Source organism: Micromonospora sp. LZ37 (assembly GCF_059359015.1).
The window spans coordinates 56,639-111,109 of sequence record NZ_JCADBL010000001.1; the positions used below are offsets into that span (position 1 = coordinate 56,639).

Sequence of the window (54,471 nt, forward strand, 5' to 3'; positions counted from 1 at the left end):
GCAGCACCGCCGAGATTCCCTGGGCGCGCCCGGTGACCAGCCGCTCGAAGAGGTCGGCGCTGCTGTTCCAGATCGCGTCCGCCGGGCCCCGGGCCCGGGTGACGATCACCTCGCCGGGGCTGAGCTGCACCAGCCAGTGGTCGGTCCGGTTGCCGGTGGCGAGGTCGATCTGGAGCGTGCCGCTGACGGGTTCGCGCAGGACCGCCGGGGCGCGCGCCGGCAGCGATGCGAAGAACTCCTCCGTCGCGTCGGCCACATCCGAATGGTAGGCAGTGCGCCGACAAGTCGGGTCAGTATCGGCACTCCGCCCAGACCGGACAGAAGCCGGCTGTCCGGGGGCGAGCCGACGGTCGTGCGGCGGTGGTCAGTAGACCAGCGCCTGGGCCCCCTCGGCGATCGCCTCCTCGACGAAGACCGCCGCCCCGGCGATGCGTACGCCGGGCAGCACGTCGCCCGGGCCGATGTCCCGGCGGGCGGCGCACTGGGTGCACGCGGTGACCCGGCCGGTGGTCAGGATGACGTGCAGCAGCTCGCCCAGGGGCGCCGAGTGCGGCAGTTCGAACTGCTCCGCCCGGCCGGGGAGGGCGAACCAGGTCGACTCGCCGGTCAACCAGAGCGACACCTCGACCCCCGCGGCGGCGGCCGTGGCGGCGACGGTGAACGCCTGGGCGCACCGCTCCGGGGCGTCCGCGCCGGCGGTGGCCTTGACGACGAGAGAGCGGGTCATGCCGCCAGCATAGGATGACCATGATGGTTACCGAGATCGGGTTCGTCAGCCTGCTGGTCGCGGGCCTGGGCGCGCTCGCCGGTGGCCTGGTCTACGTCGCCGTACGCATGTCGAGAGGTAAGTGGTAACCGGTGAGCGCGAATTCGTCGGATCAGAACCCGCTGCAGCCGCCGTGGCTGAACGCGCCGCCGGTCGAGGAGTACCCGTACGAGGAGAGCCACGACCTGCGGGTCGGGCCGAAGCTGCACCCGGCGCTCGACGGGCTGCTGCCGTACATCGGGGTGTGGCGGGGCCGGGGCCGGGGCGGTTTCCCCACCATCGAGGACTTCGACTTCGCCCAGGAGATCCGGATCAGCCACGACGGCCGGCCGTTCCTGTTCTACGAGTCCCGGACGTGGATCCTCGACGAGCAGAGCCGGCCGGTCCGGCCGTCCGGCCGGGAAGTCGGCTGGTGGCGCCCGGTCTTCGACGGTGACCGGGTCACCGACGAGCTGGAGGCCCTGATGACCGTCCCGACCGGGGTCATGGAGCTGCACATCGGCAAGCGCACCGGCACCCGGATCGAGTTCGCCACCGACGCGGTGGTCCGCACCGCCACCGCCAAGGAGGTCACCGCCGGGGCCCGGCTCTTCGGCATCGTCGAGGGCGCGCTGCTCTACGCGCAGGAGATGGCCGGCATGGGCCACGGCCTCTCGCCGCACCTCTCCGCCCGGCTCATCCGCGTGGCCGGCTGACCGGCTGCCCGGCCGCCCTTCCCGCTTCCGCCGCTCAGGGCAGGGGGAAGCCCAGCAGGGCGTGCAGGGTGGGGGTGTGCGGGGACGGGGGAAGCTCCGCGCCGTCCAGGGTGCGGAGCGGGGTGAGGCCGCGGACGGAAGAGGTGAACCAGACGCCGTCCGCCGCCCGCAGCCCGTCCGGGGTGACCATGCGCTCGGCGGCCGCGAGGCCCACCTCCCCGGCGTGGGCCAGCAGCCAGGCGACGGTGGTGCCGGGGAGGATGCCGGTGGCCGCGGCCGGCACCGTGCAGAGCGTGCCCCCGTCCAGCCAGACCACGTTCGCGCTCGGGCCCTCCAGCACGTACCCGTCGCTGGAGACCCAGAGCACGTCGTCGACCCCGTTGCGGGCGGCCCAGCGCCGCGCGGCGCTGCTCGCCCCGTACGACGTGGACTTGATGCCGACGGGCAGCCAGTCGAGTTCGGGCCGCGCCGCCGCGGGCACCCCGAGGGAGAGGGTGGCGACGGTGACGCCGTCACGGCGGGCCCGGCGGGACGCCACGGCGACCTCGCCCAGGGTCGCGTAGATCGTCGGCAGCCCGCCGCCCTCCGGCCCCCGGGTGCAGACCAGCCGCAGCGCGCCCTCCACCTCCGCCGGCCATCCGTCGGCCACGCTCTCCAGCAGCTCCACCAGGACCTCGTCGGTCGGCAGCGGCAGCTCCACCGCGGCGGCGCCGGTCCGCAGCCGGGCCAGGTGCGCGTCGCGCAGCCACGGCCGCCCGCCGCGCAGGTGCATGGTCTCGAACAGTCCGTCGCCGCGCAGCACGCCCAGGTCGTCGCCGCGCAGCACCGACTCCCCGGCCGGCACGGCACCTCGTCCCAGGACGGCGATCCTCGATGCCACCATGACCGCCGAGCCTAGTGGCGTACGCCGCTGGCGGCGGGCCCGGCCCGTCGGCCGAACTATGATCGGACGGTGTCCGAATCCTCCCTGGCGGAAATGCTCCGCTCCCGTGGGCTGCGGCTGACGGCGCAGCGGCAGCTGGTGCTCCAGGCCGTGCTGGACCTGGGCCACGCCACGCCGGAGCAGGTGCACACGGCGGTCCGGGAGGTCGCCGCCGGGGTCAACATCACCACCATCTACCGGACCCTGGAACTGCTGGAACGGCTCGGGCTGGTGACCCACACCCATCTGTCGCACGGGTCGCCGACCTACCACGCGGCCGGTGAGCACCAGCACGTGCACCTGGTCTGCCGCGAGTGCGGCGGGATCGACGAGATCGAGCCGGAGCTGCTCCGGCCGCTCGTGGACCAGTTGGTGGCCGAGCGCGGATTCCGGGTCGACATCGGGCACGTGGCGCTCTTCGGCGTCTGCGGGCAGTGCGAGGACGGGGAACTGAAATGATCGACATCGCCGGAGCGGTCGCCGTGGAGGCCATCGACGAGGAGAGCCGGGACCAGCCGGAGCCGGCGCACCGGGCGGCCGGCGTGCGGGGCGTCGCCGCCCACTACGGCGACCCGATGCGCGAGCAGCGCACCCTGGACACCGGGGTGGGCCTGGTCGACCGCTCGCACCGCGGGGTGCTGGCGGTGCCCGGCGAGGAGCGGATCGGCTGGCTGCACACGCTGACCAGCCAGCACCTGGCGACGCTCGCCGCGTGGCAGGGCACCGAGCTGCTGGTGCTCTCCCCGCACGGGCACGTCGAGCAGCACGCGATGGTCGTCGAGGACGGCGAGACCACCTGGCTCGACACCGAGCCGGGCGCCGCCACCGGGCTGCTGTCGTACCTGGAGCGGATGCGCTTCTTCAGCAAGGTGTCCCCGCGCGACGCCACCGCCGACCACGCGTTGCTGTCGCTGGTCGGGCCGCAGGCCGCCGACGCGGTCGCGGTGCTCGGCGTGACCGGCCTGGCCGCTCCCGACGTGGTCGCGGTGCCCGGCCCGAAGTTCCGCTCCGGCGAGCTGCCGGCCCGGCCGACCGTGGTGTACGACGCGAAGCCGCTGCCCGCCGGCGGCTGGGCCCGGCGGGTGGCGCTCGGGGTGGACCTGCTGGTGCCCCGGCCGGCGATGGACCGGGTGGTCGCCGAGCTGCGCGGCAACGGCGTGCCGGTGGCCGGGCTGTGGGCGTACGAGGCGGTGCGGGCGGCCGCCCGGCAGGCCCGGGTCGGGGTGGACACCGACCACCGGACCATCCCCGCCGAGGTGGACCTGATCGCCCCGGCGGTGCACCTGGACAAGGGCTGCTACCGGGGTCAGGAGACCGTCGCCCGGGTGCACAACATGGGGCGCCCGCCGCGTCGGCTCGTACTGCTGCACCTGGACGGGGTGACCACCGACCAGCCGCCGGTGGCCGGCACGCCGGTGACCCTGGACGGGCGGGCGGTCGGCTTCGTCGGCACTGCCGTGCACCACCACGAGCTGGGTCAGATCACGCTCGCGGTGCTCAAGCGCAACGTCCCCGACGACGCCCGCCTGCTGATCGGGGACACCGCCGCCGCCATCGACCCGGCGTAAGGCTGCCGCGCCGATGCTCGGTCGGCAGGAAGGTTTCCGCTCAATCGGGCGAGGGCGCGTGATTCTTGCGTGCCGACACGCTCCGGCCGTCGACCGCGGGCGGGCCCGGCGGCTAGGATCGCCGGCATGACGACAGGGACGTTGATCACGGTCGCCCCCACCGGGGCGGAGTCGGCCAAGGCGGAGGTGCCGGCGCTGCCGGTCACCCTCGACGAGCTGGTGCTCACCGCCAAGGAGTGCGAGGCGCTCGGCGCCGCCGTGATCCACGTCCACATCCGCGACGACGAGGCGAAGCCCACCCTCGACCCGGGGCGGCTGCGGGAGACCGTGACGGCGCTGCGGGAGAGCACCGACCTGATCGTGCAGCTCTCCTCCGGCGGCGCGGTGACCGACCCGGAGGCCGCCCGGCTGGCCGTGCTCGACGCCGCGCCCGACATGGCCTCCTGCACGATGGGGACGCTCAACTTCGGCGACGACGTCTTCCTCAACCGGTGGGAGTTCATCGTCGACCTGCACACCCGGATGCAGGAGCGCGGCATCGTCCCCGAGTACGAGATCTTCGACCTGGGCCACCTCACCGCCCTCCAGCGGCTGCTCGGCAAGTACGGCCTGCCGCACGGCGGCCACGTGCACGTCGACTTCGTGATGGGGGTGCCGGGCGGCATGCCGGGCACCACGGCGGCCCTCGTCGCCGCCCACCAGGCGCTGCGGGACCTGCCGGAGGGCGCCACCTTCTCGGCGACCGGCATCGGTCGCAGCACCATCCCGGTCATGCTCGCCGCCCTCTCCGCCGGCGGGCACCTGCGGGTCGGCATGGAGGACACGGTCACGTACGCCAAGGGCCGCCCGGTGGAGAGCAACATGCAGCTGGTCGCCCGCGCGGTCGGCTTCGCCCAGCTCGCCCAGCGTCCGCCGCTGACCACCGCCGAGGCCCGCCAACTGCTCGGGCTGTAAGCCCGACCCCGCCCGGCACCCCTGTACGTCCGGGGGCGACGCCCCTGTTCACCCGGGTGCCGGGCCCGGTCGGCCCGTCGGTACCGTCCACGTTGTGGGAACGACGTACAGGGGCGGCGCACCGCTCGCCGAGGTGGTCCGGTCCGGTCTCGTGGAGGGCGTCCACCGCGGTTCGGTGGTGGTGCTCGGGGCGGACGGCACGCCGGTGGCCGGCGCGGGCGACGTCTCCTCCCCGGTCTTCCCCCGCTCGGCGAGCAAGCCGATGCAGGCGATCGGGATGCTCCGCGCCGGGCTGCCGCTGACCGACCCGGCGGACGTGGCGCTGGTCTCGGCCAGCCACGCCGGCGAGGAGTTCCACCTGGCCCGGGTCGGCCGGCTGCTGCGCGACGGCGGGCTGGACGCCGAGGCGTTGCACTGCCCGCCCGACCTGCCGGTCGGTGACGCCGCCCGGGAGGCGGTGCTGCGTGCCGGGGGCGGGCCGACCCGGGTGCAGATGAACTGCTCCGGCAAGCACACCGGGATGCTGCGCACCTGCCTCGCCGCCGGCTGGCCGCTGGAGGGCTACTGGCGGCCGGAGCACCCGTTGCAGCAGCGGATCAGCGCGGCGATCGAGGAGTTCACCGGCGAGCAGGCGGCGGCGGTCGGGGTCGACGGCTGCGGCGCCCCGGTGCTCGCCGTCTCGCTGACCGGTCTGGCCGGGGCGTACCTGCGGCTGGTGTCGGCGGAGCCGGGCACGGTGGAGCGGACCGTGGCCGACGCGATGCGGGCGTACCCGGAGCTGGTCGGCGGGACCGGGGCCGAGGACACCCGGCTGATGCGGGGCGTACCCGGGGCGCTGGCCAAGGTGGGCGCGGAGGGCGTGATCGCCGCGGCCGTGCCCGGCGTCGGCGCGGTCGCCCTCAAGATCGACGACGGCGCCGGGCGGGCCCGGATGCCGGTGCTGGTCTCCGCGCTGCGCCGGCTCGGCGTCGAGGCCCCGGTGCTGGCCGAGTACGCCGAGGTGCCGCTGCTCGGCGGCGGCCTGCCGGTGGGCGCGGTCCGCGCGCTGTGGTGACCCCGCCCGGGTCGCGGCGCGGCTGACCGGCTCGCCGAGATTGCGGCGCCCGCCGCACCGATCGGGCACCGGCCCGCCGGGGCGGTTCAGCTCAGGAAGTCCAGCAGGGCGGCGTTGACCGGCCCGGGGCGCTCCAGCGGCAGCAGGTGGGCGGCGTCGGGCACGTCGGGCAGGCGCACCGCGCCGGGCGCCTCGGCGGCGATCCGGTCGGCCAGCCGGGTGATGTCCGGGACGTCGGCCGCGCCGGCGGTGACCAGCACCGGCATCCGCAGCTCGCCGAGGCGTTCGATGGCCGGCGGGTCGAGGTCGGCGACGTCCACGGCGCTGAGCGCCAGCTCGGCGGCGAGCGCCCGCTGGTCCATCGCCTCGGCGAAGGCGATCAGTTCGGCGTCGACGTCCTCGGGCCGGCGGCCGGGGCCGACCACCCAGAACCGGACCTCCCCGGCGGCGCTGGCGATGAAGTCCTCGGGGTCGACCTCGCCGACCAGGCGCTCCCAGAGCTCCTCGGTCTCCTCCGACCACTCGTGGCCGGAGACGGCGGTGCCGAGCAGCGCCAGGGCCGAGACCCGGTCCGGGTGGGTCAGCGCGGTGTCGACCGCCACCGCCCCGCCGAACGAGCAGCCGACCAGGGCGGCCCGCTCGATGTCGAGCGCGTCGAGCAGCGCGACCACGTCGTCGTGGTGGGCGAAGGGCGTCGGCGGCAGCTCGGAGTCGCCGTAGCCGCGCAGGTCGACCGCGATCACCCGGTGCCGCTCGGCGAGATCGGGCAGCTGTTCCCGCCACATCCGCCGGTCGGCGATGCCGGCGTGCAGCAGCACCACCGGGCTGCCGGCGCCGCGCTCGTCGTACGCCAACCGGGCACCGTTGATTTCGATCTTCGTCACGCCGTGCAAGCTACGGATCGGACAACCGGTGCGCAAGCACGCGTTGTGGCCTTGCTAACTCTGGCTAGCAATCTGCTTGCTGCAGTTAGCAGCGCGGACTACCGTTGCTCGCATGGCCGCACCCAAGGACCTTCCCGACGTCGGCGGATTCATCCGTGACCTGCGTCGGAACGCCAAAATCTCGCTGCGCCAGCTCGCCGAGCAGGCCGGGGTGAGCAACCCGTACCTCAGCCAGATCGAGCGCGGACTGCGCAAGCCGAGCGCCGAGGTCCTCCAGCAGCTCGCCAGCGCCCTGCGGGTCTCCACCCCCGCGATGTACCTGCGCGCCGGGCTGCTCGACGACAAGGAGGGTCAGGGGGTGCTCGCGGCCATCGCGGTCGACGACGACCTGACGATGGCGCAGAAGCAGTCGCTCAGCCAGATCTACGAGACCTTCCGCCGGGAGAACGCCCGGCTCGCCGAGGCGACCGCCGCGGCCGGCCCGGGCACCGCCCCGGAGGAGCAGCACACCGCGCCGGCGGAACCCACCACCGCCGCCGCCACCGTCAACCCGGCCGCCACCGGCCCCACCACGGCCGACGGCACCCCGACCGAGGCCGTCCTCGAGTCGGTGGCCGTCACCGAGGCCGGCCCGGCGCCCGCCCCCACCAGCACGAACCCCCGGACCAGGAAGGCCGCCACCGCGGCCGAGGAGGAGACGTCATGACCCAGCCGAAGACCAACCGCATCCCTGCCCCGCTCTACGCCGCCGCCGGCGCCGGCGAGCTGGCGTACCAGCAGCTCCGCAAGCTCCCCACCGTGGTGAGCGAGCTGGGCACCAAGGTCGTCGCCGACGGCACGAAGGTCGTCACCGAGTTCGGCGGCAAGGCCGTCGTCACCGGCTTCGAGCTGCGCCAGAAGGCCACCGAGACGCTGCGCACCGCCAACCTGACCGCGACCGGCCTCCGCGAGAAGGCCGTCCCGGCCGACCTCGACCTGGACAAGCTGCGCGAGGCCGCGACCCGCAACGCCGCCGTGGTGCTGGCCGGCGCGCAGGCCGCCCAGGAGCGGGCGCTGGCCGTCTACGGCACCCTGATCGCCCGGGGCGAGCGGGTGGTCGGCGCCGGCGTGCTGGAGGCCGCCGACACCGTCAACGCCGACATCGAGGCCACCGACGCCACCGTCCCGGCCGAGGTGAAGGCCGCCGCCGAGGTGAAGACCGCCGCGCCCGCCGTCCCCACCCCCGCCGACGTGGCCGAGGTCGTCGAGGCCAAGCCGGCCGCCGTGAAGACCACCCGGGCGCGGGCCACCAAGGCCACCAAGCCGGCCGGCACCCCGTCGGCCAAGCTGCCGAAGACCACGAAGCGGGCCACCCCGGCCGCCGAGTGACACCCCGCCCACGTACGACCCCGGAAGCGTCCTGTGGGACGTTTCCGGGGTCGTCGGCATAAGCTAGCCGGCATGGCCACCGCCGCGCCGATATTCGTCTTCGAAATCCGCTACGTGATCGAGCTGATCCTGCTCGTCTTCGCCCTGGTCCTCGAGGGTGTCGCCCTGGTGCACGCCATCACCCAGCGCTCCGACGGGTTCGCGGCGATCGGCACCCTGCCCAAGGGGGGCTGGATCGCCATCCTGGGGGTCTGCCTGGTGCTCACCCTCATCGGCTTCGGCGTGCTCAGCATCTTCGGTCTGATCGGCATCGCGGCCGGGCTGATCTACCTGCTCGACGTCCGGGTCGGGCTGCGTGACCTGCACGACGGCAAAGGGTCCTGGTGAGGGGTTTCCGCTGGCCCCCACCGCCGGACGGCGGACCCCGCACCTGGGGTCCGGGGCCCGGCGGGCCGCGGACCGGCCGGCCGGCCCTGCCCGAGCCGGAGACCGAACTGGTCACCACCCCGCACGGCGTCCGGCTGGAACGGCTGGTCACCGGGGCCGGTGACCCGGTCACCGTCTTCGCGCACGGCCTGGGCAACGGCATCGCCACCACCCGACCGTTCGGCAGCGCGGTCGCCGGCCGCAAGATCTTCTTCCAGTTCCGCGGGCACGGCCGCTCGGACGCGCCACCCGGCCCGTGGAGCTACCTCGACCTCGCCCGCGACCTGCGCGCCGTCGCGGACCTCGGCGGCGCCAGCCGCGCGTTCGGGGCCAGCCTCGGCGCCGGCGCGCTCTGCCGGCTGCTGGCCGACAGTCCGGACCGCTTCGACAAGCTGGTCTTCTTCCTGCCCGCGGCGCTCGACGCGCCGCGCGGGCCGGTCGCTCGGCAACGCCTGATCGACCTGCTCGCCGCCGTGGACGCCGGGGACGCCTCGGCCGTCGCCGACGTGGTCTCCCTGGAGCTGCCGCCGTCGGTGCGCAACACCCCGGCCGGCTGGGCCTACCTGCGCCAGCGCCTCGACCAGCTGCTCCGCGACGGGCTCGCCCCCGGGCTGGCCGAGCTGCCGGAGCAGGCGCCGCTGTCGGACGCCTCGGCGCTGGCCGCGGTGACCGCTCCCGCCCTGGTGATCGGCTGCGTCGGGGACGACCTGCACCCGGCGCAGGTCGCCGAGGAGCTGGCCGCCGCGCTGCCCCGGGCCACCCTGCACCTGTACGACCGCCCGGGCGTGCTCTGGTCGGAACGCGCCGACCTGCGGGACCGGATCTCGACGTTCCTCAACGGGTAACGTCCCGGTCATGGGCGTCACACACCACGGCCGTACCCACCGGCTGGACCTGCTCGACCCCACCCTGCGGGAGTGGGAGTGCACCGTGCTGGCGGCCGACCCGGAGCAGGGCATCGTGCTGGACCGGTCGGCCTTCTACCCGGGCGGCGGCGGGCAGCCGCCGGACCACGGCGTGCTGCTCTGGCAGGGGGTGCAGACCCGGATCGCCGGCACCCGCAAGGGCGACGACCTCTGGCTGATCCCCGCCGAGGGGGATCCGGTGCCGCCGGTCGGCACCGCGGTCACCGGCGCGATCGAGGACGAGCGGCGCACCCGGCTGATGCGTACCCACTCGGGTCTGCACGTGCTGTGCGGGGTGGTCTTCCGCGACTTCGGGGCGCTGGTCACCGGCGGCAACATGGAGCCCGGGGAGGCCCGGATGGACTTCAACCTCCCCGAGGTGCCGGCCGACTTCAAGAGCCGGATCGAGGAGCTGGTCAACGCGGAGGTGGCCGCCGACCGGTCGGTCGCCGTCCGGGTGCTGCCCCGCGCGGAGGCCCTCGCGCTGCCCGACATCATCCGCACCCAGTCCAACCTGATCCCGCCGGAGGAGCAGGAGGTCCGGATCGTCGACATCGTCGGGCTGGACGTGCAGGCCGACGGGGGCACCCACGTCGCCTCCACCGCCCAGATCGGCAAGGTCCAGGTGGTGAAGGTGGAGAGCAAGGGCCGCGCGAACCGCCGGGTCCGGGTCCGCCTCGCCGACTAACCGTCGGCCATCGCCGCGAGGCGGCGGGCGAGCAGGGCGGCGGCCTCCCGCAGCTCGGGGGGCTCCAGCACCTCCGCGTCGAAGCCCAGCCGGGCCACGTGCGCGGCGAGCTGGTCCAGCTTCTCCCCGCCGACGACGAGCACGCACCACCCGTCGCGATCGTCCTCCACGCGTCCCACCTGGGGTGGCACCAGCTCCCGCACCCGGTCGGGCCGGGCCCGCAGCCGTACGCGGGCGAGATACCGGTACGGCGCCTCGGTCACGGACCGCTGCACGTAGGCGACCGGGTCCGGATGCTCCCGGGCCCGGAAGCGCCAGGTCGTCGCCACCACCTCGCGCATCCGGTCCAGCCGGAAGGTGCGCCAGTCGTCGCGGTCGACGTCCAGGGCCATCAGGTACCAGCGGCGGCCGGTGGTCACCATCCGCACCGGCTCGACCGTGCGTTCGCGCTGCTCACCGTCGCGGCCGGCGTACCGGAACCGCACCCGCACGGCGTCTCGGCAGGCCCGGGCGAGCGTCACCAGCACCTCCGCGTCGACCTCCACCCCCGGGCCGACCAGGGTCTCGGTGGCGCCGTGCACCGCCCGCACCTCGGCGCGCAGCCGGGCCGGCATCACCTGGTCGAGCTTCGCGAGCGCCCGCAGCGCCGCCTCACCCGCCCCGGCGACCGTGCCGCCCGACGCCAGCCGCAGGGAGACCGCCGTGGCGATCGCCTCCTCGTCGTCGAGGAGCAGCGGCGGCAGCCGGGTGCCCGCGCCGAGCTGGTAGCCGCCGCCGACGCCCGCCGTCGCGTGCACGGGGTAGCCGACCGCGTGCAGCCGCTCCACGTCGCGGCGCACCGAGCGGTCGGTGACCCCCAGCTCGGTGGCGAGCTCGGCGGCGGTCCAGGACGGCCGCCGTTGCAGCAGCGCCAGCAACCGCAGCACCCGCTCGGTCGTCGTCTCGACGGTCACCGCCTGATCGTTGCATGAATAGAGGAACGATCCTGTCCGCTATCTCCGGGAGGCTGGCACCATGACCGACCAGACCTGGAACCCCCTGCTCCGTGAGCAGCTCACCTGGCACTGGACCCACCAGCTCCGCGATCGCCTCGACGGACTCACCGACGACGAGTACTTCTGGGAGCCGGTGCCGGGCTGCTGGAGCGTGCGCCCGCGCGGCACCGGCGCCGCACCGGTGCAGGCCGGATCCGGCGCGATGACCATCGACTTCGCGATGCCGGAGCCCGACCCGCCACCGGTCACGACGATCGCCTGGCGACTCGGGCACGTGATCGTCGGCGTGCTCGCGGTGCGCAACGCCGCGCACTTCGGTCGCCCGCCCACCGACTACCAGTCGTTCGCGTACGCCCCGACCGCGACCGCGGCGCTGGCCCAGCTCGACACCGAGTACGCCGCGTGGCTGGCCGGGGTCGAGTCCCTCGGTGAGGCCGGCCTCGCCCGCCCGTGCGGCGAGGCGGAGGGACCGTACGCCGAGCGTCCACTGGCAGCGCTGGTGCTGCACGTCAACCGCGAGCTGATCCATCACCTGGCCGAGGTGTGCCTGCTCCGCGACCTCCACACCCACCGGCACACCCGACAGGAGGCGAGCTGAGATGGCCCGCGACGTACAGATCACTTTCGACTGCGCCGACCCGGCCGGGTTGGCGGCGTTCTGGGCCGAGGCCCTCGGCTACCGGCTACCGGACCCGCCCGGCGGCTTCGAGTCGTGGGAGCGGGCCCTGGAGGCGATGGGCGTGCCGCCGGAGCGCCGCAACGACGCCTCGGCGCTGGTCGACCCGGAGGGCTCCGGGCCGCGGCTGTTCTTCCAGCGGGTGCCGGAGGGCAAGCAGGCCAAGAACCGCGTGCACCTCGACGTGCGCGCCGCCCCGGGGCTCCAGGGCGACGCGCGGATGGCGGCCCTGGAGGCGGAGGCCGAGCGGCTCGTCGCCCACGGCGCCACCCGGATCGGGCGCCACGAGCCGGCTCCGCCGCTCGGCGCCGGTCACATCGTGCTGTCCGATCCGGAGGGCAACGAGTTCTGCCTCGACTGACCAGCCGGAAGGTGGGCGGCGCGGACGTCGAGCAGCCAGCGTTCCACGGTCGGCTCGTCGGGTCGCTCCGGCAGCGGGGTGCGGATCCGGTCGAAGTCCCGCTCCGCCTCGGCGACCAACGCCTCCGCCTCGGCCAGCGCGCCGCCGGCGACCCGCTCGCCGAACGCGTGGAACCAGTCCGGGTCGGCGAGCCGGATCTCCAGGGCGCCGGTCGCGTAGAGCAGCCGGCCCTGGTGCAGGAGCCGGGCCAGGTGCCGGGCGTGCTTCGCCGAGCGCCGCCGGCCGCTGACCTGCGACGAGTCACGGCTGGTCAGCTTGCGGAACTGTTGGCCGGCGTACCCGAGGTAGGCGTCGCGGACCCGGGGCGCGCTGAGGAACGCCGAGCGGATTTCGATCAGCCGCTCGCCGAACTCCGTCCGGGTCTCGTAGCACTCGTCGGGCAGCCACATCAGCTCGCTGGCCGTCGGGTTGCCGCCCAGCGCCAGCTTCGCGTACTTCCCGGCCTCGTGCAGGGTGACGTCCGGGTCGGTGGTGACCACCGACTCGCGGGGCGGGTGCAGGCCGTGGAAGGCCACCGTGGGCGCGGCGAAGACGCCGATCCGGTCGGTGTCCGAGCCCGGCCCGGCCAACCCGTACGCGACCGAGCCGACGATCCCGGAGAGCAGCAGGTGCATGCCGGTGAGCATGACCCACGACACCCGTTCGCGAAACCGGACTTCGGCTGTCAGGTATCGCTGACAGGCTCGCCGGCATGACGACGACACCTCTGACAGGGAAGGTCGCCCTGGTGGCCGGGGCGACCCGGGGCGCCGGCCGGCAGATCGCGGTCCAGCTCGGCGCGGCCGGGGCGACCGTCTACGCCACCGGCCGCAGCAGCCGCGCCGGCCGCTCCGAGCTGGACCGGCCGGAGACCATCGAGGAGACCGCCGAGCTGGTCACCGCCGCCGGGGGGACCGGCATCGCGGTACGGGTCGACCACCTGGTGCCCGACCAGGTCCGCGAGCTGGTGGCCCGGATCGACGCCGAGCAGGGCCGGCTCGACGTGCTGGTCAACGACATCTGGGGCAGCGACCCCTTGATCACCTGGGAGAAGCCGGTCTGGGAGCAGCCCTTGGAGGCGGGCTTCCGGACGCTCCGGCTGGCGGTGGACACCCACATCATCACCAGCCACTTCGCGCTGCCGCTGCTGATCCGCAACCCCGGCGGGCTGGTGGTGGAGGTCGGCGACGGCACGAAGGACTACAACGACGCCAACTACCGGCTCTCGGTCTTCTACGACCTGGCCAAGGCGTCGGTCAACCGGCTCGCCTTCAGCCAGGCGCACGAGCTGAAGCCGCACGGCTGCACCGCCGTCGCGCTCACCCCCGGCTGGATCCGGTCCGAGGCGATGCTGGAGCACTTCGGGGTCACCGAGGCCAACTGGCGCGACGGCGCCGCCACGGACCCGCACTTCCTCATCTCCGAGACGCCGGCCTTCGTCGGGCGGGCGGTCGCGGCCCTGGCCGCCGACGAGGAACGGGCCCGCTGGAGCGGCCGGTCCGTCTCCGCCGGAGAGCTGGCCCGGGTGTACGGCTTCACCGACGTCGACGGCAGCCAGCCGGACGCGTTCCGCTACATCGCCGAGGTGGTGGACGCGGGAAAGCCGGCCGACGTCACCGGTTACCGCTGAGCCGGGCTGTCGTCGTACAGGGCGGCCAGGCGGGCCGCCGCCTCGGCCAGGCGCGCCCGCAGCTCCGGTGGGTCGAGCACCTCCGCCTCCGGCCCGAGCCGCAGCACCACGTCGTACGCCACGGCGACGGACTCGACGGGCAGCCGGGTGGTCACCCACCCCTGCCCGTCTGGCTCGCCGGCGGCGGCCACCGCCTCCTCGTACGCGAAGCGGGCGTCGGCGGCCCAGCGCAGCGCGCGCAGGCCGGCGGGGCTGAGCCGGACGGTGATCCGGTCGCCGTGCATCCCCCGCAGGAACGACTCCGCCTGCTCCCGCCAGTAGCCGCCCAGGTCGAAGGCGTCGTCCCGGGCGAAGGTCGCTCCGTCCGCCGCCACCTCGACCACCCGGTCCACCCGGTAGGTGCGCATCCCGTCGCCGACCCGGCCGACGAGATACCAGACCGCGCTCTTGAGCACCAACCCGTACGGCTCGACCCGCCGGGTGACCTCACGTTCGCCGCGCCGGTAGCGCAGCTCGACCACCCGGTCCCGCCAGACCGCCCGGGCCAGCTCGGCCAGCCAGGGCGGGGGCGTGGACTCCCGGAACCAGCCCGGCACGTCCAGGTGGAACCGCTGCCCGGCGCGCGCGGGCGCGTCCCGCAGGCTCGGCGGCAGCGCGGCGAGGACCTTCAGCTCGGCGGCGGCCACCGCGTCGGCGAGCCCCATGTCGCCGGCCGGTCCGGGCAGCCCGGAGAGGAAGAGCGCCTCCGCCTCGTCGCGGGTCAGCCCGGTCAGCCGGGTCCGGTAGCCACCGAGCAGCCGGTAGCCGCCGGCCCGGCCCCGGTCGGCGTAGACCGGCACTCCGGCGGCGGCGAGCGCCTGCACGTCCCGGTAGACCGTCCGCTCGGCGACCTCCAGCTCCCGGGCCAGCTCGGCGGCGGTCATCGGCCCCCGGGTCTGGAGCAGCAACACCAGGGAGATCAACCGGGACGCGCGCACTCGCCCATCCTGCCCGTGCTGGTACGCGCGTCCCGGTGGTACCCGGCCGTTACTTGCTGGTCGCGGCCTTGCCGATGACGTCGGCGACGACGTCGGGGTGCGAGACGGCCACGGAGTGCGACGCGGTGTCGACCTCGACGGTGTGGCGGGAGCCGGCTCGCTCGGCCATCAACCGCTGACCGGCGATCGGGATGTTCTTGTCGGCGCCGGCGAGCACGAACCAGGACGGGATCGTCTTCCAGGCGGGGGCGCCGGAGCCCTCGGCGAGAGCGGCGTCGCGGACCGGGCGCTGGGTGACCGCGGAGAGGGCGGCCTTGGCGGGCGACACGTCGGCGGCGAACTGGCCGTGGTACGCGTCCTGCCGGATGTAGAGGTCGTGGCTGCCGTCGCCGAGCGGAACCGGGGGTGCCAGCGACTCCGGGAGCGTGCTGCCGGGGACCTGGCTGGACAGGCCGAGCACGCTCTCCCCGGCGTCGGGGGCGAAGGCTGCCACGTACACCAGGTCGGTGACGTTGGGGTTGCCCACCGCGGCGTTGGTGATCACCGATCCGCCGTAGGAGTGTCCGACGAGGACGACCGGGCCCGACACCGTGGCGAGCAGCTTCTTCAGGTAGTCGGCGTCCGAGCTCAGGCCGCGCAGCGGGTTCGCCGGGGCGAGGACCGGGTAGCCGTCCTTCTGCAGCCGCGACACCACTCCGTGCCAGCTCGACGAGTCGGCGAACGCCCCGTGCACGAGCACCACGGTCGGCTTGGGGCCCTGGTGGCGGTCGGCGGCGGCGCTGGCCGCGCCGGTGCCGAGGCTGGCCGCGATTCCGACAGCGGCGAGGGCGGACAGGCTCAGCAGGTTCCGGATGCGCATGGCAACTCCTCGGAGAAGTAGAACGATCGGTCTTTCTGCTGCAAAGACTAGTCGTTCTCCCGGCGTTGGCAAGGCAGCGTGGAGCACATCACGTCGTTGGCAGGGGCGGTGGCGGAACGAACGGTCTCTCTTTATGCTGAGGGGATGTCTTCCCCCTCGGAGCTCGCCCCGCGGGACCGGCTGCTGCGAACGGCCTCGCGCCTGTTCTATGCCTACGGCCTGCACACAGTCGGCGTGGACCGCCTGGTGAGCGAGGCCGGGGTGACGAGGGCGACCTTCTACCGCCACTTCCCGAGCAAGGACGACCTGATCGTCGCCTACCTGCGCAGCAGGAGCGAGGAGATCCGCAACGGAGTCGAGCAGGTCGTCGCGGACAGCCGGGGCCGCGAGGCGCTGCTGCGCATCGTGAACGTCCTCGGGGAGGACGTGTGCAGCACCGGCTTCCGGGGCTGCCCCTTCCTCAACGCCGCGGCGGAGTACCCGGATCCGGCGCACCCCGTGCGGGTGGCCGTCTCCGACTACCACGCATGGTTCTTCCAGGCGCTGCGCGACCGGGCGGTGGAGGCCGGGCACGCCGACCCGGACCACACGGCGCGGGTACTGGTGCTGCTGCGCGACGGTGCTCTGCAGGGCGGCGCGCTGGGCGATCCACAGCAGGCGCGCGCCACGCTGCGCCGGGCGGCGGAGGAACTGCTGACCGCGGCCGAGCGGTCATCCCGCTCCGACTAGGTCGCCGGACCGCGTACGGCGGTGCCCGACGCACCTCCCGAGGTGCCACTAGGCTCCCGCTCGTGAACGCACCCCGGATCCTCACGCCCGTGACCGGCGCGGTCGGACGGTTCTTCTCCGGCGCCGGCCTGCTCCTGCGCGGCCTCGCCCTCTACGTCCGCAGCCCCGGGCTGATGCTGCTCGGCGTCGTGCCGGCGTTGATCTCCGGTGCGCTCTTCCTCTCCGCGTTCGCCGCCCTGGTGTACTTCGTGGACAACCTGGCCGCGCTGGTCACCCCGTTCGCCGACGACTGGTCGCCGACGCCGCGCAGCCTGGTCCGGGTGATCGCCGGGCTGGCCTTCCTCGGGCTGGGCGGCCTGCTCGGGGTGGTCGCCTTCACGGCGGTCACCCTCGCCATCGGCGACCCGTTCTACGAGAAGATCTCCGAACGGGTGGAGGAGCGCCTCGGCGGCACCCCCGACGCGGTGGAGGTGCCGTTCTGGGCGTCGCTGCGCCGCAGCGCCGCCGACTCGCTGCGGCTGGTGGGCCTCTCGGTGCTGATCGGCATCCCGCTCTTCGCCGCCGGGTTCATCCCGGTGGTCGGGCAGACCGTGGTACCGGTGATCGGGGCGGCGGTGGGCGGCTGGCTGCTCACCGTGGAACTGGTCGGCGCGCCGTTCGCCCGGCGCGGGCTGCGGCTGCCGGAGCGGCGGTCCATGCTGAAGGCGGACCGGCCCACCGCGCTGGGCTTCGGCGTGGCGGTCTTCGTCTGCTTCCTGATCCCGCTCGGCGCGGTGCTGGTCATGCCGGCCGCCGTCGCCGGGGCCACCCTGCTCACCCGCCGGACGTTCAACCAGCCCATCCGGGAGCCCTGACATGGAGATCACCCTGGTCGAGGGGGACATCACCGCCCAGCGGGTCGACGTGATCGTCAACGCCGCCAACTCGTCGCTGCTCGGCGGTGGGGGAGTGGACGGCGCGATCCACCGCCGGGGCGGCCCCGCGATCCTCGAGGAGTGCCGGGCCCTGCGCGCCTCCCGGTACGGCCGCGGGCTGCCCACCGGGCAGGCGGTCGCCACCACCGCCGGTGAGCTGCCGGCGCGCTGGGTGGTGCACACCGTCGGGCCGGTCTTCTCGGCCACCGAGGACCGGTCGGCGCTGCTGCGCGACTGCTACGCCAACAGCCTGGCCGTCGCCGACGAGCTGGGCGCCACCACGGTGGCGTTCCCGCTGATCTCCGCCGGCGTCTACGGCTGGCCGGTCGACGACGCGGTACGCCAGGCGGTCACCGTGCTGCGCGCCGCCACGCCGGCCACCGTCACCGAGGCCCGGCTGGTGCTCTTCGGCGCGGACACGTACGCCACGGCTGCGCGGGTCGCCGCGGCGGCCTGATCACGCCAGGTCGCGGAGGCAGGACCACTGGGAGGCGACCGGCCGGTAGCCCAGCCGGGTGTTGACCGCCAGCATGGGCGCGTTCGCCCCATCGTTGGAGGTGTACGCCACCCGTACTCCGCCGGCGGCGGCCCGGTGCAGGGCCGCCCGCTTGACCAGGCGGGCCAACCCGCGGCCCCGGTACGCCGGCACGGTGCCGGTGTAGTCCGTCCACATCCGGTCGCCGTCCCGCTTGACCAGGCTGAACGAGGCCAGCTCGCCGTCGACCTCGGCCACCGTGCTGGCCGCGCGGTCCAGGCCCAGGTTGTCCCAGACCTCGTACCGCCAGATCTCGTAGCTCCTCGCGTCCGACGGCACGTCGCCGGGCTCGTCGGCGGCCGAGGCGACGTCGGCCGCGTGGATGCGGCGCGGGTCCACCTCCGCCGCCGCGAGCAGCCGTACCCCCGGGGGCGGCTCGGGCGCCGGTGGGGCCGGCCGCAGGTCGAGCGCGGAGAGCACCATCTCCCGGCTCGGGGTGAAACCGTGCCGGCGGGCGAAGTCCAGCGACTCGGGCCGGACCCAGGTGAGCACCCGGCGGGCCCGGATGGCACGCAGGTGGTCCAGGGCGGCGGTGAGCAGCGCGGTGCCCGCGCCCCGGCCCCGCTGCTCCGGGTGGACGTGCAGCGTGGAGATCTCGCCGAAGTCCGCCTCGGAGGTCTGGCTGTTGCGGTACGCGGACGCCCAGCCGACCACCCGACCGGCGGACTCCGCCACCCAGGCGGTCCAGTCCTCGCCGGGCGGGGGTTGGGCGATCATCTGCCGGGTCGACTCGACGCCCCGCACCAGGTACGGATGGACGACCGCGCGCAGCGCCACCACCTCGGCCGCGTCCTCCGGCCGGGCCGCCCGGATCGCGAACCCCCCGGTCCGCCCGGTGGACACGGGGCCGCCGGCCGCCGGGACCGTCGCCGTGGGCAGGGATGCCGCGTGGGGGTCTGTCATGCCGCCGAGGGTAGAGGGCCGGGGGACGGGCGGCCACGGGTTAACCGGCTGCCGCCGGAGCCGTCAGGCCGACGCGCGCACCACCAGCTCCGTCGGGAGGATCACCGCCTCCTCGATCACCTCACCGGCGGCCAGCCGGAGCAGCTGCCGGGTCATCTCCCGGCCCAGTTCGACGATCTCCCAGCGCACCGTGGTGAGCGGCGGCTCGGTGTACGCCGCCGTCTCGATGTCGTCGAAGCCGATCACCGCGACGTCGTCCGGCACCCGTCGCCCCGCCTCGCGCAGCGTCCGCAGGGCGGCGTGCGCCATCAGGTCGGAGGCGGCGAAGACCGCGTCCAGGTCGGGGTGCGCGGTGAGCAGCTGGTGCATCGCCGCGGCGCCGGACTCCCGGGTGAAGTCGCCGTACGCGACCAGCTCCGCCAGTCCGGCGGCGGCGACCGTCTCCCGGTAGCCGGCGAGCCGCTCGATACCGGCGATCATGTCCTGCGGGCCGGCGATGGTGGCGATCCGCCGGCGACCGTTCCCGATCAGGTGGCGCACCGCCCGGGTCACCCCGCCGACGTTGTCCACGTCGACGTACGGCACCTGGGCGCCGTCCAGCGGCCGGCCGGCGCAGACCACCGGGATGCCGAGCCGGCTCAGCGTGCCGGGCAGCGGATCCTCCCCGTGCAGCGAGGCGAAGAGCACCCCGTCCACGTGCCGTCCGGTGGTGTACCGCTCGACCCGCTCGTGGCCGGCCGCCGACCCGGCGAGCATCAGCACCAGCTGCTTGTCGGCCGCCTCCAGCTCCTGCGCCGCGCCCCGGATGATCCCGGGGAAGACCTGGTCGTCGGAGAAGACCCGGGTGGCCTCCTCGGGCATCACCAGGGCGACCGAGTCGGTCCGCTGGGTGACCAGGCTGCGGGCGGCCAGGTTCGGCACGTACCCCAGCTCGGCCACCGCCCGGCGGACCGCCTCCTGGATCGGCTCGGCGACGGTGGTGGAGCCGTTGACCACCCGGGACACGGTCGCCCGGGACACCCCGGCCCGCCGGGCGACCGCCTCCAGGGTCGGTCGTTGTGCCGTCGTCATCCCCGCTACCACCGCCTCGTCACAGCCCGTTCCGGGAGATCACCTCCTGGTACCACCGGGCGCTGGACTTCGGTGTGCGCCGTTGGGTCAGGTAGTCGACGTGGACGATCCCGAACCGCTTCCGGTAGCCCTCGGCCCACTCGAAGTTGTCCAGCAACGACCATACGAGATAGCCGCGCAGGTCGACTCCCCGGGCGATGGCCCGGTGCGCCGCGCGCAGATGTCCGTCGAGGTAGGCGATCCGGTCGCTGTCCACCACCGGGCCGTCGGCGCCGGCCCGGTCCGGGAAGGCGCCGCCGTTCTCGGTGATCATCAGGGGCAGCCCCGGGTAGTCCCGGTCGATCCGTTCCAGCAGCCGGGTCAGCCCGGCGGCCTCGATCATCCAGCCCGAGTCGGTCAGCGGGCCGGTCGGCGGGAGGAACTCCACCGCGCCCTCGGTGCCCGGGTACGCCCCGCCGCCCCCGGCCCCGTCGGGCCGGCCGGCGACGTAGGTCGGGGCGTAGTAGTTGACGCCGAGCAGGTCGATCGGCGCGGCGATGGTCTTCTCGTCGCCGTCCCGGATGAACGCCGGTGCCACCAGGCGGCTGACGTGCTCCAGCACGTCGTCCGGGTAGCCGGCGCCGGTCAGCGGATCGAGGAAGATCCGGTTGTGCAGCCCGTCGACCAGCCGGACCGCCGCGCGGTCGGCCGCGCTGTCCGGGTCCGCCGGCTGCACGTCCGCCGGGTTGAGGGTGATGCCGAGGGTCCGCGCGCCGGCCGCGCGCAGCGCGCGGGCCGCCAGGCCGTGGCCGAGGAGCAGATGGTGTACGGCGGCGAAGGCCGCCCCGGCGTCCCGCTCGCCGGGGGCGTGCATCCCGTTGCCGTAGCCGAGGTACGCCGAGCACCACGGCTCGTTGAGCGTGGTCCAGGTGCCGATCCGGTCACCGAGCCGGGTGTGCACGGCGACCGCGTAGTCGGCGAGGTGCTCGGCGGTGTCCCGGTTGGTCCAGCCGCCCTGGTCCTGAAGGGACTGCGGCAGGTCCCAGTGGTAGAGGGTGACGATCGGGTCGATGCCCCGATCGAGCAGCGCGTCGGTGAGCCGGTCGTAGAAGTCCAGCCCGCGCGGGTTGACCGGGCCGCTGCCGTCGGGCTGGATCCGGGGCCAGGCCACCGAGAAGCGGTACGCCCGCAGTCCCAGCTCGGACATCAGGGCCACGTCGTCGGCGTACCGGTGGTAGTGGTCGCAGGCGACGTCGCCGGTGTGCCCCCGGTACACCCTGCCGGGCGTACGGCTGAAGGTGTCCCAGATCGACGGGCCGCGCCCGTCGTCGTGGGCCGCGCCCTCGATCTGGTACGCCGCGGTGGCCGCGCCCCAGACGAAGTTCTCGGGAAAACGCAGCTCGCTCCTCGCGCTCACGCCTTCACCGCGCCTTCCATGATGCCGCCGATGATCTGGCGGCCGAACACCACGAACACCAGCAGCAGGGGCAGGGTGGCGATGGCCGTCCCGGTGAACACCTGCGACATGTCCTGGTAGTAGCCGTCGGAGAGCGCCCGCAGCGACAGCTGCACGGTCGGGTTCTCCGGGTCGTTGAGCACGGCGTACGGCCAGAGGAAGTCGTTCCAGGTGGTCATGAAGGTGAGCAGGCCGAGCACGGCGGCGGCGGGGCGCAGCGCGGGCAGCACCACGTTCCAGTAGATCCGCGCGGTGCTGCACCCGTCGATCCGGGCGGCCTCGATCAGCTCGGTGCTGACCGCCTGGCCGGCGTACTGGCGCATCATGAACACGCCGAAGCCGGTGACCAGCGCCGGGACGATCACCGCCGGCAGCCGGTCGTTCCAGTTCAGCTTCGTCATCAACAGGTACAGCGGGATGACGCCGAGCTGGGTGGGCACCATCATCGTGGCGATGATGACCAGCAGCAGCGCGTTGCGCCCGCGGAAGCGCAGCTTGGCGAAGGCGAACCCGGCCAGGGTGGAGAAGAAGACCACCGAGACGGTGACCGAGACCGCCACGATCGTCGAGTTGACCAGGCCGGTCAGGAAGTGCGCGTCGGTGTTGGCGAAGAGCCGGGAGATGTTGGCGCCGAGGTTGCCGCCAGGGGTGACCGGGGGCGGCACCTGGCCCATCGCGTCGCTGGTGCGGCTGGCCACCACGAACATCCAGTAGATCGGGAAGATCGACGCCAGGGCGGTGGCGGCCAGCGCCGCGTAGGTGAGTCGGCCGGCCGACCAGAGTCGGGTCATCGGGACCCCTCCTTGCCCGCGCCGCCGCCGAGCCGGCGCAGGACCAGCACGTTGATGGCGGCCACCACGGCGATCAGGGCGAAGAGCAGCCAGGCGACCGCGGAGCCGTAGCCGAAGTTGTAGTGCGGCGCGAAGGCGTTCTCGAACATGTACATGGTCACCGTCTGGGACTCGCGCAGCGGTCCGCCGCGGACCGCGTTGGTGCCGGAGTTGAAGAGGCGGGGCTCGGTGAAGAGCTGAAGCCCGCCGATGGTGGAGATGATGACCGCGAAGATGATCGTCGGTTTGAGCAGCGGCACGGTGATCGACCAGAACTGCCGGGCCCGACCGGCGCCGTCGATCGAGGCCGACTCGTACAGGTCGCGCGGAATGGCCTGCATCGCGGCCAGGAAGATCAGCGCGTTGTAGCCGGTCCAGCGCCAGTCGACCATGGTCGAGATGGCCACCCAGGAGGCGAACCGGTTGGCCTTCCAGTCGATCGCGTCGACGCCGACCAGGTCGAGCAGCCAGTTGACCATGCCGAACTCGCGGCCGAAGAGCACCCCGAAGACGATCGCCACCGCGGCGGTGGAGGTGACGTTGGGTACGAGCACCGCCATCCGCCAGGTGGTCCGCGCGCGTAGCTGGCGGTTGAGCAGGTTGGCCAGCCAGAGCGCGAGGAGCAGCTGCGGCACCGTGGAGATGACGAAGATCCCGAGGGTGTTGACCACCGAGTGCCAGAAGTCGGGGTCGGCGAGCAACTGGGTGTAGTTCTGCGCCCCGATGAACGTCGGGTTGGCGCCGAGCAGGTCCCAGTCGTGCAGCGAGACCCAGAACGTGTAGACCAGCGGGTAGATCCCGAAGACCGCGAAGAGCAGGAAGAACGGTGCGATGTAGAGGTAGGGCGAGTACCGGGTGTCGAACCGGGTGAGTCGGCTGCCCCGCTTCGGGCGGGCGTGCCGCGGCGCCGGCAGAACCGGCGGCCGAGCGTCGAGCTGGACGGCCATGCCATCTCCTTCTCCGCCGTGCCCACCTCCCCGTCGATCCGGGCTGGTCGTCGTCGGATGATCTCCGGCCACGACCATCGCTCCTGGGCTCGACGGGGAGGTGGCGCGCGGACTACTTGGCGGCGGCCTTCTTCGCGTTGTTCACCGCGTCGGTCCAGCCCTGGGCGGGGGTGCGCTGGCCCAGCTCGACCGTGCGGACCGCGTTCTCCACCTCGGTGCGGACGGCCTGGTTCTTCGGACCCATGTAGACCGGCTTCAGGCTCTTCGCGCCGGTGCCGAAGATCCTGCCGACCGGGGCGTCGGAGAAGTACGTGCTCTTCGAGTCGGCGATCGCCGGGTCGTCGAGCGCCTGCGGCGACGACGGCAGCGGACCCTTGGCCTTGAAGGCCCCGATCTGGCCCTTGGCGCTGGTCAGGAACTTGGCCAGCTCGGCCGCCTCGGCCTGGTGCTTGCTCTGCTTCGGCACGGCGAGGAACGAGCCGCCCCAGTTGCCGCCGTTGCCGGGCACCCGGGCGATGTCCCACCTGCCCTTGGCGGCCGGGCCGGCGTTGCCCTCGATGACGCCGGTCATCCAGGCGGGGCAGGCGATGGTGGCGAACTTCGACTGCTTGAAGGCGGAGACCCACTCCTCCGACCAGGACCCGTACCTGCCGGAGAGGCCGGAGTCGATGATGTCCATGGTCAGGTCGTACGCCTGCCTGACGGCGGGGTTGCTCTCGACGACCAGGTTGTCGGCGGTGTCGTAGTAGCTGTGACCCGAGGTGTTGCCGGCGGTCTGGAGCAGGATCGTGTTGAAGGTGTTGGTCGCCGCGTCGAGGAACGACGCCCCGGTGTTCTTTGCCTTGAACTGCTCGCCGACCCTGATGTAGTCCGGCCAGGTGGGCCAGAGCTTGGACACCTCGTCCCGTGCGGTGGGCAGGCCGGCCTTGCCGAAGAGGTCCTTGCGGTAGCACATCGCGATGCCGCCGACGTCGGTGCCGAGGCCGACCAGGTGCTTGCCGTCGGCGGTGAGCCCCTGGTTCCACTTCCACTCCAGGAAGTTGCCCTTGAGGTCGGCGGCGCCGTGGTCGAAGAGGTTGACGAAGTTCCGCGGATTGGCCTTGTACTCGACCAGCAGCCCCTCCTCGATGGCGACCACGTCGCCCGCGCCCTTGCCGGCGGCGAGCCACTGGGTGAGCTTCGGCGAGTACTCGTCGAGGTTGCTGCCGGTGCCCCGCTCGACGATCTTCACGTCGGGGTGGCTGGCCATGTACTCCTTGTACAGCTCCGCGTAGCCGAACTGGCCGAAGACGTCGACGGTGAGGGTGATCGGCCCGTCCTGGGCGGCGTCGTCGGCGCCACCGCAGGCGGCGGTGCCGAGCAGCGCCGCAGTGGCCACGAGGGCCACCGCCGCCAGGCGGCGGCGGGAAAAGGTAGCCATGGAATTCCTCTCGGATCATCGGATGGGGGAGCGGGTGGACCTGCTGGTGAGCGAGTCGCGGGCCCGGTTTCCGAGGTGCCAAGGGGCCGAGAGAGCGCTCTCACGACAGGGTGGTGGGCGGTCCGGCATCTGTCAAGAGAGCGCTCTCTCAGTGGCCGGGCGCGACCCGTCGCGGCGCTGTGGACACACGGAGGGGGCCGTCCCCGTGGCAGGACGGCCCCCTCCGGACGGTGCGCGGGATCAGCCGGTGCGCAGGCCCTCCAACAGCGAGCGGTCGCCCGCCACGTCGAGGGTGTCGAAGCTGACCCGGCCCCAGAGCGCGAGCAGCAGGTCGCTGGCGGTGCCGGTGACCTGCGCTCGGGCGTGGTGGTCGTCGTGGCCGAAGACGGTGGCGGTGTCGAGCAGGGCCACCCCCTCGCCGCGCAGCCGCAGGTACCACTCCTGGGCGGCGTCCGCCGCGGTCAGCTGCACCACGCCGTGCCACTGGCCGGGCGTCCTGCGGTGGCCCGCGGGCAGGAAGGTGTCCAACGCCTCGCTGACCCCGTCGGCGGCGAGCTTCGCCTCGATCGGCTCGCCGCGGGCGATCGCGAGCTGGGCGTCCCAGCGGTGCACCGCCGTCTCGTGCGCGATCCGGCGCGTCCAGAAGCCGGCCTTCTTCGGCTGCGGCGCCCAGTTCCACGCCGGAGCCTCCGGGTCCAGCGTGTCGAACAGCGTCAGGAGCTGGTCGTACCCGTGCTGCCAGTGCTGCAACGGGGTCACGCCGGCGGGCGGTTCGGCGGCGCCGCGGCGGGCCGGCTGGCTGGTCTGCCCGGAGCCGACGAAGGAGTGCACCCAGTGGTAGACGCCGGCGAGGTGCAGGGTGAGGTCGGCGACCGTCCAGCCCGGACAGGACAGCACCGGTGTCTCCGGCGGGGCCTCGGCGACGGCGGCGGCGAACGCCGGGCCGTCCGCCCGGAGCGCCCCGATCCAGAAGTCCTTCGTGCCGTGCAGTCTGCTCATCGCAATCCTCCCGGGGGTGACCGGGCCACCAGTGGGTGCCTCGGCTACCCCTCAGCCTAGGGTGAAGGGCGTGTCAGACGTCTACGCCGAACCGGCCACCGGAGCCGACCCCGCCGACCCGGCCGCCCTGGCGCGGTACACCACGCTCCGCCTCGGTGGCGCCGCCGCCCGGCTCGAGACCGCCACCAGCGCCGACGAGATCGTACAAAAGGTGCAGCAGGCGCAGCGACGGGACGAGCCGGTCCTGATCCTCGCGGGTGGCAGCAACGTAGTCGTCGGCGACGCGGGCTTCCCCGGCACGGTCGTCCTGGTCCGCTCCCGGGGGCTGCGGGTGGTCGCCGAGGACGCCGACACCGTCACCGTACGGGTCGAGGCCGGTGAGCCCTGGGACGACCTGGTCGCGGCCACCGTCGCCAACGGCTGGTCCGGCCTGGAGTGCCTCTCCGGCATCCCCGGCTCGGCCGGCGCCACCCCGATCCAGAACGTCGGCGCGTACGGCCAGGAGGTGGCCGAGAGCATCGCCGGCGTCCAGGTCCACGACCGCGCCGACGGCAGCCTGGGCCGGATCGACGCGGCGGACTGCGGGTTCGCGTACCGGTCCAGCATCTTCAAGTACAGCGAGCGCTGGGTGGTGCTTTCGGTCGACTTCCGGCTGCACCGCTCCCCGCTCTCCGGCCCGGTGCGCTACGCCGAGCTGGCCCGCGCCCTCGGCGTCTCCGTCGGCGACCGGGTGCCGCTGGCCGACGCCCGGGCCGCCGTGCTGCGGCTGCGCGCCGGCAAGGGCATGGTGCTCGACGCCGAGGACCCGGACACCTGGTCGGTGGGCTCGTTCTTCACCAACCCGGTGCTCGACCGGGCCGCGTACGAGCTGCTGCGGGAGCGCGCTCTCGTCGCCGACCTCGGCGAACCACCCGCCTGGCCCGGCGCGGGGGACATGGTCAAGGTCAGCGCCGCCTGGCTGATCGACAAGGCCGGCTTCAGCAAGGGCCACCCCGGCCCCGAGGGCGTGGCGATCTCCAGCAAGCACACCCTCGCCCTCACCAACCGCAGCGGCACCGCCACCACCGAGGCCCTGATCACCCTCGCCCGCCGGATCCGCGACGGCGTCCACGAACGCTTCGCGGTGACCCTCCACCCCGAACCCGTCCTCATCAACTGCACAATCTGACCCCACCCCACCCACCCCGCCGCCCCGGGCGTCCACCTCGTCGATCATGAAGTTGACGGCGATGTCGATCTCCAAACCGCCGCTAACTTCATGATCAACGGGGTGAGTGACCCGGGGGAGTGAGCGGGGGGAGGTGGGGCGGTCAGGTGGGGGCGACGGTGGGCCAGGGGACGGTCAGTTCGCCCTGGCGCCAGCGGCGGGGGCGGTTCAGGACCGGCCAGCCGGCCGCGCGCAGGGCGGTGACCGCCTGGAACCAGCGTTGCCGGGGGCCGAAGGGGGCGTAGCCGGCGGCGGCCTGCCACGCGTCGTCCAGGGCGCGGATCAGGTCGTGCACGGGCTCCCCGGGCACGTTGCGGTGGATCAGCGCCTTCGGCAGCCGCTCGGCCAGCTGGGTCGGGGACTCCAGAGTGGCCAGCCGGGCGGCCAGGGTCAACGTCCGTGGCCCGGCGGCGTCGAGCAGCACCCAGCCACCCAGGCGGCCCAGCTCGTCGCAGGTCCCCTCCACCAGCAACCCGCCGGGGGCCAGCCGGTCGGTCATCGTCCGCCAGGCCGCGGCCACCTCGCTCTCGTCGTACTGGCGGAGCACGTTGAACGCGCGGACCAGGGCGGGACGCAGACCGGCCAGCTCGAAGCCGCCCCGGGCGAAGGTGAGCCCCGGCGGCTCGGCGGCGGGCTGGGCCGCGGCCACGCGTACCGGATCGATCTCCAGGCCGACCACCCGCACGTCGGCGCGGACCCCGGCGGCGAGCCGGGCGCGCAGCTCCACGGCCGTGACCGGGGTGGCGCCGTACCCGAGATCCACCACCAGCGGGTCGGCCGCCGCGCGGAGCCGGTCCCCGCAGGTCGCCACGATCCAGTTGTCCACCCGGCGCAGCCGGTTGGGATTCGTGGTGCCCCGGGTGACCACCCCCAGCGGCCGTTGCCCCATCAGGACGTCCGGTGCACCTTGTGCTGGGCGGCCTGGGCCAGCGGGCGGACCACCAGCCGGTCCACGTTGACGTGGTGCGGGCGGGTCGCGCACCAGGCGACGCAGTCCGCGACGTCCTCGGCGACCAGCGGCTCGGCCACCCCGGCGTAGGTGGCGGCGGCCTTCGCCTCGTCGCCGGCGAACCGCACCAGCCCGAACTCGTCGGTCTTCACCATCCCCGGGTCGATCTCGATCACGCGGACCGGCCGGCCGCAGAGCTCCAGCCGCAGCGTGCCGGCGATGGCGGTCTGCGCGTGCTTCGCCGCCGTGTAGCCGCCGCCGCCCTCGTAGACGGTGAAACCGGCGGTGGAGGAGACGATGACGATCGTGCCGGCCCCGGAGGCCTCCAGCGCGGGCAGCAGGGCCTGGGTGACCCGGAGCGTGCCGAGCACGTTGACGTCGTACATCCACTGCCAGTCACCGATCGAGCCGGACTCCACCGGGTCCAGCCCGCGCGCGCCGCCGGCGTTGTTCACCAGCAGGGTCACCGGACCCGGCGCGGACGCGGCGGCGGCGGCCAGCGCGGCCACCGACTCGTCGGAGGTGACGTCGCAGGTCACCGCGGTCGCCGTCCCGCCGGCCGCGGCGATCTCCGTGACCAGTTCGGCGAGCCGGTCGGCGCGGCGGGCGGCGGCCAGCACGTGGAAACCCTCGGCGGCGAGCCGGCGGGCGGTGGCCGCGCCGATCCCGCTGGACGCCCCGGTGACGATCGCGACAGAGGTCATCGGGACATTGTCACCCCCGCGTCTGCCGGACCCGGTCGCGGTGGCCGATGAAGTGGGTCACCCCGGAGGGACGCACGGAGGCATTTCCGTTCCCCGATGGGGAAGATGACACCCGGCGTGGAGGTTGACCGTGAAGCGCCGGTCGTGCGGGACGGCAACAACCGTGGCAGAGGGAGCGGACGTGGCGGAAATGCACACCGGTGTCGGTCGGCAGCGCGGTGCGCGGCCGTGGCCCCGGCCCCGGCGGGTCGCGACCCTCTCGGTGCACACCTCGCCGCTGCACCAGCCGGGCACCGGCGACGCGGGCGGCATGAACGTCTACATCCTGGAGGTCGCCCGGCGGCTCGCCGAGGCCGACGTCGAGGTCGAGATCTTCACCCGGGCCACCTCCGGCGACCTGCCGCCGGTGGTCGAGATGGCCCCCGGCGTGCACGTCCGGCACGTCACCTCCGGCCCCCTGGAGGGGCTGACCAAGGAGGAGCTGCCCGGCCAGCTCTGCGCCTTCACCGCCGGCGTGCTGCGCGCAGAGGCGTCGCGGCCGCCGGGCCACTACGACCTGATCCACTCGCACTACTGGCTCTCCGGGCAGGTCGGCTGGCTGGCCAAGGAGCGCTGGGGGGTGCCGCTGGTGCACACCGCGCACACCCTGGCCAAGGTCAAGAATGCGAAGCTCGCCGCCGGTGACCGCCCGGAGCCGAAGGCCCGGGTGATCGGCGAGGAGCAGGTGGTCGCCGAGGCCGACCGCCTGGTCGCCAACACCCGGGTGGAGGCCGGCGACCTGATCGGCTGCTACGACGCCGACCCGGCCCGGGTGGCCGTGGTCGAGCCCGGGGTCGACCTGGACCGGTTCCGACCCCCCGTCGGGGACCGGCGGGCCGGCCAGATCGCCGCCCGCCGCCGGCTCGGGTTGCCCACCGCCGGGTACGTGGTGGCGTTCGTCGGCCGGATCCAGCCGTTGAAGGCGCCGGACGTGCTCATCCGCGCCGTCGCCGCGCTGCGTGACCGCGACCCGGCGCTCGCCGACGAGGTGACCGTGGTGATCTGCGGCGGCCCGAGCGGCAGCGGTCTCGACCGCCCCACCGCCCTGATCGAGCTGGCCGCCTCGCTCGGCGTCACCGACCGGGTGCGCTTCCTGCCGCCGCAGACGGGCGACGACCTGCCGGCCCTGTACCGGGCCGCGGACCTGGTCGCGGTGCCGTCGTACAACGAGTCGTTCGGCCTGGTCGCCCTGGAGGCCCAGGCCTGCGGTACGCCCGTCGTGGCGGCCGCCGTCGGTGGTCTGGTGACCGCGGTCCGGGACCAGGTCAGCGGGGTGCTCATCGACGGCCACGACCCGGTCGACTGGGCCCGTACCATCGGCTCGCTCCTGCCCGACGTGGCGCGGCGGGCGGAGCTGGGCCGCGGCGCGGCCCGGCACGCGCGCAACTTCTCCTGGCAGCGCACCGCCTCCGGCCTGCTCGCCGTCTACGGCGAGGCGATCGCCGAGCACCGGAGCCGGTTGGCCGCCCAGCTCGCCGGTGACCCGGCTCTGTCCTGTTCGTGGTGACCCGGACCACCGCTCGCCGTCCGGTGCGTGCGACCGACCGCCCGTAGAGTGGGTGCGATGAGCGCGAAGAGCGACCTGGCCGCCCTGATCGAGTCCGTCTGCACCGAGCGTGAGCTGGACTGGGAGTCGACCGGCGAGGGCTCCTACGCGATCACCCTGCCCGGCACGCACAAGCTCAAGACGATCTGCAACCTCATCGTCGGCGAGCACGCGCTGCGGATCGAGGCGTTCGTGATGCGCCAGCCCGACGAGCGGCGCGAGGAGCTCTGGGCCTGGCTGCTCCAGCGCAACGCCCGGATGTACGCGGTCTCGTACTCCATCGACAAGGTCGGCGACGTCTACCTGACCGGTCGGGTCAACCTGGCCGGGGTCGACGCGGACGAGCTGGACCGCCTGCTCGGCGCGGTGCTGACCTACTCCGACGAGTCCTTCGACACCATGCTGGAGATCGGCTTCGGCAGCTCGATCCGGCGCGAGTGGGAGTGGCGGGTCAAGCGGGGCGAGTCCACCGCGAACCTCGCCGCCTTCGCTCACCTCTTCGAACCGTCCGCCGGAGGTTCGGACCGGTCCTGAGGGGTATGCCGCACCGCTGCGGTGCGGCAGTTCGGGACCCGCCGCAGGCCGAGGACGGACTGTCGGAGGAGCATGTCATGGCTCAGCGGAACAGCTCAGGTCGCGGCGGAACGGCGACCGGTACCAAACGGCAGGCGGGCAACCAGAGCCCGGGCACGCCGGGCATCTCCGAGTCGGAGATCTCCCGGATGAAGGTGGACGACATCCGGGGCCAACTGCAGCGTCGCGGTGTCTCCGGCATCTCCGGGCTGCGCAAGCCCGAACTGGTGAAGACGCTGGCGCGGACGCTGCGGTCGGAGAGCCGCCCGGGCGCGGCCGCGCGGCGCAGCACCGGCCCGGCCGGCCGGGCGTCGGCCACCAAGGCGGGTGGCAAGAAGGCCGCCGGTGCCGAGAAGGGCGCCCGGGCGAAGGCGGCGCCGGCCCCGGCCCGCAAGGCGACCGGGGCGCGCAAGGCCGCCCCGGCGAAGGCGACGACGGCGAAGAAGACCGCGGCGAAGAAGACGACGCCCGCGAAGTCCACGCCCGCGAAGTCCACCGCCCGGGCCGAGGCCGCCCCGGCGAAGAAGACGACGGGCCGGGCGAAGGCCGCGCCGGCGAAGAAGACCACGCCGCGCGCCAAGGCCGCGCCCGCGAAGAAGACGACGGCGAAGACCGCGCCGGCCGGCAGGTCCACGACGGCCCGGAAGCCCGCCACCCGGGCCGAGGCCGCGCCGGCGGCGGGGGCCCCGGCCACCGGCGTCCGGACCGGTCGTTCCACCTCCCGGTCGGTGCGGTCCTCGCAGCTGATCTCCTCACCGGCCGACCGGCCGGAGCGTCCCGGGCGCAGTCTGGTGACCACCAACCACGAGGTGATCCGGAACTGGGCCGAGGCGCGCGACGCCAAGCCGGCCACCATCGCCGGGACCCAGCGGGACGATCGGCCGGGGGTGCTGACCTTCGACATTCCCGGCTACCGGGAGAGCAGTCGGATCCAGGCGATCACCTGGGAGGAGTGGTTCCGGACGTTCGACTCGCGCGGGCTGAATCTCATCTACCAGGAGCAGCTGCGCGACGGCCGGCCGAGCAACTTCTTCCGTACCGAGTCACCCGATCGGGAAGACGCCTGAGGGGTTTAGGGGAATGCCGGGCGGGAAGGCGACGTTGGCACACATCGCGAGGCCCGGAACAGCGGGGTGACCCGGGGTTGTGACCGGCGAGACAGCAATGCGGGTTGAATCCGGGGATCCGGGCGAACTAACTTTATTGCACCGCGCCACGCTCGGAACCGTTCGGGGGAGCGGCGGATCGATCAGATCCGTGCACCGAGCGAGGCGCAAGAAACGGGTGGAGCACACCGTTGGGGGACGGTGCCACCCGTGGAACCGGCGGCGCGAGCGGGCGACGCTTACGGGGGTGAGTGTCGCCCGCCGCCGCCGGGCAAGCGGTTCGAGCGCCCACCACGACCACGGTCGAGGTGGGCGCTCTGCCGTGTGTCCGCCACCGGCGGCCGATCCGTCGGGGGCCACCGGCCGACGTCGGTGCCCCGGCGTGGAGCGGATCTCAGCCGGGCAGTCGTTGCGGGACGCGCGGCGGCGCGGCGGCGCGCAGGGCGGCCACCCGGCGCTGCCGGGACGGGCCGGCCAGCAGGTGACCGCCGGCGGCGAGCAGCCCGACCGCGCCGACGATCAGCCAGTGCCCGTCCCCGAGGTACTGCAGGCTCACCCCGCCCAGGGTCGGCGCGACGAAGGACGCCGCCGGGAAGGTCAGATAGAACACCGACTGGTAGCGCGCCCGCAGCTCCGGCGGGGCCAGGTCGGCGTTGATCTGCGCGTTGGGCGGCGCGGCGAGCATCGAGCCGACCGTCCAGACCACCGCGGCGACCAGGTAGACGGGGAGGGCGTCGGCGAGCGCCAGCGCCCCGAACCCCGCCGCGAGCAGGGCGGTGGAGAGCGCCAGCACGCGGTCGTTGCGGTGCCGGTCGATCAACCGGGGTACGAAGAGCTGCCCCACCACGATCAGCGCCCCGCCCAGCGCCACCACCACGCCGTACGCCGACGGGCCGAGACCGTCCGCCCGCATCGCCAGCGGCATGATCGTCGAGGTCTGCATGGTGAGCACGGCCAGCACGAAGGTGAGCGCGACGAAGACCAGGAAGGTCCGGTCGGTCAGCGCGGTCCGCAGCCCGGGGCGCCGCCGCGAGGGCCGTTCCCGGCCCGCGGGCGGGCGGGTGAGGGTCTCCGGCACCTTCGCGGCGATCACGGCGGCGGCGGCGAGCGTGGCCGCGGCGTCGACCAGGAAGAGCGCCATGAAGCTCGCCTCGGCCAGCAGCCCGGCCAGCAGGGAGGCGACCGCCATGCCCAGGTTGAACGCCCAGAACTGCAGGTTGAACGCCCGCGAGCGGCGGTGTTCGGGCACCACGTCGACAATCGCCGCCACGAAGGCGGGGCTCGGCATCGAGTGCACCACCCCGACCAGCGCGGCGAGGACCGCGATCAGCACCAGGTGCTGGCTGAAGGCCAGCGCCGCCATCAGCGCGGCGGCGCCGAGGTGCGCGGCGAGCAGGGTGGCGCGCCGGCCCCACCGGTCGGCCAGCACCCCGCCCAGCAGCACGCCGACCGCCCCGCCGGCCCCGTACGCCCCGACGACCGTGCCGGCGAGGGCCTCGCTCGCCCCGCGCGCCTCGGTGAGGTAGAGGGAGAGGAAGAGCAGCGCGAAGGCGCCGGCCCGGTTGATCAGCAGGCCGGTCCAGAGATACCAGAAGGTGGCGGGGAGACCGCCGGCCGTGTCGTGCCACCAGCGCCGCAGGCCGCGCACCCGTCCTCCAGAAAAGTTTGTTGCCAGTGACCCTCCGACCGTAGAGCGACGGTCGCAGGGGCGGACGACGGGGTGGGGCGTACTCAGGCGGGGGTGCGGGCCGGGACCGGCTCGGCGGGTGCGGTCGCGGCGGCCTCGCCCGCCTGCGGGACCGCGGGTGCTCCGGCGGGGACCGGCGCGACCGGCTCGGTCGGCGGACGCAGCTGCGCGGCCCGGCGTTCCCGGGCCGGCCCGGAGATCAGGTGGGCGACCGCCATCAGGGCGCCGATCGCCGCGCAGCCGAGCCAGAGCGCGGTGTTGCCGCGCTGCTCGCGGACCAGCCCGCCGAGGATCGGGGCCACCGCGCCGGCCACCTGCCAGGAGAGCGAGAAGACGCCCTGGTAGCGACCGCGCAGCCGGGCCGGGGAGAGCTCGGCGATCAGGGTGGCGTTGGACGGCGAGTTGAGCATCTCGCCGAGGGTCCAGATCAGCACGGTGACGCCGTAGAACCAGGCGGCGTCGGCGAACGCGGTCAGCCCGAAGCCGACGCCCATCACCAGCGAGGCCAGGGCGAGCACGTGGGACCGGTTCCGGCCCCTGATCAGCCGGGGCACGAAAAGTTGGCCGATCACGATCAGCACCCCGTTGAGCGCGATCACCGAGCCGTAGGTGGCCGGGGTCAGGCCGGAGTCGCCCATCGCGATCGGCAGCATCGAGATGTGCTGGAGGAAGACCAGCGCGCCGAACAGGTTCAGCACCACGAAGCCGAGGAAGATCCGGTCGGTGGCGATGGTGCGCAGCGCGCCGGCGGGGGCGTCGGAGGTGCTGCGGACGGGGGTGGAGGCGACCCGGGTCTCCTTCACCCTGGTGAAGATGATCAGGGCGGTGACCAGCGTGGTGGCCGCGTCGACCACGAAGAGCAGCAGGTAGCCGGCCTGGGCGGCGAACCCGGCCAGCACGGCCGCGCAGGCGAAGCCGAGGTTGATCGCCCAGTAGTTCAGCGAGAAGGCGCGCAGCCGGTCCCGCTCCGGCACCACGTCGATCATCATGGCGCCGAACGCCGGTCGGGCCGCCTCGGCGAACGTGCCGAGCAGCAGCGCGCCCGCCGCCACCTCCGGCAGGTCCCGGGCGAAGCCGAGGGCCAACATCATGGTGGCCGCGCCGAGGTGGGCGGTGAGCAGGGTGGGCCGGCGACCCCAGCGGTCGGCGAGGGTGCCGCCGACGGTGGTGCCGACCGCGCCGCCGACGCCCCAGAGGCCGAGCACCAGGCCGGCCTGGGAGGCCGAGAAGCCGCGCTCCTGGGTGAGGTAGATGGCGAGGAAGACCAGGACGAACGAGCCGAGCCGGTTGATCAGGGTGCCGGTCCAGAGGTACCAGAAGGCCCTCGGTAGTCCGCCGGTGGTGTCCCGGAACCAACCCCGCACCGTCCGCACGTGAGAGCCCCCGCTCAGGTAATGACCGCAAAGATGTGAGCGCCTTACAACCTAGTCTCGCCCGGAAACGCCGGTCACCCGGTTTTCCACGTGGTGGTCGTCACGGGCACTGCCCGCGTGTCCGTTCCTCCCGTGCGGCAGGATGATCGGCATGACTGCTAGCGAGGGGCCCACCGTCGGGACGCTGGTCCTGCTGCGGCACGGCGAGAGTGACTGGAACGCCAAGAACCTCTTCACCGGCTGGGTGGACGTCGACCTGACCGAGAAGGGCGAGAACGAGGCGCGCCGCGGCGGCGAGCTGCTGCGCGAACACAGCCTGCTGCCGGACGTGGTGCACACCAGCGTGATGCGCCGGGCGATCCGCACCGCCGAGCTGGCGCTCAACGCCGCCGACCGGCACTGGATCGCGGTGCGCCGGTCCTGGCGGCTCAACGAGCGCCACTACGGCGCCCTCCAGGGCAAGAACAAGAAGCAGACCCTGGACGAGTACGGCGAGGAGCAGTTCATGCTCTGGCGCCGGTCGTACGACACCCCGCCGCCGCCGATCGCGGACGACGACCAGTTCTCGCAGGTCGGCGACCCGCGCTACGCGCTGCTGCCGACCGAGCTGATGCCCCGCACCGAGTGCCTCAAGGACGTCGTCGAGCGGATGCTGCCGTACTGGTACGACTCGATCGTCCCGGACATCCTGGCCGGCCGCACGGTGCTGCTGGCCGCGCACGGCAACTCGCTGCGCGCCCTGGTCAAGCACCTCGACCAGATCTCCGACGAGGCGATCGCCAAGCTGAACATCCCGACCGGGATCCCGCTGCGCTACGACCTCGACCCGCAGCTGCGCCCGCTCACCCTCGGCGGGACGTACCTCGACCCGGCCGCCGCCAAGGCCGCCGCCGCCGCGGTCGCCAACCAGGGCCGCTGACAGCGACCGGAAGGGCCCTTCGCCGACACCGGCGAAGGGCCCTTCCGGCTGCCGGAGGTCAGCCCGCCGACGACACCTGCTCGCCGGTGATCAGGTAGACCACGTGCTCGCCGGCGTTGACCGCGTGGTCGGCGAAACGCTCGTAGAAGCGGCCGAGCAGGGTGGCGTCGATCGCCGTCTCCACGCCGTACGGCCAGTCGTCGCTGAGCAGCACGCCGAAGAGGCTCTTGTGCAGGTCGTCCATGGCGTCGTCGTCGCGGTCCAGCTCCGCGGCGAGGTCCGCGTCCGGGCTGGCCAGCACCGCTCCGATCTTCTCCGCCATCCGGTCGGCGATGCCGGCCATGTCGGTGAAGATCGGACGCAGCTCGGCCGGCACGGCCGGGGACGGGTGCCGGCGCAGCGCGGTCTTCGCCACGTGGTCGGCGAGGTCGCCCATCCGCTCCAGGTCGGCGGCGACGTGCAGGGCGGTGATCATGGCACGCAGGTCGGAGGCGACCGGGGCCTGCCGGGCCAGCAGGTCGCAGACCCGCTCCTCGACGTGCTGGTAGAGGTTGTCGATCTCGGCGTCCCGCGCGATCACGGCCTCGGACGCCTCGCGGTCGGCGGTGAGCAGGCCGCGGGTGGCCTGGCGCATCGCGGCGCGCACCCCCTCCGCCATGTCCACCAGCAGTTGGCTGACAATCTGCAGGTCGGCCCGGAACTCGTCGCGCATCGTCACTTCCTGGGGTCGGTGGCCGCCGGTGATCCGGAATCCGGTCCCCGGCGCCATTGAGCAGGTGCGCGCCCACCGTAGGTCGGGGGAGCGGACCGGAGGTGAACCCCGGTGAACGACGCGGGGCCCGAAGGTGAACTTTGCTGGAAGTGAGAGTGATTCGTCCCGTTCTGGGCGATCGTCAGGTTAACAATCACCCTACGATCGCCGGGTGGACTGGGCGGTAGCGGTCGCGGTGGCCATGGCTCTGGTGATCGGACTGGTCACCGGGCTGCTGCTGGCTCGGCCGATTCAGGACTGGCGGCGCCGGGCGGCGCGGTCGGGCAGCGGCGGCTCCCGCTGGAGCGCAGGGAGGCGCGCGATTCCCGACGACCAGCAGGGCCAGCCCCCCGGGCTCGGCCGCAAGGCGATCGACTCCCTCCGCGCCGGCGTCGTGGTCCTCGACTCCGACGACGTGCCGGTCCTGGTGAACCCGGCGGCCCGGGCGATGGGCCTGCTCCGCACCGGCGCCACGCCCGGCTCGATCGCCGCCCACCCGCTGATCCGTACGCTGGCCGGGCAGGTCCGCCGCACCGGCGTGCGGCGCGAGATCGAGCTGGACCTGCCGCGTGGCCGCGACAACGCCGGGGAGAACCCGCTCGGGGTGCACCTGCGGGCGATGGGACTGGGCGCCGGCTACATCTCCGTCGAGGCGGCCGACGTCACCGAGTCGCACCGGCTCGCCCGGGTACGCCGCGACTTCGTCGCCAACGTCAGCCACGAACTGAAGACCCCGATCGGCGCGCTGCAACTGCTCGCCGAGGCGCTGGTCGACGCGACCGAACCGGGCGCCGGCGCGCCCGAACTCTCCGAGGACATGATCGCCGCCCGCCGCTTCGCCGAGCGCATACAGCACGAATCGACCCGACTGGGCCGGCTCGTGCAGGAGTTGCTGGAGCTGACCCGGCTCCAGGGCGCCGAGCCGCAGCCCGCGCCGGAGCCCGTCGCGGTGGACTGGGTGATTGCCGAGGTGGTCGACCGGACCCGCACCGCGGCCACCGCCCGGCACGTCCAGGTGACGGTGGAGGGGGCCAAGGGGCTGACCGTCTACGGCAGCGACGCCCAGCTCGCCACCGCCGTGGCCAACCTGGTCGAGAACGCCATCAACTACTCCGGCGAGGACACCAGCGTCCGGATCGCCACCCGCGCCACCGACGAGCACGTGGAGATCTCCGTCACCGACCAGGGCATCGGCATCGCGCCGACCGACGTCGACCGGATCTTCGAACGGTTCTACCGGGCCGACCAGGCCCGCTCCCGCTCCACCGGTGGCACCGGGCTCGGCCTGGCCATCGTCAAGCACATCGCCAGCAACCATGGCGGAAGGGTGGAGGTGGCGAGCACTCTTGGTGGGGGCTCGACGTTCACCCTCCGGCTACCCGCCAGCCCCCCGGACGACCTGGAGACGATACTGCCGTCCGCTGGTATCGAGGCCGGCCCGGCCGAGCCCCGGCAGGTCCGACCGTGAGGAAAGGAAACACCCGTTGAGCCGCGTTCTGGTGGTCGAGGACGAGGAGTCGTTCTCCGACGCCCTGTCGTACATGCTCCGCAAGGAGGGCTTCGAGGTGTCCGTCGCCGCGACGGGGCCCTCCGCCCTCACCGAGTTCGACCGGACCGGGGCGGACATCGTGCTGCTCGACCTGATGCTGCCGGAGATGTCCGGGACGGAGGTCTGCCGGCAGCTCCGGCAGCGTTCGCACGTGCCGATCATCATGGTCACCGCGCGGGACAGCGAGATCGACAAGGTGGTCGGCCTGGAGATCGGCGCCGACGACTACGTGACCAAGCCGTACTCGCCCCGGGAGCTGGTGGCCCGGATCCGGGCCGTGCTGCGCCGGCAGAGCGCCGAGGTGACCGAGTCCGGCGCGCCCAGCCTCTCCGCCGGCCCGGTCCGGATGGACATCGAGCGGCACGTGGTGACGGTCGACGGGGCGGCGGTCCAGCTCCCGCTGAAGGAGTTCGAGCTGCTGGAGCTGCTGCTGCGCAACGCCGGCCGGGTGCTCACCCGGGGCCAGCTCATCGACCGGGTCTGGGGCGCCGACTACGTCGGGGACACCAAGACCCTCGACGTGCACGTCAAGCGGCTGCGCTCCAAGGTCGAGCCGGAGCCGTCCGCGCCCCGGTACATCGTCACCGTCCGGGGTCTGGGGTACAAGTTCGAGCCGTGACCCGACGCCCGAGGACGGCGGGTGCGGTCAGCCCTGGCTGGCCGGGTGGGGCGCGACCTGACCCTGCCGCAACCGGGCCGCGCACAGCTCGGCCAGCTTCGCGTACGCGGGCGCGCCGATCAGCGCGGTCAGCTCCGGGCCGTACGAGAGGTACATCGGGTCGGCGCCGACGTGCGCGTCCGTGGACGAGGTGCACCACCAGTCCAGGTCGTGACCACCGGCGCCCCAGCCGCGCCGGTCGAACTCGGTCAGCGTGGAGACCAGCACCTTGCTGTTGTCGGGGCGCTTGCTCCACTCCTGGTCCCGGCGGATCGGCAGCTGCCAGCAGACGTCCGGCTTGTACTCCAGCGGGTGCACCCCGTCGCGCAGCGCCTGGGCGTGCAGCGCGCAGCCGCCCCCGGCGGGGAAGTCGGCGTCGTTGAGGAAGACGCACGGCGCGTCCTCGCTCCGGGTGGCGGTGCGCCGGGCCGGGTTCTTGCCGTCGATGGTGTCCTCCGCCGTCCAGTTCTTGAAGCCGCGGCGGAAGTGCTGCCAGGTCGACGGGGTGAGCCGCTTGACCGCGGCGCGGACCCGCTTCTCGTCGTCGGAGTCGGTGAAGAACGCCCCGTGCGAGCAGCAGCCGTCGGCGGCCCGGCCGGCGACGATGCCGTGGCAGCCCCGGCCGAAGACGCAGGTCCAGCGGGACAGCAGCCAGGTCAGGTCGGCGCGGACGAGGTGCTTGTCGTCGGCCGGGTCGACGAACTCGATCCACTCCCGGGGAAAGTCCAGCCCGACCTCGCGACTGCGGGGGTCGTCGGGGTCGTCCACCAGCACGTGCAGCTCAACCGGGCTCGTCACCCGGACCAGCCTACGCGGAGTGACCCTCGCCGGCCGGCGAGCCGCGCGAACGTGTTGGCCCTAGGGTCGACACCATGCGACTGGGTGTCCTAGACGTCGGTTCCAACACGGTGCACCTGCTGGTGGTCGACGCGCACCACGGCGCGCACCCCTGGCCGGCGCACTCGGAGAAGGTGGTGCTCCGGCTGGCCGAGCAGATCGGCCCCGACGGCGCGCTCACCGAGGAGGGGGCGGACAGCCTGGTCAAGGCGGTCGGCATGGCCCGTGCCGCCGCCGCCGGCCTGGCCGCCGACGACCTGCTGGCCTTCGCGACCTCCGCGGTGCGGGACGCCACCAACGCCGCCGAGGTGCTGGCCCGGGTCCGCGAGGAGACCGGCGTACGGCTGGAGGTGCTCTCCGGCGCGGACGAGGCGCGGATGACCTTCCTCGCGGTCCGGCGCTGGTTCGGCTGGTCGGCGGGGCGGCTGCTGGTGCTCGACATCGGCGGCGGCTCGCTGGAGCTGGCCGCCGGGATCGACGAGGGCCCGGACGTCGCGGAGTCGCTGCCGCTGGGCGCCGGCCGGCTGAGCCGGGAACGGCTCCGGGTCGACCCGGCGGGCGCGGTGCCGCCGTCGGCAACGGCCGTGGAGGAGCTGCGGGAGTACGTCGACGGGCTGCTGGACCCGGTGGTGGAAAAGCTGACCGAGGTGGGCTGGGAGCGTCCGGTGGCCACCTCGAAGACGTTTCGGATGCTGGCCCGGCTGGCCGGGGCGGCGCCGTCGAGCGCGGGGTTGTGGGCGCGGCGCAGCCTCAGCCGGTCCGGGCTGCAGCAGGTGATCGGCTTCATCCGGCACATCCCGCCGGCCCAGTTGATGGAGCTGGAGGGGGTGAGCGCCGGCCGGGCCCACCAGCTGCTCGCCGGCGCGGTGGTGGCCGAGGCGGTGATGCGCCGGCTCGACGTGCCGGCGTTGGACATCTGCCCGTGGGCGCTGCGCGAGGGGGTCATCCTCCGGCGGTTGGATCAGCTGGAGCCGATGTGATTCACCCGGGGAGTTCCGGATGGTTTGGGGCTGCTCGTCCTGAAGCCGTGCGGTGGACCGGGCTACGCTGAGGAGTGTGACTTCCCGCGTCCCCGTGCTCCTCTCCACGTCCTCGGTCTTCCCTGAGCGGACCGCGGCGGCGTTCCAGCTCGCTGCGGCGCTCGGCTACGACGGCGTCGAGGTGATGGTCTGGACCGACGCCGTCAGCCAGGACGCCGCGGCCCTGCGCGGCCTCGCCGAGCACTACGGCGTCCCGGTCCTCTCGGTGCACGCGCCCTGCCTGCTGGTGACCCAGCGGGTGTGGAGCCCCGACCCGTGGGAGCGGCTGCGCCGGTCCGCCGAGCTGGCGGCCACGCTGGGGGCGCCCACCGTGGTGGTCCACCCGCCGTTCACCTGGCAGCGGGACTACGCGCGCAACTTCGCCGAGGGGCTCGACGCGATCGGCCGCGAATACCCGGACCTGCGCTTCCCGGTGGAGAACATGTACCCGGTGCGGATGGCCGGCCGGCAGTTCGTGCCGTACGTGCCGGGCTGGGATCCCACCGAGACCGGGTACCCCTCCTACACCCTCGACCTGTCGCACTGCGCCGCGTCGCACACCGACTCGCTGGAGATGGCCGACCGGATGGGCGCCGCCCTGGCGCACGTGCACCTGGGCGACGGCACCGGCGAGGGGCGCGACGAGCACCTGGTGCCCGGTCGGGGCGGCCAACCCTGCGCCGAGCTGCTCCGCTCACTGGCCGGCCGCGGCTTCACCGGCTCGGTGGCCGTCGAGGTGACCACCCGGGGCGCGAAGAGCCGCGCCGTGCGCGAGGCCGACCTCCGCGAGTCGCTGGAGTTCGCCCGCGCCCACCTCACCGCCCCCTCACCGGTCGACGCCTGACCCACCGGCCCGCGGGGCGGTCGACACCGCGCCGCAGGCTGGTGAGGTGGGGTCAGCTGACCGGGGTGAGGGAGTCGGGCTGGGCCGGGACGCCGACCTGCTCGCCGATGGCGGCGCGCTTGCGGGCCCGGTGCGCGGCCACATGGGAGCGGGTGGCGCAGCGCTCGGAGCAGAACCGGCGGCAGCAGTTGGACGAGGTGTCCAGGTAGACGTTGCCGCAGCGCTCGTCCGCGCAGACCCCGAACCGGGCGCTGCCGTACTCGCAGAGCCAGACCGACAGGCCCCAGGCCGCGCCGGCCAGGTATTCCGCGCTGACCGAGGCGCCCCGGCTGGTGACGTGCATGTGCCAGTCGCTGGAGTCGTGGCCGGAGATCCGCGGCTGCACCGGGAACGCCTCCAGCAGGGCGTTCAGCTCGGCCACCGCCTGGGCGTCCCGCCCGGACGTGCCGTACTCGAAGACGTCGCGCAGGCGCTTCTGGGCCCGCCGGAAGGTGGCCAGGTCACGCTCCGCGACCTCGTCGCGCATCCAGGCGTTCTCGTCGGGGAAGATGGCTCGCAGGTCGTCGAGGTCGTCCAGGCGGGCGTTGACGAGGTCAACGCCGGTCCGGGCGTACGCGTCGAAGTTCACGACACCAACGGTAGACGACTCACGCCGGACGCGGCGCGTCGATGTAGTGCGGCAGGAACCGCGCGTAACCGTCCGTGATGAGGCTCCGGCTCTCCCGGACGCCCAGCCCGGCCGACTCGCCGTCGACGATCCAGCTGCCCAGCACCGTGTGGTTGCCGGCGAACTCCGGCAGCGCCCGGAACTCCTGGTAGCAGAATCCCTCGTCGCCGTAGTCGCCCGGATTGCTGATCTCGGCGCCGGGGGTGACGATCCGCACCGAGCCGCCCTCCCGGCCGAGCAGCGGCTTCGCCACGTACTCCGGCATCCCGCGCGGCGAGTCGAGGTACGCCGGGAGCAGGTACTCGTGCCCCGGGTAGAGCTCCCAGAGCACGGCCAGCAGCGCCTTGTTCGACAGCAGCAGCTTCCAGGCCGGCTCGATCCAGGTGGTCGGGGTGCCCGGGTCCAGCGCCGGCGGCCCGTACGGCTCGGCCAGCATCCACTCCCACGGGTAGAGCTTGAAGCAGGTGGTCACCGGCCGGTCGTCCGCGTCGACGAAGCGCCGGCCGTCCCAGCCGAGGTGCTGGATCGGCAGCAGCGTGACGTCCAGCCCGGCCTGGTGGGCGGTCTCGGCGAGGTAGCCGGCGGTCATCTGGTCCTCGCCGGACTCCTCCTCGTTCGACCAGACCACGTGCACCCGCCGGTCGTGCAGGCCCGCGCCGATCTTGGCCCAGGCGCCGACCAGCCGCTCGTGCAGGCTGTTCCACTGGTCGGCCTCGGGCCGGGTCTGCTCCAGCCAGTACCACTGGATGATGCTCGCCTCGACCAGCGCGGTGGGGGTGTCGGCGTTGTACTCCAGCATCTTCGGCGGCCAGGAGCCGTCGTAGGCGAGGTCGAAGCGGCCGTAGAGGGTCGGCGGCGTCTCCCGCAGCGACCGGGCGACCGCCTCGGTGGCCCAGTCGGGGATGCCGAACTCGGCGTACCGGCCGCGCGCCACCACGTGCTCGGCGGCGGCGACGGACATCCGGTGCAGCTCCTCGGTCGCCTCCTCCAGCCGGAGCACCTCGTCCAGCTCGAAGGCGTACGCCGCCGTCTCGTCCCAGTACGACATGGTGCCGCCGCCGGGCAGCTCGGTGTCGACGTACACCAGGCCCTGCTCGCGGATGGTGGCGTCCCAGTCCGGGCGCGGGGTGACCGTCTCGCGGCGCACCTCAGCCGCCGCAGGAGGCGAGGTGGGTGCCGAACCCGCCCCGCTCGGGCAGGGCCGCGGCCACCGGTTGCGGCGCGGTGCGGCCGGCGTCGGCCGTGACGGACGGCACGCGCATGGCGAGCGCCACGGTGTCCCCGCCCCCGACCGGGCCCAGGGCGCAGTCGTCGTCATCGTCGTCGGAGCCGCTGTTGCAGCCGGAGAGGGCCAGCGCCAGCGCGGTGAGCGCGCCGAGCTGCACGGAGGCCGACCGGAGTCGGCGGCGGGGGTGTCGGTCCACGTCATCGTTGTAACCGATGAACGCCACCTTCGGGCACCCGTCGGTGGTGCCTGTGACGCGGTCGGTACCAGGACGTGGGCGGTCCGGCCGCCCCCCGACGGAGGGCCGCCCAGGGGCGTTACGCTCGGCTCATGCTCCGTTCCGTCATCCTCGCCGCCTCCCGGTCATCCCAGGTCGAGCGGCTCATCGCGACGGCCCCGTTCACCCGGGACGTCGTCCGCCGGTTCGTCGCCGGCGCCGGCACCGACGACGCGTTGCGCGCCACCCGCGAACTCGTCGCCGACGGCCTCGCGGTCACCATCGACAACCTCGGCGAGGACACCGTCACTCCCGAACAGGCCAGCGCCGTCCGCGACGAGTACCTCAAGCTGCTGCGGCTGCTCTCCGCCGCCGGGCTCACCCCGCCGGCCGAGGTCAGCGTGAAGCTCTCCGCCCTGGGCCAGAAGTTCGACGAGCAGATGGCGTACGACAACGCCCGGGCGATCTGCGCGGCGGCCGACGAGGCCGGCACCATGGTCACCCTGGACATGGAGGACCACACCACCACCGACTCGACCCTGGACGTGCTGGCCAAGCTGCGCAAGGACTTCCCGTCGACGGGCGCGGTGCTCCAGGCGTACCTGCGGCGTACCGAGTCGGACTGCCGTGAGCTGGCCACCGCCGGGTCCCGGGTGCGCCTGTGCAAGGGCGCCTACAAGGAGCCGGAGTCGGTGGCCTACCAGTCCGCCCGCGAGGTGGACAAGTCCTACGTGCGCTGCCTGAACGTGCTGATGGCCGGCGACGGCTACCCGATGCTGGCCACCCACGACCCGCGCCTGATCGCCATCGGCGAGGACCGGGCCCGCTGGTTCGACCGCGGCCCGGAGCGCTTCGAGTTCCAGATGCTCTACGGCATCCGGCCGGAGGAGCAGACCCGCCTGGTCGGCGAGGGCTACACCGTGCGCACCTACCTGCCGTACGGCGAGGACTGGTACGGCTACCTCATGCGCCGCCTGGCCGAGCGCCCCGCCAACCTGGCCTTCTTCGGCCGCGCCCTGCTCTCCAAGAAGTAATCCGACGAACTGGCCCCGAACGGGCCGGTGGGACGCTGTCCCGCCGGCCCGTTCGTCGTTCACGTGGAAGCCTTGACGGCGTTGGCTAACCACATTAGCTTCGGGGCTATGACGATTAGCCGGGTGGAGCGGGACGGTGGCACCATCGCCTACGAGGTCAGTGGTGAGGGGCCGCTGGTGGTCCTCTCGCACGGCATGGGGGAGAACCGACGTTCCTTCCGCCACCTGGTGCCGCTGCTGGTCGCAGCCGGTTACCGGGTCGCGTCGGTGGACGTCCGGGGGCACGGCGCGTCCAGCGCCGGCTGGCCCTCGTACGCCCCCGCCGAGGTCGGCGCCGACCTGCTGGCCGTGGTCCGTACCCTCGGCGGCCCGGCCACCCTGGTCGGCAGCTCGTCCAGCGCCGCGGCCGTGGTCCTCGCCGCCGGCGACGCGCCCGAGCTGGTCAACGGCATCGTGCAGATCGGCGCGTTCGTCGCCCAGCCCAGGCCCAACCCGGCGATGCGGCTCGCCCAGGCGGCCGTGCTGCGCAGTCCCCGGCTGTTCGGCATGTTCCACCGGACGCTCTTTCCCTGCGGCCGGCCCGCCGACGACGCCGCGTACCGCAAGGAGCTGGTCGCCGGCCTGCGCGGCCGGATGGCGGCGGTCCGCGGCGTGATCGCGCCGGTCGACCCGCACTGGACGGCTCGGGCGACCGACTTGCGGCAGCCGGTGCTGGTGCTGATGGGCGCGAAGGATCCCGACTTCGCCGACCCGGGCGCCGAGGCGCGCGCCGCCCGCCGCCTCTTCGCCACCGCCGAGGCCCGCATGATCGCCGACTCCGGCCACTACCCGCACGCCGACCAGCCCGAGGCCACCGCGGCACAGCTGGTCGAGTTCCTGGCGGTGACCACCCGTGCCTAGGGCCGGGCTCACCCCGCAGACCGTGGTGCGCGAGGCGGCCCGGCTCGCCGACGAGGTCGGCTACGAGCGGCTCACCCTTGCCGCGCTGGCCGGCCGGCTCGGCGTCGCCCTGCCCAGCCTCTACAAGCACGTCCGGGGAGTCGACGCCCTGACCCAGCGGCTCGCCGCGCTGGCCACCGCCGAACTCGCCACCGAGCTGACCACCGCCGCGGCCGGCCGGGCCGGCGGCGACGCGCTGCGCGCCGTCGCCGCCGCCTACCGCGACTACGCCCGGCGGCATCCGGGCCGCTACCCGGCCACCCAACGGGTACCCGACCCCGCCGACCCCGAGCACGTCGCGGCCGGGGACCGCGCCGTCGGCGCGATCTACGCGATCCTGCGGGGGTACGGCCTCACCGGCGACGCGGCGGTGGACGCCACCCGGGCGCTGCGCAGCGCCCTGCACGGCTTCCTGACCCTGGAGGCGGCCGGCGGGTTCGGGCTGCCCCGGGACGTCGACTCCTCGTTCGACCAGCTGGTGTCCGCCCTCGACATCGCGTTCCGGTCCTGGCCCGAGCCGGGGAGATCCCGGTGAAGGCCGCGCTGCTGGCGGTCGCCCTCCTGGTGGAGGTGGCGATGCTGGCCGCCGCCGCGTGGTGGGGCGCCACCCTCGACGCCGGACCGGCCGTACGGCTGCTGGCCGGGGTCGGCGCGCCGCTGCTGATCGCGGTGGTCTGGGGGACCTGCTGCTCACCGAAGGCGCGGGTGCCGCTCAGCCCGGCCGCGAAGTACGCCGTGCAGGCGGCCTGCTTCCTGGTCGCCGGCCTGCTGCTGGTCCTGGCCGGCCACCCGCTCCTGGCGCTGGGCCTGCTCGTCGTCTGGGCGGTCGACCGCGCGATGCTGACCCGCGCCGGTCACCCCGCCTGAGCCACCCGCGCCACCGGCACCGTTTGCTGTCCCGGCGGCTGGGGCTCGGCCTGCGGGCGCTCGATCCGGCTGCCCCTCATTGGGGTCGGTGTGCCGGGCGCTCGATCCGCGTGCCTCCGGTGGTGCGGCCGGTGTGCCGGGCGTTCCGGCCCGGGCCTCGGCTGCTCCGGCCCGCTCTGCCTGATGCTCGATCACGGTGCCTCCGGCCGTGCGCCCTGAGGCTGCCTTCGAGTCGGCCCGCTGCCCCCGGCTGGTCGCTTCGGCGCCTTTAGAGCTGATGTCGTAGACGAATCAGCCAGCGTCCCGCGCCCGACCGCTGACAACCGGCACCCGCGCCGGCACCCCCGCCGACACCCCCGCCGGCATCCGCGCCGGCATCCGCGCCGGCATCCGCGCCGGCATCCGCGCCGGCATCCGCGCCGGCATCCGCGCCGGCACCTGCGCCGGCATCCGCGTCGTCACACGGCGCCGACCGCACCCGCGCCGTTCGGCACCCCGAGCCTGGCTTGGCGGCCCGCCCCTGCCTCGGCGACCTGCTCCTGTGCTCGGCGGCGTGTTCCTCCGCGGTTCACCGTCAACCGTTGCTGACGCTGATTCGTTGACGACATCAGCTCTAAAGGACGCCGGCTCCACACGTGACCGTCGGCGTGGGCCGTGCCGGCGTCACCTTCGACGCGCGGGTGGCGCTGGCCGGGATCGCCCGATCGGTCGTACCCTTCGCCGGTGACCGACCCGGTGGACCCGCCGCGCCCGCGCCCGCGGTGGCCGCGCCGGACGGCGCTCGCGCTGGTCCTCGCGGCGCTGAGCGGTGGCCTCCCGGTGGTGTTGGGGGCCGACGCGACGCGCCCGCCGACGCGGAACGCAGCCGGCGCGGAGGAGCCGGCGGTGTCGGCCGCCCGGCGGCTCGGCGAGCGGATCGCCGCCCAGCTCGACCGGCAGTCCCGCGCCCTCCGCGACGGCGATCGGGCCGGCTTCCTCGCGATCGCCGAGCCGGCGGCCCGGGCCGGCCTCACCCGCCGCTTCGCCGCGCTGCGGGCGCTGCGAGTCACCGTGTGGCGGGCCGAGCCGGACGGCCGACCCACCCCCGACCCGCAACGCCCGGGCCAGTGGCGGCAGCCCGTCACCCTCCGCTACTGCCTGGTCGTGCCGGACTGCACGCCCAGCCCCGTGCCGGTCGTCACCCGCTGGCGGGAGGTTGGCGACACGCCGGTGCTGGTCGCCGTCGAGGAGTCCCGCTACGGGCGGACCGGCGCCCGGCCCTGGGAGGTCAGCGAGCTGGCCGTCGCGGTCGGCGAACGGACCATCGTTGCCACCACTCTGGCGCTGCGCGGGAAACTGCCCGGCCTGCTCGCCGAGGCCGAGGCGGCGGCGCGGGTCGCCGACCGGTACGCGATCGCCGGCACGCCCCCCGTCCGCTACCGGATCTTCTACGCCGGCCGCGCCGAGTGGAAGCGCTGGTACGGCGGCGGACGTCCGGCATGGACGGCCGGATACGCGGTCAGCATCGGCGGCGGCCACCACGAGGTGGTGCTCAACGCCGAGACGCTGCGGCCCACCGGCGTCGGTGAGCTGCTGCGCCACGAGCTGACCCACGCCGCCTCCCTACCCGCGCGCGGACATTCCGCCCGGGACACCTGGTGGCTGATGGAGGGGCTCGCCGAGTACGCCGGCGCGGACGGCGCACCCGTCCTCCGCTACGAGGGGCTCGACCAGGTCCGCCGGCTGGCCGGCGCGGATTGGAACGGCCGGCTGGACAGCCTGGCTCCGGCCGACGACGCCCCCGCGGACCGGGTCGGCGGCAGCTACGGCGTCGGCTACCTCGCCGTCCACCACCTCGTCGACCGGTACGGCGAGCAGCCGGTCCTCGACTTCTTCCGGGCCGTGGTGCACCGGCGCGTCCCGGTCGACCGCGCCGCCGAGCAGGTGTTCGGTGAGCGCTGGACGACGCTGCACGACGACTGCGTCAGGTACGCCCGGGCCGTCGCTTCCTGAGCCCCGGCAGATACGCACCGTCCCGCGCCGACCGGGGGTCGACGCGGGACGGGCTTTGCGAGCGGGTGCGGATCAGAGCCGCTCACCCACGGTCACGGTCGGATCAGGGAATCTCCGTCCAGGTGCCGTAGGCCGTGCCGGCGGACGGCTGGGCGGCGGTCCAGATCCGGTTGTCGGCACTCCGGGCGACCAGCGTGAGCAGGCTGCTGCCGTTCAACGCCGGCGTCGGGTCGCTGCCGAAACCGACCGTGGGGGTCCCGGTGCCCATGACACCCCAGGCGCCGAAGGCGCCGCCGACGGTGGACTGACCGGAGCCCCAGATCCTGCCGTCGGTGGCCCGGCCGTAGAGCACGATCCGGTCGCTGGAGGTCAGCAGCGGAGCCGGGTCGCCCACGAACGTGGGTTGCCCCGTACCGATGACGAACCAGGCGCCGAACGGCCCGCCGACGGTGGACTGGCCGGCGCCCCAGAACTTGCCGTCCGCCCCGCGGGCGTAGAGCACGAACCGACCGCTCGGGGTGAGCAGCCCGACCGGGTCACCGACGAAGCCGCCGGTGGGGCCGCCCGTGCCGATGTCCTGCCAGGTGCCGAACGCGGTACCGGGCGAGGGCTGGCCCACGCCGTGGATCCTGTTGTCGGTGCCCCGGATGTACATCACGATGGCGCCGGAGCCGTTCATCATGACGTGCGGCCGGGAGGCCACCCCGGCCCCGCCCACGCCGATCCGCACCCAGTTGCCGAACGCCGCGCCCACGGCCGTCTGGGACACGCCCCACACCCAACCGTCGGCCGCCCGGGCGTAGATCGCGATCGTGTCCGCACTGGACAGCACGACGCTCGGATCGCTGATGAAGCCGGCGGCGGGCTGGCCCGTGCCCACGAGCTTCCAGTCGGCGAACGGTGAGCCGACCGCCGGCTGACCCACCCCGTACATCTGGTTGTCGATGCCCCGGGCGTAGACGACGATCGTGCCGTTGGCCGCCTTCAACGCCGTCGGGCTGCCGATGAAGCCGCTCCGGTTGCCGATCCGAACCCAGTTGCCGAAGGCGCCACCCACGGTGCCCTGGCCGCTGCCCCAGATCCAGCCGTCCGCGCCGCGCCGGTAGGCGAGCAGGGTGCCGGTGGCCGACTTGACCACCGCCACGTCGCCGCTGGCGGCCGTGTCCGCGTCGATGGTCCAGACCCGGTTCCAGGTCTGCGCGTAGGCGAGCTCACCCTTGAACCAGCCGCCGTGACTGCTGGCGGCCGTCCGGTGGCTGCCCATCCGGAAGGCGCCGGTGGCGCTCCACCCGGTGGTGTGGGTGGCGCGTCCGGCGTTGACGCCGCTGACGTACAGGGTCATCGCCCCGCTCGACCTGGTGAAGCTGGCCATGACGTGCGTCCAGACCCCCGGTCGGGCCGTGCCGGGAGCGCTGACCGCCGTGTCGTACGTCGGGCTGGTGGCGTCGGTGCGCGGCATGGCGAACCGCCACGACTTGTCACCGGCGTCGGTCCAGAGTTTGAAACCCGCGGTGTTGGTGCCGTCCTGGGACAGCACCGTCCCGCCGAGTACGGTCGGCTTGACCCAGGCGGAGACGGTGAAGTCGGCGTTGGTGTCGATCGCCGACGAGGCGGTGTACAGGGCGCCGCTGGTGCCGTCGAAGACGACGTCCGGGTCGAAGGCGTCCCCGGTGCTCCAGGTGACACCGGCGTTGCCGGTGGCGTTCAGGGTGCCGACCGTGTCCTTGGCGGTGGTCACGGCGCCGCTGGTGCCGTCGTTGAGCTGCCAGGCGTGGGTGGAGGTGACCAGGGTCTGCGCGGGCTGCGCGGTGATCGTGCCGGCGCCACCGGTCAGGCCGGTGACGTGCCACGCCTTCGTCACTCCGCCCGCCGCGACGGTCCACAGGTCCGCGGTGCCGTCACTGTTGATGTCGGCGGCCCGCAGCGCGAGGTCCGCGCCGGGGTTCCAGCTCGTGGAGAGCTGGTACGGCGTGTAGGTGAGCTGGTCGACACCGTCGAAGGCGAGCCCCGTCCAGAGGTGCAGGGCCCCGGTCGTACGGTTCCACAGGAACATCGCGGTGCCCCCGGCCAGCTGGGCCGTGGTGATCGTCCAGTTCTCCCAGTCGGTGCCGCCGGTCGGGGTCGCCCGGTTGATCCGGAGGGGATTGCCGTAGAGACCGGTGGCGAAGAAGTTCGAGTAGTACGTCAGATGGTGGCCCACGGTGGCATCGCCGCTGACGCCGATCAGCTCCGGGTAACCGGTACCCGCCCCGCTGCTGTTCCCGGCGTTCGCCAGCTGTACCGGCACGGTCCCGTCCGAGTCCGTGAGCAGGTCCCGGGAGAGGCTGAACTGGTTGCCGCTGAGCTGGGCCTGGATGACCGACCCGTCGCCGTTGGCGCGGAGGATGCCGCCGGTCCCGGCGTTGGCGCCGGTGGGGTAGTAGACGAGGACGTCCTGGAGCCCGGTGCCGGTGAAGTGGCCGGTGGCGATCTGCGCGCCGGTGAAGTCGGTCGGCGAGTTGAGGCCCGTCACCCCGTTGCCGCGGGCACCGATGTTGGTGCCGGCCACGGCGCTGTGCTCACTGCCGCCCGGGGCGAGCCACAGCCCGGGTGGGAGTCCGCGGGTGGCGCCGACCGTCACCAGGTCCGGCGCGTCGTCGCCGTTGAGGTCGCCGTCCGGTGCGGTGGCCGCCGGGTTGGAGTTGAAGGTGACGCTGGCGCTGTCGCCGATGTTCCCGCCGGCGGAGACGCTGGTGACGGTCAGCGTGTTGGTGAAACGGGTGGGGACGACGGTGATCGTGGCGGCACCGTTCGTGGCGGTCACGTCGACGGGCGGGCCCGCGTTGAGCTGGTAGACGTACCCGCTCGGGTCGGTGCCGCTCGCCTTGGTCACGTCGATGCTGAACGGTTCGCCGATCGTGGTGGAGCCGTCCGCCGGGTCCGGCACCCCGGGCGCTCCGGGGCGGGTTGGGTCGAAGGTGAACGAGCACGGCTCCGACCAGTCGCCGGTGGCGCCGAAGTCGGTGGCCTGGACCTTCCAGGAGAAGCTCGTCGGCTGGCCGCCGTTGGTGGCGGTGACGCCGGCCGCCGTGCGGAGGGTGCCGACCGGTACGACGAGGACCGCGGTGGAGCCGGAGGAGTAGGTCAGCAGGCTCGGGTTGGACGAGGCGAGCGGCGTCTGCGTGGTGTCGGAGGACTTCCACAGCTTGAAGCTGACGCCGAGGGTGCCGCCGTTGGGGTCCGAGACCGGGGCGTAGAGCGAGACGGAGGCGTCGCCCACGACGGTGCCGCCCGCGCAGGCCGTCCTCGGGGAGGTGGTCAGGCCGGTCGGCTTGTTCGGCTTGTGGTTGTAGAGGATCGTCAGCGTCGGGCTGGTCTCCAGGAACTCCTTCCAGCTCTGGGTGTCGCTGGCCTCGTTGGCGGCGATCATCCGCAGGGTGCGGGTGGGCTTCTTTGCGGTGACGTCGGCCTTGATCTGGTTGGTGACGTCGAAGGAGACGGCGGCGGCGTCGCAGCCGCTGTAGCCGTGGGCGAAGCTCTTGGAGGCGGCCAGGGGTCCGTTGCTCTGGGTCTCCCAGTAGTTCCAGGTGGCGTTGCCGGAGGTGAGCACGGTGCTGGGGGCGTAGACGTTGACGGTCTTGTCGGTGCAGCTCCACGACCGGGTGTTGGTGATCTTGAAGGTGGCCGAGTTGATCGTCGCTCCGGTCAGGGTGCTGTGGGGGACCGGGAAGTTGATCAGGGTGTTGGAGCGTTGGCTGCCGGAGTTGCCGACCTGCATGCGTCCGATGAGGTCGGGGGTGTTCTTCCAGTAGTTGGTGGACTGGTGCTGGTAGGAGATGGTGGCCCAGCCGGACATCTTCGGGCCGACCGGCGTCCAGGTGAACGTCGGGTCGATGAAGACCGGGTAGACGGTCCTGGTGTCGTCCAGCAGCTTCCGGTCCGGGGTCAGGTGGAGCTTGCCCGCGGCGATCCGCACTCCGATCGGGGCCGTCTTCGCCGCCTGCCCCGGTGCGGCGCTGGTCGACGCCGCGCCACGGGCCGCCGGACCTGCCGTGGCGGTGCCGGTGGAGTCCCACATGACCGGAGCCGGAGCGGTGATCACCGTCTCACCGTGGGCGTCCCGGCCGGTGATGTTGCCGGCCGCGTCGGCGGTGAGGCTGATGTTCCGGGCGGTGGTGGCCAGGTCGAGGCGGGCCAGCTTCGGGTTGGCCGCCGCGGCGCGGTTCTTGACCACGAAGACGTGCGAGAACGAGCCCTCACCGGTGACCCGCACGGTGAGGTCCACCCCGGGCAGCACCTCGGCGTAGGTGGCGGTGGGCCCGGACAGGGTGGGCTTCGGGAGGGCCAGCGGTGCGGTGAACGACAGGGCCCGGCTGCCGCTGGTCATCTCGGCCAGTGGCCCGGTGCCGCCGGGCGAGAGCCGGATCGGGCTGGTGGTGACGGCGGCGGTGATGCTGCCGTCGGCGTGCCGGACCAGGGTGGGGTCGAGGTCCTTCCACCGGCCGTCGACCCGGGTGCGGGTCGGCACGGCCGACTGGGTCAGCTCGACCACCCCGTCCGGGCGGGCGGTGACCGTGGCGCTGGGGGTGCCGGCAGCCGTCGCCTCGACCGGCCTGCCGGTACGGCGGGCCTGCGTCATGGCCTGGTCCACCCCGAGCGGGGTGGCGGCCGGCGCGGCGGCCGGGGAGGCGGGCGCGGCGGCGACGGGCGCACCGGCGACGGCGGCGGCGACGGTGCTCAGTAGCAGGCCGGCCGCCGTGGCGGACGCGACCAGGCGACTGGAACCTGGGAATGGCCTTATGGACATCGAGAGGTGACTCCCTAGGACGCGGCCGCGCGGTGCGGCCTTTCGTGGACGACTGGCCCGCCGGTCGGCACGCGCGCCGGCGGGATGAACGGGATACGGGAGCTGAGATGGACGACGGCGGGCCGGACCCGCAGGCCCGACCCGCCGTCGTCAGGTCACCAACCCGAGGCGAGTTGGCTTCGGGCGGCCAGCATTCCGTCCGCCGCCCCCGGATACATCCAGAGGATGCCGGTCGAGTTCTCCCGGGCGATGACGTCCGGCCTGCCGTCCCGGTTGAAGTCGGTCAGGCCGAAGGAGGTGTAGCCGCCCCAGCCGATACCGACCTGCTTGATGTGCGCCGCACCGCCCGGGAAGTCGTACAGCCGCAGGATGCCGGTGCTCGTCTGCCGTCCGTACATGTCCGGCGTGGCGTCCCCGACGACGTTGGCGACGCCGAAGGAGATGTAGTCGGTGCCCCAGCCGTCGCCGATGTCGATCCGGGTCGACTTGCCGCCCTTCAGGTCACCCGGGTAGACCCACAGGTCGTTGGTCGTACCCGCGGTGAGGACGTCCTGGAATCCGTCCCGGTTGTAGTCGGCCACCCCGTACGGGCGGAAGCTGCACCACTGGGCGCCCAGGAAGGTGGGCGTCGGGCTCAGGTCGTCGGCGGTGCCGAGGAAGACCTGGAGATTGCAGGACGTGTTGTCCCGGACGACGAGGTCCTGGTAGCCGTCGTGGTCCATGTCCGCGATCCCGAACGACGTGAACTGGTCCCAGCCGGGCGACATGAGGCGCGCTGTCCCGCTCAGTTGGTCCTTCGGAAGTGGCGAAGTCATCGAGGGGGGCTGCCTGCGGTACTTCCACAGGTTGCCGTCGGTGTCGGTGGCGTAGATGTCGGTCTGCGCCGTGCCGGTACCCGGCGGCGTCCAGGTGGTCGCCCCGAACGGAGTCAGTGCGCCGACCTTCGCGGTGTTGGTCGCCCCGACCTGGGCCGGGGTGAGCGCCCGCTTCCACACCTGGAGGTTGCTGAGCATGCCGGCGTAGTGAGCGGTCGGGACCCCCTGGTAGAGGTACCGGCCCACCACGAACTTGCCGGTGCTCGGCCAGGTCGGCGTCGCGGTGTACACGGTGCTGCCCTTGTGCACGCCGTTCACGTAGAGCGAGATCGTCCGGGTCTCGGCGTTGTACGTCGCCATCAGGTGCGTCCAGACTCCCAGCGCCGTCCCGGCCGGCGTCACCACCTGGGTGTACGACCACCCGCTGTCGGCGTTGCCCAGTCCGAAGCGCCAGGTGTTGTCGCTCGCGTTGTTCCAGAGCAGGAAGCGCGACGCGTTCGCGCCGTCCTCGCTGGCGATGACCCCACCTGCGGCGGTCGGCTTGGCCCAGACCGAGATGCTGAACGACTTGGTCGTGTCGATCAAGCGTTCGTTGACGGTGAGCGCCGTCTTCTTGGT

At 73.5% G+C, this 54,471-nt stretch carries 57 protein-coding genes (2 of these 57 only partly in view); 31 read left to right on the forward strand and 26 right to left on the reverse strand.

All coding sequences use genetic code 11. The features are described 5' to 3' along the window. Nucleotides 1–256 carry the 5' portion of an SCP2 sterol-binding domain-containing protein gene (locus AC5L3Z_RS00245; protein WP_494838621.1) on the reverse strand. It extends 125 nt beyond the left edge of the window, so 256 of the gene's 381 nt are visible here — the first part of the coding sequence; the start codon lies at nt 254–256; its stop codon lies beyond the left edge, outside the window. Nucleotides 257–364: 108 nt separating this feature from the next. Next, nucleotides 365–727, reverse strand: a complete 363-nt coding sequence (locus AC5L3Z_RS00250; RefSeq protein WP_494838623.1) for a DsrE family protein — start codon at nt 725–727, stop codon at nt 365–367. 23 nt (nt 728–750) lie between these two features. On the opposite strand from AC5L3Z_RS00250, the gene mtfM reads away from it, so the two are divergent. Both mtfM and AC5L3Z_RS00260 read left to right on the forward strand, forming a co-directional pair. Then, a complete protein-coding gene (gene mtfM, locus AC5L3Z_RS00255; RefSeq protein WP_334525435.1) occupies nt 751–855 on the forward strand; it encodes a small membrane protein MtfM in 105 nt (34 codons plus the stop codon). 3 nt (nt 856–858) lie between these two features. Beyond that, entirely contained in the window at nt 859–1,461 is a 603-nt protein-coding gene (locus AC5L3Z_RS00260; RefSeq protein ID WP_494838624.1) for a heme-binding beta-barrel domain-containing protein, read from the forward strand. Between the two features lie 34 nt (nt 1,462–1,495). Here the strand turns inward: AC5L3Z_RS00260 and AC5L3Z_RS00265 are convergent, their stop codons facing one another. Next, nucleotides 1,496–2,344: an aminotransferase class IV gene (locus AC5L3Z_RS00265; RefSeq protein WP_494838626.1), complete on the reverse strand. Its 849-nt coding sequence runs from the start codon at nt 2,342–2,344 to the stop codon at nt 1,496–1,498. A 69-nt stretch (nt 2,345–2,413) separates the two neighbouring features. Here AC5L3Z_RS00265 and AC5L3Z_RS00270 point away from each other — a divergent pair, with 69 nt between their 5' ends. From AC5L3Z_RS00270 to AC5L3Z_RS00285, 4 genes are all read left to right on the forward strand, one after another. Further along, entirely contained in the window at nt 2,414–2,842 is a 429-nt protein-coding gene (locus tag AC5L3Z_RS00270; protein WP_494838628.1) for a Fur family transcriptional regulator, read from the forward strand. Next, nucleotides 2,839–3,951: a CAF17-like 4Fe-4S cluster assembly/insertion protein YgfZ gene (ygfZ, locus tag AC5L3Z_RS00275; RefSeq protein ID WP_494838629.1), complete on the forward strand. Its 1,113-nt coding sequence runs from the start codon at nt 2,839–2,841 to the stop codon at nt 3,949–3,951. The genes AC5L3Z_RS00270 and ygfZ overlap by 4 nt, the downstream gene beginning before the upstream one ends. Nucleotides 3,952–4,077: 126 nt before the next feature. Then, entirely contained in the window at nt 4,078–4,905 is an 828-nt protein-coding gene (locus AC5L3Z_RS00280; protein WP_494838631.1) for a beta-keto acid cleavage family enzyme, read from the forward strand. Nucleotides 4,906–4,999: 94 nt separating this feature from the next. Then, on the forward strand, nt 5,000–5,959 hold the full coding sequence (locus tag AC5L3Z_RS00285; RefSeq protein WP_494838633.1) for an asparaginase: 960 nt from the start codon (nt 5,000–5,002) through the stop codon (nt 5,957–5,959). Between the two features lie 86 nt (nt 5,960–6,045). Here the strand turns inward: AC5L3Z_RS00285 and AC5L3Z_RS00290 are convergent, their stop codons facing one another. Next, complete coding sequence (locus tag AC5L3Z_RS00290; RefSeq protein WP_494838635.1) at nt 6,046–6,843, reverse strand: alpha/beta fold hydrolase; 798 nt, start codon at nt 6,841–6,843, stop codon at nt 6,046–6,048. Nucleotides 6,844–6,955: 112 nt separating this feature from the next. Between AC5L3Z_RS00290 and AC5L3Z_RS00295 the strand changes: the two genes are divergently transcribed. The 5 genes from AC5L3Z_RS00295 (at nt 6,956) to AC5L3Z_RS00315 (ending at nt 10,230) form a co-directional block, all read left to right on the forward strand. Then, complete coding sequence (locus AC5L3Z_RS00295; protein ID WP_494838637.1) at nt 6,956–7,549, forward strand: helix-turn-helix domain-containing protein; 594 nt, start codon at nt 6,956–6,958, stop codon at nt 7,547–7,549. Then, the gene (locus AC5L3Z_RS00300; RefSeq protein WP_494838639.1) at nt 7,546–8,211 is read left to right on the forward strand and encodes a hypothetical protein; all 666 of its coding nucleotides are present in this window, start codon (nt 7,546–7,548) and stop codon (nt 8,209–8,211) included. Before AC5L3Z_RS00295 ends, AC5L3Z_RS00300 begins: the two co-directional genes overlap by 4 nt. A gap of 72 nt (nt 8,212–8,283) precedes the next feature. Beyond that, entirely contained in the window at nt 8,284–8,598 is a 315-nt protein-coding gene (locus AC5L3Z_RS00305) for a DUF2516 family protein (RefSeq protein ID WP_494838640.1), read from the forward strand. After that, on the forward strand, nt 8,595–9,482 hold the full coding sequence (locus tag AC5L3Z_RS00310; RefSeq protein ID WP_494838641.1) for an alpha/beta fold hydrolase: 888 nt from the start codon (nt 8,595–8,597) through the stop codon (nt 9,480–9,482). The genes AC5L3Z_RS00305 and AC5L3Z_RS00310 overlap by 4 nt, the downstream gene beginning before the upstream one ends. Before the next feature lie 10 nt (nt 9,483–9,492). Further along, nucleotides 9,493–10,230, forward strand: coding sequence for an alanyl-tRNA editing protein (locus AC5L3Z_RS00315; protein WP_494838642.1), 738 nt, complete (start codon nt 9,493–9,495; stop codon nt 10,228–10,230). Here the strand turns inward: AC5L3Z_RS00315 and AC5L3Z_RS00320 are convergent. Further along, a complete protein-coding gene (locus AC5L3Z_RS00320; RefSeq protein WP_494838644.1) occupies nt 10,227–11,183 on the reverse strand; it encodes a helix-turn-helix transcriptional regulator in 957 nt (318 codons plus the stop codon). The two genes, AC5L3Z_RS00315 and AC5L3Z_RS00320, sit on opposite strands and share 4 nt — an antisense overlap. Before the next feature lie 61 nt (nt 11,184–11,244). Between AC5L3Z_RS00320 and AC5L3Z_RS00325 the strand changes: the two genes are divergently transcribed. Both AC5L3Z_RS00325 and AC5L3Z_RS00330 read left to right on the forward strand, forming a co-directional pair. Continuing rightward, complete coding sequence (locus AC5L3Z_RS00325; protein WP_494838645.1) at nt 11,245–11,823, forward strand: DinB family protein; 579 nt, start codon at nt 11,245–11,247, stop codon at nt 11,821–11,823. Between the two features lies 1 nt (nt 11,824). Then, nucleotides 11,825–12,262, forward strand: a complete 438-nt coding sequence (locus AC5L3Z_RS00330) for a VOC family protein (RefSeq protein ID WP_494838646.1) — start codon at nt 11,825–11,827, stop codon at nt 12,260–12,262. Here the strand turns inward: AC5L3Z_RS00330 and AC5L3Z_RS00335 are convergent. Further along, the gene (locus tag AC5L3Z_RS00335; protein WP_494839558.1) at nt 12,214–12,936 is read right to left on the reverse strand and encodes a nucleotidyltransferase domain-containing protein; all 723 of its coding nucleotides are present in this window, start codon (nt 12,934–12,936) and stop codon (nt 12,214–12,216) included. The genes AC5L3Z_RS00330 and AC5L3Z_RS00335 overlap by 49 nt on opposite strands. Nucleotides 12,937–13,013: 77 nt before the next feature. Between AC5L3Z_RS00335 and AC5L3Z_RS00340 the strand changes: the two genes are divergently transcribed. Then, complete coding sequence (locus tag AC5L3Z_RS00340; protein ID WP_494838647.1) at nt 13,014–13,931, forward strand: SDR family oxidoreductase; 918 nt, start codon at nt 13,014–13,016, stop codon at nt 13,929–13,931. Here AC5L3Z_RS00340 and AC5L3Z_RS00345 read toward each other — a convergent pair. After that, complete coding sequence (locus tag AC5L3Z_RS00345; protein WP_494838649.1) at nt 13,922–14,908, reverse strand: helix-turn-helix transcriptional regulator; 987 nt, start codon at nt 14,906–14,908, stop codon at nt 13,922–13,924. The genes AC5L3Z_RS00340 and AC5L3Z_RS00345 overlap by 10 nt on opposite strands. A 49-nt stretch (nt 14,909–14,957) precedes the next feature. Beyond that, nucleotides 14,958–15,767, reverse strand: a complete 810-nt coding sequence (locus AC5L3Z_RS00350) for an alpha/beta fold hydrolase (protein ID WP_494838651.1) — start codon at nt 15,765–15,767, stop codon at nt 14,958–14,960. Between the two features lie 144 nt (nt 15,768–15,911). Here AC5L3Z_RS00350 and AC5L3Z_RS00355 point away from each other — a divergent pair, with 144 nt between their 5' ends. The 3 genes from AC5L3Z_RS00355 (at nt 15,912) to AC5L3Z_RS00365 (ending at nt 17,867) form a co-directional block, all read left to right on the forward strand. Continuing rightward, a complete protein-coding gene (locus AC5L3Z_RS00355) occupies nt 15,912–16,496 on the forward strand; it encodes a TetR/AcrR family transcriptional regulator (RefSeq protein ID WP_494838653.1) in 585 nt (194 codons plus the stop codon). Nucleotides 16,497–16,558: 62 nt separating this feature from the next. Then, a complete protein-coding gene (locus AC5L3Z_RS00360; RefSeq protein WP_494838655.1) occupies nt 16,559–17,350 on the forward strand; it encodes an EI24 domain-containing protein in 792 nt (263 codons plus the stop codon). Between the two features lies 1 nt (nt 17,351). After that, nucleotides 17,352–17,867, forward strand: coding sequence for an O-acetyl-ADP-ribose deacetylase (locus AC5L3Z_RS00365; protein ID WP_494838657.1), 516 nt, complete (start codon nt 17,352–17,354; stop codon nt 17,865–17,867). Here the strand turns inward: AC5L3Z_RS00365 and AC5L3Z_RS00370 are convergent, their stop codons facing one another. From AC5L3Z_RS00370 to AC5L3Z_RS00400, 7 genes are all read right to left on the reverse strand, one after another. Continuing rightward, on the reverse strand, nt 17,868–18,848 hold the full coding sequence (locus AC5L3Z_RS00370) for a GNAT family N-acetyltransferase (protein WP_494838658.1): 981 nt from the start codon (nt 18,846–18,848) through the stop codon (nt 17,868–17,870). Between the two features lie 63 nt (nt 18,849–18,911). After that, the gene (locus AC5L3Z_RS00375) at nt 18,912–19,919 is read right to left on the reverse strand and encodes a LacI family DNA-binding transcriptional regulator (protein WP_494838659.1); all 1,008 of its coding nucleotides are present in this window, start codon (nt 19,917–19,919) and stop codon (nt 18,912–18,914) included. A 19-nt stretch (nt 19,920–19,938) separates the two neighbouring features. After that, nucleotides 19,939–21,315 (reverse strand): GH1 family beta-glucosidase, encoded by a 1,377-nt coding sequence (locus AC5L3Z_RS00380; RefSeq protein WP_494838661.1) that lies wholly within the window; start codon nt 21,313–21,315, stop codon nt 19,939–19,941. Then, the gene (locus AC5L3Z_RS00385; protein WP_494838663.1) at nt 21,312–22,145 is read right to left on the reverse strand and encodes a carbohydrate ABC transporter permease; all 834 of its coding nucleotides are present in this window, start codon (nt 22,143–22,145) and stop codon (nt 21,312–21,314) included. The genes AC5L3Z_RS00380 and AC5L3Z_RS00385 overlap by 4 nt, the downstream gene beginning before the upstream one ends. Beyond that, nucleotides 22,142–23,131, reverse strand: a complete 990-nt coding sequence (locus tag AC5L3Z_RS00390) for a carbohydrate ABC transporter permease (protein WP_494838665.1) — start codon at nt 23,129–23,131, stop codon at nt 22,142–22,144. Before AC5L3Z_RS00390 ends, AC5L3Z_RS00385 begins: the two co-directional genes overlap by 4 nt. 112 nt (nt 23,132–23,243) lie before the next feature. Further along, on the reverse strand, nt 23,244–24,551 hold the full coding sequence (locus AC5L3Z_RS00395) for an ABC transporter substrate-binding protein (RefSeq protein WP_494838666.1): 1,308 nt from the start codon (nt 24,549–24,551) through the stop codon (nt 23,244–23,246). A 240-nt stretch (nt 24,552–24,791) separates the two neighbouring features. Beyond that, nucleotides 24,792–25,550, reverse strand: a complete 759-nt coding sequence (locus tag AC5L3Z_RS00400) for a maleylpyruvate isomerase family mycothiol-dependent enzyme (RefSeq protein ID WP_494838668.1) — start codon at nt 25,548–25,550, stop codon at nt 24,792–24,794. Nucleotides 25,551–25,620: 70 nt separating this feature from the next. Between AC5L3Z_RS00400 and AC5L3Z_RS00405 the strand changes: the two genes are divergently transcribed. Beyond that, complete coding sequence (locus tag AC5L3Z_RS00405; RefSeq protein ID WP_494838670.1) at nt 25,621–26,718, forward strand: UDP-N-acetylmuramate dehydrogenase; 1,098 nt, start codon at nt 25,621–25,623, stop codon at nt 26,716–26,718. Between the two features lie 142 nt (nt 26,719–26,860). Here AC5L3Z_RS00405 and AC5L3Z_RS00410 read toward each other — a convergent pair whose 3' ends face one another. After that, nucleotides 26,861–27,646, reverse strand: coding sequence for a class I SAM-dependent methyltransferase (locus AC5L3Z_RS00410; RefSeq protein WP_494838671.1), 786 nt, complete (start codon nt 27,644–27,646; stop codon nt 26,861–26,863). Further along, the gene (locus AC5L3Z_RS00415) at nt 27,646–28,410 is read right to left on the reverse strand and encodes an SDR family NAD(P)-dependent oxidoreductase (protein WP_494838673.1); all 765 of its coding nucleotides are present in this window, start codon (nt 28,408–28,410) and stop codon (nt 27,646–27,648) included. Before AC5L3Z_RS00415 ends, AC5L3Z_RS00410 begins: the two co-directional genes overlap by 1 nt. Nucleotides 28,411–28,591: 181 nt before the next feature. Between AC5L3Z_RS00415 and mshA the strand changes: the two genes are divergently transcribed. From mshA to AC5L3Z_RS00430, 3 genes are all read left to right on the forward strand, one after another. Then, the gene (mshA, locus tag AC5L3Z_RS00420) at nt 28,592–29,956 is read left to right on the forward strand and encodes a D-inositol-3-phosphate glycosyltransferase (protein WP_494838675.1); all 1,365 of its coding nucleotides are present in this window, start codon (nt 28,592–28,594) and stop codon (nt 29,954–29,956) included. A 57-nt stretch (nt 29,957–30,013) separates the two neighbouring features. Continuing rightward, nucleotides 30,014–30,529 (forward strand): type III secretion system chaperone family protein, encoded by a 516-nt coding sequence (locus AC5L3Z_RS00425; RefSeq protein ID WP_494838677.1) that lies wholly within the window; start codon nt 30,014–30,016, stop codon nt 30,527–30,529. A 77-nt stretch (nt 30,530–30,606) separates the two neighbouring features. Beyond that, nucleotides 30,607–31,635 carry a hypothetical protein gene (locus AC5L3Z_RS00430; protein ID WP_494838679.1) on the forward strand — a complete coding sequence of 343 codons (1,029 nt, stop codon included), beginning with the start codon at nt 30,607–30,609 and terminating at the stop codon, nt 31,633–31,635. A gap of 433 nt (nt 31,636–32,068) precedes the next feature. On the opposite strand, the gene AC5L3Z_RS00435 is transcribed toward AC5L3Z_RS00430, so the two are convergent. Next, nucleotides 32,069–33,322 carry an MFS transporter gene (locus tag AC5L3Z_RS00435; protein WP_494838681.1) on the reverse strand — a complete coding sequence of 418 codons (1,254 nt, stop codon included), beginning with the start codon at nt 33,320–33,322 and terminating at the stop codon, nt 32,069–32,071. Nucleotides 33,323–33,405: 83 nt separating this feature from the next. Then, on the reverse strand, nt 33,406–34,734 hold the full coding sequence (locus AC5L3Z_RS00440; protein WP_494838682.1) for an MDR family MFS transporter: 1,329 nt from the start codon (nt 34,732–34,734) through the stop codon (nt 33,406–33,408). 151 nt (nt 34,735–34,885) lie between these two features. On the opposite strand from AC5L3Z_RS00440, the gene AC5L3Z_RS00445 reads away from it, so the two are divergent. Further along, nucleotides 34,886–35,653: a phosphoglyceromutase gene (locus AC5L3Z_RS00445; RefSeq protein WP_494838683.1), complete on the forward strand. Its 768-nt coding sequence runs from the start codon at nt 34,886–34,888 to the stop codon at nt 35,651–35,653. A gap of 58 nt (nt 35,654–35,711) precedes the next feature. Here the strand turns inward: AC5L3Z_RS00445 and phoU are convergent, their stop codons facing one another. Further along, nucleotides 35,712–36,365, reverse strand: coding sequence for a phosphate signaling complex protein PhoU (gene phoU, locus AC5L3Z_RS00450; protein WP_494838684.1), 654 nt, complete (start codon nt 36,363–36,365; stop codon nt 35,712–35,714). A 241-nt stretch (nt 36,366–36,606) separates the two neighbouring features. On the opposite strand from phoU, the gene AC5L3Z_RS00455 reads away from it, so the two are divergent. Beyond that, the gene (locus AC5L3Z_RS00455) at nt 36,607–37,872 is read left to right on the forward strand and encodes a sensor histidine kinase (RefSeq protein WP_494839560.1); all 1,266 of its coding nucleotides are present in this window, start codon (nt 36,607–36,609) and stop codon (nt 37,870–37,872) included. Nucleotides 37,873–37,888: 16 nt separating this feature from the next. Beyond that, a complete protein-coding gene (locus tag AC5L3Z_RS00460; RefSeq protein ID WP_494838685.1) occupies nt 37,889–38,572 on the forward strand; it encodes a response regulator transcription factor in 684 nt (227 codons plus the stop codon). 27 nt (nt 38,573–38,599) lie between these two features. Here AC5L3Z_RS00460 and AC5L3Z_RS00465 read toward each other — a convergent pair whose 3' ends face one another. Beyond that, a complete protein-coding gene (locus AC5L3Z_RS00465; RefSeq protein WP_494838686.1) occupies nt 38,600–39,409 on the reverse strand; it encodes a DUF3109 family protein in 810 nt (269 codons plus the stop codon). 74 nt (nt 39,410–39,483) lie between these two features. Here AC5L3Z_RS00465 and AC5L3Z_RS00470 point away from each other — a divergent pair, with 74 nt between their 5' ends. Together AC5L3Z_RS00470 and AC5L3Z_RS00475 are read left to right on the forward strand one after the other, a co-directional pair. Next, nucleotides 39,484–40,428 (forward strand): Ppx/GppA phosphatase family protein, encoded by a 945-nt coding sequence (locus tag AC5L3Z_RS00470; protein WP_494838687.1) that lies wholly within the window; start codon nt 39,484–39,486, stop codon nt 40,426–40,428. A 76-nt stretch (nt 40,429–40,504) separates the two neighbouring features. Continuing rightward, a complete protein-coding gene (locus tag AC5L3Z_RS00475) occupies nt 40,505–41,311 on the forward strand; it encodes a sugar phosphate isomerase/epimerase family protein (protein WP_494838688.1) in 807 nt (268 codons plus the stop codon). Nucleotides 41,312–41,363: 52 nt separating this feature from the next. Here AC5L3Z_RS00475 and AC5L3Z_RS00480 read toward each other — a convergent pair whose 3' ends face one another. Genes AC5L3Z_RS00480 through AC5L3Z_RS00490 form a run of 3 tightly spaced genes read right to left on the reverse strand, consistent with a single transcriptional unit; the run spans nt 41,364 to nt 43,402 of the window. Then, nucleotides 41,364–41,939, reverse strand: coding sequence for a CGNR zinc finger domain-containing protein (locus AC5L3Z_RS00480; protein ID WP_494838690.1), 576 nt, complete (start codon nt 41,937–41,939; stop codon nt 41,364–41,366). Nucleotides 41,940–41,958: 19 nt separating this feature from the next. Further along, nucleotides 41,959–43,125 carry a glutathionylspermidine synthase family protein gene (locus tag AC5L3Z_RS00485; protein WP_494838691.1) on the reverse strand — a complete coding sequence of 389 codons (1,167 nt, stop codon included), beginning with the start codon at nt 43,123–43,125 and terminating at the stop codon, nt 41,959–41,961. 1 nt (nt 43,126) lies between these two features. Next, the gene (locus AC5L3Z_RS00490) at nt 43,127–43,402 is read right to left on the reverse strand and encodes a hypothetical protein (RefSeq protein WP_334525314.1); all 276 of its coding nucleotides are present in this window, start codon (nt 43,400–43,402) and stop codon (nt 43,127–43,129) included. 131 nt (nt 43,403–43,533) lie between these two features. On the opposite strand from AC5L3Z_RS00490, the gene AC5L3Z_RS00495 reads away from it, so the two are divergent. The 5 genes from AC5L3Z_RS00495 to AC5L3Z_RS00515 all read left to right on the forward strand — a co-directional run bounded on the left by AC5L3Z_RS00495 (nt 43,534) and on the right by AC5L3Z_RS00515 (nt 48,252). Then, nucleotides 43,534–44,454 carry a proline dehydrogenase family protein gene (locus tag AC5L3Z_RS00495; RefSeq protein WP_494838693.1) on the forward strand — a complete coding sequence of 307 codons (921 nt, stop codon included), beginning with the start codon at nt 43,534–43,536 and terminating at the stop codon, nt 44,452–44,454. A 108-nt stretch (nt 44,455–44,562) separates the two neighbouring features. Further along, nucleotides 44,563–45,354 (forward strand): alpha/beta fold hydrolase, encoded by a 792-nt coding sequence (locus tag AC5L3Z_RS00500; RefSeq protein WP_494838695.1) that lies wholly within the window; start codon nt 44,563–44,565, stop codon nt 45,352–45,354. After that, a complete protein-coding gene (locus AC5L3Z_RS00505) occupies nt 45,347–45,928 on the forward strand; it encodes a TetR/AcrR family transcriptional regulator (protein WP_494838697.1) in 582 nt (193 codons plus the stop codon). Before AC5L3Z_RS00500 ends, AC5L3Z_RS00505 begins: the two co-directional genes overlap by 8 nt. Beyond that, the gene (locus AC5L3Z_RS00510) at nt 45,925–46,260 is read left to right on the forward strand and encodes a YrdB family protein (protein WP_494838698.1); all 336 of its coding nucleotides are present in this window, start codon (nt 45,925–45,927) and stop codon (nt 46,258–46,260) included. The genes AC5L3Z_RS00505 and AC5L3Z_RS00510 overlap by 4 nt, the downstream gene beginning before the upstream one ends. Before the next feature lie 723 nt (nt 46,261–46,983). Next, nucleotides 46,984–48,252, forward strand: coding sequence for a hypothetical protein (locus AC5L3Z_RS00515; protein ID WP_494838699.1), 1,269 nt, complete (start codon nt 46,984–46,986; stop codon nt 48,250–48,252). Nucleotides 48,253–48,355: 103 nt separating this feature from the next. On the opposite strand, the gene AC5L3Z_RS00520 is transcribed toward AC5L3Z_RS00515, so the two are convergent. Together AC5L3Z_RS00520 and AC5L3Z_RS00525 are read right to left on the reverse strand one after the other, a co-directional pair. Beyond that, nucleotides 48,356–53,038: a DUF8189 domain-containing protein gene (locus AC5L3Z_RS00520; protein ID WP_494838700.1), complete on the reverse strand. Its 4,683-nt coding sequence runs from the start codon at nt 53,036–53,038 to the stop codon at nt 48,356–48,358. Between the two features lie 155 nt (nt 53,039–53,193). Further along, nucleotides 53,194–54,471, reverse strand: the 3' portion of a protein-coding gene (locus AC5L3Z_RS00525) for a LamG-like jellyroll fold domain-containing protein (protein ID WP_494838701.1). It continues 3,243 nt past the right edge of the window; the window shows 1,278 of its 4,521 coding nt (coding positions 3,244–4,521); its start codon lies beyond the right edge, outside the window — the gene reads right to left on this strand; the stop codon is at nt 53,194–53,196.

What these genes read in the sequence shown, in the direction of transcription:
- AC5L3Z_RS00250 (WP_494838623.1), bottom strand. Translation starts at nt 727, where the DNA reads ATGACCCGCTCTCTCGTCGTCAAGGCCACCGCCGGCGCGGACGCCCCG.
- mtfM (WP_334525435.1), top strand. Translation starts at nt 751, where the DNA reads ATGGTTACCGAGATCGGGTTCGTCAGCCTGCTGGTCGCGGGCCTGGGC.
- AC5L3Z_RS00265 (WP_494838626.1), bottom strand. Translation starts at nt 2,344, where the DNA reads ATGGTGGCATCGAGGATCGCCGTCCTGGGACGAGGTGCCGTGCCGGCC.
- ygfZ (WP_494838629.1), top strand. Translation starts at nt 2,839, where the DNA reads ATGATCGACATCGCCGGAGCGGTCGCCGTGGAGGCCATCGACGAGGAG.
- AC5L3Z_RS00280 (WP_494838631.1), top strand. Translation starts at nt 4,078, where the DNA reads ATGACGACAGGGACGTTGATCACGGTCGCCCCCACCGGGGCGGAGTCG.
- AC5L3Z_RS00295 (WP_494838637.1), top strand. Translation starts at nt 6,956, where the DNA reads ATGGCCGCACCCAAGGACCTTCCCGACGTCGGCGGATTCATCCGTGAC.
- AC5L3Z_RS00300 (WP_494838639.1), top strand. Translation starts at nt 7,546, where the DNA reads ATGACCCAGCCGAAGACCAACCGCATCCCTGCCCCGCTCTACGCCGCC.
- AC5L3Z_RS00305 (WP_494838640.1), top strand. Translation starts at nt 8,284, where the DNA reads ATGGCCACCGCCGCGCCGATATTCGTCTTCGAAATCCGCTACGTGATC.
- AC5L3Z_RS00315 (WP_494838642.1), top strand. Translation starts at nt 9,493, where the DNA reads ATGGGCGTCACACACCACGGCCGTACCCACCGGCTGGACCTGCTCGAC.
- AC5L3Z_RS00325 (WP_494838645.1), top strand. Translation starts at nt 11,245, where the DNA reads ATGACCGACCAGACCTGGAACCCCCTGCTCCGTGAGCAGCTCACCTGG.
- AC5L3Z_RS00330 (WP_494838646.1), top strand. Translation starts at nt 11,825, where the DNA reads ATGGCCCGCGACGTACAGATCACTTTCGACTGCGCCGACCCGGCCGGG.
- AC5L3Z_RS00335 (WP_494839558.1), bottom strand. Translation starts at nt 12,936, where the DNA reads ATGCACCTGCTGCTCTCCGGGATCGTCGGCTCGGTCGCGTACGGGTTG.
- AC5L3Z_RS00340 (WP_494838647.1), top strand. Translation starts at nt 13,014, where the DNA reads ATGACGACGACACCTCTGACAGGGAAGGTCGCCCTGGTGGCCGGGGCG.
- AC5L3Z_RS00350 (WP_494838651.1), bottom strand. Translation starts at nt 15,767, where the DNA reads ATGCGCATCCGGAACCTGCTGAGCCTGTCCGCCCTCGCCGCTGTCGGA.
- AC5L3Z_RS00355 (WP_494838653.1), top strand. Translation starts at nt 15,912, where the DNA reads ATGTCTTCCCCCTCGGAGCTCGCCCCGCGGGACCGGCTGCTGCGAACG.
- AC5L3Z_RS00365 (WP_494838657.1), top strand. Translation starts at nt 17,352, where the DNA reads ATGGAGATCACCCTGGTCGAGGGGGACATCACCGCCCAGCGGGTCGAC.
- AC5L3Z_RS00370 (WP_494838658.1), bottom strand. Translation starts at nt 18,848, where the DNA reads ATGACAGACCCCCACGCGGCATCCCTGCCCACGGCGACGGTCCCGGCG.
- AC5L3Z_RS00375 (WP_494838659.1), bottom strand. Translation starts at nt 19,919, where the DNA reads ATGACGACGGCACAACGACCGACCCTGGAGGCGGTCGCCCGGCGGGCC.
- AC5L3Z_RS00385 (WP_494838663.1), bottom strand. Translation starts at nt 22,145, where the DNA reads ATGACCCGACTCTGGTCGGCCGGCCGACTCACCTACGCGGCGCTGGCC.
- AC5L3Z_RS00390 (WP_494838665.1), bottom strand. Translation starts at nt 23,131, where the DNA reads ATGGCCGTCCAGCTCGACGCTCGGCCGCCGGTTCTGCCGGCGCCGCGG.
- AC5L3Z_RS00395 (WP_494838666.1), bottom strand. Translation starts at nt 24,551, where the DNA reads ATGGCTACCTTTTCCCGCCGCCGCCTGGCGGCGGTGGCCCTCGTGGCC.
- AC5L3Z_RS00400 (WP_494838668.1), bottom strand. Translation starts at nt 25,550, where the DNA reads ATGAGCAGACTGCACGGCACGAAGGACTTCTGGATCGGGGCGCTCCGG.
- AC5L3Z_RS00410 (WP_494838671.1), bottom strand. Translation starts at nt 27,646, where the DNA reads ATGGGGCAACGGCCGCTGGGGGTGGTCACCCGGGGCACCACGAATCCC.
- AC5L3Z_RS00415 (WP_494838673.1), bottom strand. Translation starts at nt 28,410, where the DNA reads ATGACCTCTGTCGCGATCGTCACCGGGGCGTCCAGCGGGATCGGCGCG.
- AC5L3Z_RS00425 (WP_494838677.1), top strand. Translation starts at nt 30,014, where the DNA reads ATGAGCGCGAAGAGCGACCTGGCCGCCCTGATCGAGTCCGTCTGCACC.
- AC5L3Z_RS00430 (WP_494838679.1), top strand. Translation starts at nt 30,607, where the DNA reads ATGGCTCAGCGGAACAGCTCAGGTCGCGGCGGAACGGCGACCGGTACC.
- AC5L3Z_RS00445 (WP_494838683.1), top strand. Translation starts at nt 34,886, where the DNA reads ATGACTGCTAGCGAGGGGCCCACCGTCGGGACGCTGGTCCTGCTGCGG.
- phoU (WP_494838684.1), bottom strand. Translation starts at nt 36,365, where the DNA reads ATGCGCGACGAGTTCCGGGCCGACCTGCAGATTGTCAGCCAACTGCTG.
- AC5L3Z_RS00455 (WP_494839560.1), top strand. Translation starts at nt 36,607, where the DNA reads ATGGCTCTGGTGATCGGACTGGTCACCGGGCTGCTGCTGGCTCGGCCG.
- AC5L3Z_RS00470 (WP_494838687.1), top strand. Translation starts at nt 39,484, where the DNA reads ATGCGACTGGGTGTCCTAGACGTCGGTTCCAACACGGTGCACCTGCTG.
- AC5L3Z_RS00495 (WP_494838693.1), top strand. Translation starts at nt 43,534, where the DNA reads ATGCTCCGTTCCGTCATCCTCGCCGCCTCCCGGTCATCCCAGGTCGAG.
- AC5L3Z_RS00500 (WP_494838695.1), top strand. Translation starts at nt 44,563, where the DNA reads ATGACGATTAGCCGGGTGGAGCGGGACGGTGGCACCATCGCCTACGAG.
- AC5L3Z_RS00520 (WP_494838700.1), bottom strand. Translation starts at nt 53,038, where the DNA reads ATGTCCATAAGGCCATTCCCAGGTTCCAGTCGCCTGGTCGCGTCCGCC.